The organism is Bradyrhizobium macuxiense (assembly GCF_001542415.1).
Classification (GTDB): Bacteria; Pseudomonadota; Alphaproteobacteria; order Rhizobiales; family Xanthobacteraceae; genus Bradyrhizobium; species Bradyrhizobium macuxiense.
In genome coordinates, this window is sequence record NZ_LNCU01000104.1 from 1 (window position 1) to 50,124 (window position 50,124).

38 protein-coding genes and 1 pseudogene are annotated in these 50,124 nt (G+C 64.6%); 23 read left to right on the plus strand and 16 right to left on the minus strand.

Annotation, left to right across the window (positions count from 1 at the left end; translation table 11 throughout):
* Positions 1-926: 926 nt before the first annotated feature.
* From AS156_RS30785 to AS156_RS30795, 3 genes are all read right to left on the minus strand, one after another.
* A complete protein-coding gene (locus AS156_RS30785; protein WP_066512785.1) occupies positions 927-2,378 on the minus strand; it encodes a trehalose-6-phosphate synthase in 1,452 nt (483 codons plus the stop codon).
* A gap of 231 nt (positions 2,379-2,609) precedes the next feature.
* On the minus strand, positions 2,610-3,416 hold the full coding sequence (otsB, locus tag AS156_RS30790; protein WP_066512786.1) for a trehalose-phosphatase: 807 nt from the start codon (positions 3,414-3,416) through the stop codon (positions 2,610-2,612).
* A gap of 6 nt (positions 3,417-3,422) precedes the next feature.
* A complete protein-coding gene (locus AS156_RS30795; RefSeq protein WP_066512788.1) occupies positions 3,423-4,910 on the minus strand; it encodes an MFS transporter in 1,488 nt (495 codons plus the stop codon).
* 184 nt (positions 4,911-5,094) lie between these two features.
* Between AS156_RS30795 and AS156_RS30800 the strand changes: the two genes are divergently transcribed.
* On the plus strand, positions 5,095-5,463 hold the full coding sequence (locus AS156_RS30800) for a DUF3175 domain-containing protein (RefSeq protein ID WP_082747837.1): 369 nt from the start codon (positions 5,095-5,097) through the stop codon (positions 5,461-5,463).
* A 41-nt stretch (positions 5,464-5,504) separates the two neighbouring features.
* On the opposite strand, the gene AS156_RS30805 is transcribed toward AS156_RS30800, so the two are convergent.
* Positions 5,505-7,538: a methyl-accepting chemotaxis protein gene (locus tag AS156_RS30805; protein ID WP_066512790.1), complete on the minus strand. Its 2,034-nt coding sequence runs from the start codon at positions 7,536-7,538 to the stop codon at positions 5,505-5,507.
* A 334-nt stretch (positions 7,539-7,872) separates the two neighbouring features.
* Here AS156_RS30805 and exaC point away from each other — a divergent pair, with 334 nt between their 5' ends.
* The 4 genes from exaC (at position 7,873) to AS156_RS30825 (ending at position 12,842) form a co-directional block, all read left to right on the plus strand.
* Positions 7,873-9,393, plus strand: coding sequence for an acetaldehyde dehydrogenase ExaC (gene exaC, locus AS156_RS30810; protein WP_066512794.1), 1,521 nt, complete (start codon positions 7,873-7,875; stop codon positions 9,391-9,393).
* Between the two features lie 135 nt (positions 9,394-9,528).
* On the plus strand, positions 9,529-9,900 hold the full coding sequence (locus AS156_RS30815; RefSeq protein ID WP_066512796.1) for a DUF779 domain-containing protein: 372 nt from the start codon (positions 9,529-9,531) through the stop codon (positions 9,898-9,900).
* A gap of 399 nt (positions 9,901-10,299) precedes the next feature.
* Complete coding sequence (locus AS156_RS30820) at positions 10,300-11,472, plus strand: FIST N-terminal domain-containing protein (RefSeq protein WP_066512799.1); 1,173 nt, start codon at positions 10,300-10,302, stop codon at positions 11,470-11,472.
* Positions 11,469-12,842: an ATP-binding response regulator gene (locus tag AS156_RS30825; RefSeq protein ID WP_066512803.1), complete on the plus strand. Its 1,374-nt coding sequence runs from the start codon at positions 11,469-11,471 to the stop codon at positions 12,840-12,842. The genes AS156_RS30820 and AS156_RS30825 overlap by 4 nt, the downstream gene beginning before the upstream one ends.
* On the opposite strand, the gene AS156_RS30830 is transcribed toward AS156_RS30825, so the two are convergent.
* From AS156_RS30830 to AS156_RS30845, 4 genes are all read right to left on the minus strand, one after another.
* Positions 12,837-13,607, minus strand: coding sequence for a LuxR C-terminal-related transcriptional regulator (locus AS156_RS30830; RefSeq protein WP_245313146.1), 771 nt, complete (start codon positions 13,605-13,607; stop codon positions 12,837-12,839). The two genes, AS156_RS30825 and AS156_RS30830, sit on opposite strands and share 6 nt — an antisense overlap.
* An 87-nt stretch (positions 13,608-13,694) precedes the next feature.
* Positions 13,695-14,375, minus strand: a complete 681-nt coding sequence (locus AS156_RS30835; protein WP_066512809.1) for a response regulator — start codon at positions 14,373-14,375, stop codon at positions 13,695-13,697.
* A gap of 162 nt (positions 14,376-14,537) precedes the next feature.
* A complete protein-coding gene (locus AS156_RS30840) occupies positions 14,538-15,728 on the minus strand; it encodes a c-type cytochrome (protein WP_082747838.1) in 1,191 nt (396 codons plus the stop codon).
* Between the two features lie 23 nt (positions 15,729-15,751).
* A complete protein-coding gene (locus AS156_RS30845) occupies positions 15,752-17,467 on the minus strand; it encodes a PQQ-dependent dehydrogenase, methanol/ethanol family (protein ID WP_066512810.1) in 1,716 nt (571 codons plus the stop codon).
* Between the two features lie 406 nt (positions 17,468-17,873).
* Here AS156_RS30845 and AS156_RS30850 point away from each other — a divergent pair, with 406 nt between their 5' ends.
* The 6 genes from AS156_RS30850 to AS156_RS30875 all read left to right on the plus strand — a co-directional run bounded on the left by AS156_RS30850 (position 17,874) and on the right by AS156_RS30875 (position 25,696).
* Positions 17,874-18,359, plus strand: coding sequence for a (2Fe-2S)-binding protein (locus AS156_RS30850; protein WP_066512812.1), 486 nt, complete (start codon positions 17,874-17,876; stop codon positions 18,357-18,359).
* An 84-nt stretch (positions 18,360-18,443) separates the two neighbouring features.
* A complete protein-coding gene (locus AS156_RS30855) occupies positions 18,444-20,783 on the plus strand; it encodes a xanthine dehydrogenase family protein molybdopterin-binding subunit (RefSeq protein WP_066512814.1) in 2,340 nt (779 codons plus the stop codon).
* A 13-nt stretch (positions 20,784-20,796) separates the two neighbouring features.
* On the plus strand, positions 20,797-21,597 hold the full coding sequence (locus AS156_RS30860; RefSeq protein ID WP_066512819.1) for an FAD binding domain-containing protein: 801 nt from the start codon (positions 20,797-20,799) through the stop codon (positions 21,595-21,597).
* Between the two features lie 282 nt (positions 21,598-21,879).
* Positions 21,880-22,992, plus strand: a complete 1,113-nt coding sequence (locus AS156_RS30865; protein WP_066512823.1) for a CaiB/BaiF CoA transferase family protein — start codon at positions 21,880-21,882, stop codon at positions 22,990-22,992.
* Between the two features lie 200 nt (positions 22,993-23,192).
* On the plus strand, positions 23,193-24,476 hold the full coding sequence (locus AS156_RS30870) for an MFS transporter (RefSeq protein WP_210184223.1): 1,284 nt from the start codon (positions 23,193-23,195) through the stop codon (positions 24,474-24,476).
* A gap of 20 nt (positions 24,477-24,496) precedes the next feature.
* On the plus strand, positions 24,497-25,696 hold the full coding sequence (locus AS156_RS30875; RefSeq protein ID WP_066512829.1) for a M20 aminoacylase family protein: 1,200 nt from the start codon (positions 24,497-24,499) through the stop codon (positions 25,694-25,696).
* A gap of 21 nt (positions 25,697-25,717) precedes the next feature.
* On the opposite strand, the gene hppD is transcribed toward AS156_RS30875, so the two are convergent.
* Entirely contained in the window at positions 25,718-26,836 is a 1,119-nt protein-coding gene (gene hppD, locus AS156_RS30880; protein WP_066512832.1) for a 4-hydroxyphenylpyruvate dioxygenase, read from the minus strand.
* Between the two features lie 123 nt (positions 26,837-26,959).
* Between hppD and AS156_RS30885 the strand changes: the two genes are divergently transcribed.
* Both AS156_RS30885 and AS156_RS30890 read left to right on the plus strand, forming a co-directional pair.
* Positions 26,960-27,436 carry an Lrp/AsnC family transcriptional regulator gene (locus tag AS156_RS30885; RefSeq protein ID WP_066512930.1) on the plus strand — a complete coding sequence of 159 codons (477 nt, stop codon included), beginning with the start codon at positions 26,960-26,962 and terminating at the stop codon, positions 27,434-27,436.
* An 86-nt stretch (positions 27,437-27,522) separates the two neighbouring features.
* A complete protein-coding gene (locus AS156_RS30890) occupies positions 27,523-27,834 on the plus strand; it encodes a DUF1272 domain-containing protein (RefSeq protein ID WP_066512835.1) in 312 nt (103 codons plus the stop codon).
* A gap of 129 nt (positions 27,835-27,963) precedes the next feature.
* Here AS156_RS30890 and fahA read toward each other — a convergent pair whose 3' ends face one another.
* From fahA to AS156_RS30915, 5 genes are all read right to left on the minus strand, one after another.
* Positions 27,964-29,235: a fumarylacetoacetase gene (gene fahA / locus AS156_RS30895; RefSeq protein ID WP_066512840.1), complete on the minus strand. Its 1,272-nt coding sequence runs from the start codon at positions 29,233-29,235 to the stop codon at positions 27,964-27,966.
* A gap of 107 nt (positions 29,236-29,342) precedes the next feature.
* Positions 29,343-30,689, minus strand: coding sequence for a homogentisate 1,2-dioxygenase (gene hmgA / locus AS156_RS30900; RefSeq protein ID WP_066512843.1), 1,347 nt, complete (start codon positions 30,687-30,689; stop codon positions 29,343-29,345).
* 2 nt (positions 30,690-30,691) lie between these two features.
* Positions 30,692-31,648 (minus strand): MBL fold metallo-hydrolase, encoded by a 957-nt coding sequence (locus AS156_RS30905; RefSeq protein ID WP_066512846.1) that lies wholly within the window; start codon positions 31,646-31,648, stop codon positions 30,692-30,694.
* 28 nt (positions 31,649-31,676) lie between these two features.
* Positions 31,677-31,904, minus strand: a complete 228-nt coding sequence (locus tag AS156_RS30910; RefSeq protein WP_066512932.1) for a DUF2783 domain-containing protein — start codon at positions 31,902-31,904, stop codon at positions 31,677-31,679.
* A gap of 10 nt (positions 31,905-31,914) precedes the next feature.
* A complete protein-coding gene (locus tag AS156_RS30915; RefSeq protein ID WP_066512848.1) occupies positions 31,915-33,543 on the minus strand; it encodes an FAD-dependent oxidoreductase in 1,629 nt (542 codons plus the stop codon).
* A gap of 185 nt (positions 33,544-33,728) precedes the next feature.
* Here AS156_RS30915 and AS156_RS30920 point away from each other — a divergent pair, with 185 nt between their 5' ends.
* The gene (locus tag AS156_RS30920) at positions 33,729-34,289 is read left to right on the plus strand and encodes a MarR family winged helix-turn-helix transcriptional regulator (protein WP_066512850.1); all 561 of its coding nucleotides are present in this window, start codon (positions 33,729-33,731) and stop codon (positions 34,287-34,289) included.
* A gap of 196 nt (positions 34,290-34,485) precedes the next feature.
* Here the strand turns inward: AS156_RS30920 and AS156_RS30925 are convergent, their stop codons facing one another.
* On the minus strand, positions 34,486-35,292 hold the full coding sequence (locus AS156_RS30925; RefSeq protein ID WP_066512852.1) for an N-acyl homoserine lactonase family protein: 807 nt from the start codon (positions 35,290-35,292) through the stop codon (positions 34,486-34,488).
* Between the two features lie 373 nt (positions 35,293-35,665).
* On the opposite strand from AS156_RS30925, the gene AS156_RS30930 reads away from it, so the two are divergent.
* The 4 genes from AS156_RS30930 (at position 35,666) to AS156_RS30945 (ending at position 42,287) form a co-directional block, all read left to right on the plus strand.
* Positions 35,666-37,150, plus strand: coding sequence for a caspase family protein (locus tag AS156_RS30930; RefSeq protein ID WP_066512935.1), 1,485 nt, complete (start codon positions 35,666-35,668; stop codon positions 37,148-37,150).
* A gap of 148 nt (positions 37,151-37,298) precedes the next feature.
* Positions 37,299-37,958, plus strand: coding sequence for an OmpA family protein (locus tag AS156_RS30935; protein ID WP_066512854.1), 660 nt, complete (start codon positions 37,299-37,301; stop codon positions 37,956-37,958).
* A 265-nt stretch (positions 37,959-38,223) separates the two neighbouring features.
* Positions 38,224-39,141 carry an efflux RND transporter periplasmic adaptor subunit gene (locus AS156_RS30940; protein WP_066512856.1) on the plus strand — a complete coding sequence of 306 codons (918 nt, stop codon included), beginning with the start codon at positions 38,224-38,226 and terminating at the stop codon, positions 39,139-39,141.
* Complete coding sequence (locus AS156_RS30945) at positions 39,141-42,287, plus strand: efflux RND transporter permease subunit (protein WP_066512858.1); 3,147 nt, start codon at positions 39,141-39,143, stop codon at positions 42,285-42,287. Before AS156_RS30940 ends, AS156_RS30945 begins: the two co-directional genes overlap by 1 nt.
* A 321-nt stretch (positions 42,288-42,608) precedes the next feature.
* Here AS156_RS30945 and AS156_RS30955 read toward each other — a convergent pair whose 3' ends face one another.
* Positions 42,609-43,283, minus strand: a complete 675-nt coding sequence (locus AS156_RS30955) for a Crp/Fnr family transcriptional regulator (RefSeq protein ID WP_066512863.1) — start codon at positions 43,281-43,283, stop codon at positions 42,609-42,611.
* A gap of 220 nt (positions 43,284-43,503) precedes the next feature.
* Here AS156_RS30955 and AS156_RS30960 point away from each other — a divergent pair, with 220 nt between their 5' ends.
* The 5 genes and pseudogenes from AS156_RS30960 to AS156_RS30980 form a co-directional block, all read left to right on the plus strand.
* Entirely contained in the window at positions 43,504-45,609 is a 2,106-nt protein-coding gene (locus tag AS156_RS30960; protein WP_066512865.1) for an AsmA family protein, read from the plus strand.
* Positions 45,610-45,744: 135 nt separating this feature from the next.
* Positions 45,745-48,177 (plus strand): adenylate/guanylate cyclase domain-containing protein, encoded by a 2,433-nt coding sequence (locus AS156_RS30965; protein ID WP_066512868.1) that lies wholly within the window; start codon positions 45,745-45,747, stop codon positions 48,175-48,177.
* Positions 48,178-48,360: 183 nt separating this feature from the next.
* Entirely contained in the window at positions 48,361-48,570 is a 210-nt protein-coding gene (locus tag AS156_RS30970) for a cold-shock protein (protein WP_066512871.1), read from the plus strand.
* A gap of 196 nt (positions 48,571-48,766) precedes the next feature.
* A complete protein-coding gene (locus AS156_RS30975; RefSeq protein WP_066512940.1) occupies positions 48,767-49,018 on the plus strand; it encodes a hypothetical protein in 252 nt (83 codons plus the stop codon).
* A gap of 396 nt (positions 49,019-49,414) precedes the next feature.
* Positions 49,415-50,124, plus strand: a pseudogene (locus AS156_RS30980) (efflux RND transporter periplasmic adaptor subunit); the annotation flags it as partial.

Here is a 50,124-nt window from a genome sequence, read left to right on the forward strand (position 1 = left end):
GGTGGACGCCGATTGCGTGACTGACGAGCACGTATGAGGCGGACGGCGAAGTCGTGCAGGCCTGACGCCCTAGTGGCAGGTGTCCTGTTGCAAGACGCCATTGCGTCTTGCAACGGCGGTGACAAAAGAGCCCAGTCTCACCGGGGAGAGCCCGTATAAGCCGTAAACCATCGCGCAGGGAAAGCCGGAGTGTTTCCGGTTACACCTGTGGTCCTACCTCCCGTGCTTACTATTTTGCACGGGACCCATGGGTGCGATCGGCACCCGGCTTTCCCTGCGCCCTCTGCTTGAGGAGAGGGCGGAACGAAATGCAAGACTCGGACAATTCGTGTCGCGAGAATGCAGATGTTTGTCTCACCGGCGGCGCAACACACTCAGTGTCGTCCCTGCGAAAGCAGGGACCCATAACCACCGAAGTTCATTCCTGAGCGATGCAGGAACGACGAGTCCCCTTCACAACACAAGCCGCGGAGTATGGGTCCCTGCTTTCGCAGGGACGACGACTGGAGAGAGCCCCACAACTGTCATCGCCCGGCTTGCCGCCTCCGCTAAAGCTTCGGCGTGCCAAGGATTTGTGGCCTCGTCGAAGCCTTGGCGTAGACGGGACCGGGCGATCCAGTACGCCGCGGCCCCTCGGCTCAAGCACAGCCGCCTCTGGAATACTGGATCGCCCGCATGCGCATGGGCGGGTGATGACATCGCGATAGGCTGTTTGATTTGTGAATAGAGGAAGAGCGAGCCGTCATGCTGGCGAGGCCGCAACGCCGCCGCCCCGAAGCACGACACGACCGTTACGCGTCGCGACGGCGTATCCTTCGCAGCACACGCTCCGCGGCGCCCGCGAAGCCGATCCGTAGGGACGACGGCATATCCGTTGCGTCCGCGTCAGCGAGTGTGAGTGCGGCCTGCCGACGACGGCAGGTCGCTCAGTGGTATCGCGCCGCGACATCCGATGCGCGGCGCGGCCACACAGTCGGCGGCTCCGGCAGCACGGTATCGCCCGTATCATGCGTGTTCTGCAGGGCTTCGATGAAGTCGGCGAACCATTGCTGGATGGTGTGGCTGTTGAGTTTCGCCATCATCGCGTCCCAACGCGTCCGCCGTTCGCTCAACGGCATCGCGAGCGCCCAAGCAATCGTACGCGCCATGCCGTCGATGTCGTGCGGATTGACCAGCAGTGCGGCGTCGAGCTCATTGGCGGCGCCGGCGAATTTCGACAGCACCAGCACGCCGGGATCGGCCGGGTTTTGCGCGGCGACATATTCCTTGGCGACGAGGTTCATGCCGTCCTGCAGCGGCGTCACCACGCCGACCTGCGCGGTGCGATAGAGGCCCGCGAGCACGCCCTGGCCAAAACCCTTGTTGAGATAGCGGATCGGCGTCCAGTCCACCTCGCCATGCACGCCGTTGACGTCGGTGACGAGCTTGGCGATCTCGCTCTGCAGATTGCCGTAGGCCTCGATCCCTCCGCGCGAGGGCGTTGCGATCTGCAACAGCGACACCGAACGCCTGAGGTTCGGGTACAGCGTCCACATCTTGTCGAACGCCTTGATGCGATTGCCGAGACCCTTGGAATAATCGAGCCGATCGACGCCGATCGCGAGCTTCTCGCCGTTGAGGCTGCGCCGCAGCCGCGTCACGTCGGGATGCGTCATCGCCTTGGTGGCCTGCTGTGCGAACCGCTCGGGATCGATGCCGATCGGAAACACCGCGGCGCGCGTGCGGCCGGACGACGAGGTAATGATGCCGTCGCGAACCGCAAGGCCGAGGTCGAACCGCACATAGGCCAGGAAGTTCTCGCAATCCTCCCCGGTCTGGAAGCCGATCAGATCATAGGCAAGCATCGCCTCGATCAGCGCACGGTGGTTCGGCACGCCTGAGATCACCGCGCGCGTCGGCCACGGCGTATGCAGGAAGAAGCCGATCGGCTGCGCTACGCCGAGATCGCGCAGCTCGGCGCCGAGCGCGAGGAAATGATAGTCCTGAATCCAGAACACGGAATCGGGCTTGCGGAATCGCAACAGCGCGCGCGCCATGAAGGCGTTCACCTCGCGATAGCTCGCATAGTCGCTCTGCGAGGCGCGAATCAGATCGGCGCGTGAATGCAAAGCGGGCCACAACGCCGAATTGGCGAAACCTTCGTAATAGCCGCCGTAATGCGCCGCCGGCAGGTCGAGCATCGCCAGCGCGCCCGCGCCGAGAGCTTCGACCTCCGCAAAAGGTTCCTTCAGGCTCCCATCGCGGACACGCCCGCTGGAACCAACCCATATTGCCCCTGTCTTTTCCACTACCGGCAATAATGCCGCAGCCAGCCCCCCCGTCATGGGTTCATTGGGTTTACCGCGCGCCACGCGGTTCGAAACGACGACGAGGTTCACCAGGTCCCCTCCTGTTGGTCAACTCGCGTATTAACAACCATTCATCAAGATGGTTCCTGACCAAGGAATCTCCCAATTGAAACCAAATTTCGGCGAAGACAGAGGGAACTCGCAGGAACTCGCGAAAACAAAAATGCGCGCGAGGCATAGCTCGCGACGCAAAAGCACCGCAATCGATTCAAAGGTGCCGAGATGCTGCGATCCGGTTAGGACAGGCCTACAGGCCCTCCGTCACCGATCGAGCAGTTGCGCGAGGAATGCGCGCACATCGCTCGGTGCGCCGAATTGCCCCGCGACGTCGGCGGCGCGGCGGCCCACGGAGAATGAGAGTCCGTCGTAGTCAGGCATGATCGCGAACACGCTGTCGTCGGTAACGTCGTCGCCGATGAAGAACGGACGCCGCCCCTTGAACGGCTCATGCGTCATCAGCTCAAGCACGCCGCTCGCCTTGGTGAAGCCCGCCTGCTTGATCTCGCAGACGCTCTTGCCCGGCAGCACCTCGATCGGAGCGTTCGGCAGATCAGCGCGGATCAGCGACACCGCTTCATAGATCGCCTTCTCCGCATGCGGCGCGAGCCGGTAATGCAGCGCCAGCGAGTACCCCTTGTCCTCGAGCAGGATACCGGGGCTGAGCTTGGCGATCGCAGCAAGACGGCGCTTCAATTCCTTGTCGAGCGGCGGGGCGTGCGCGGCGACCGCCTCGCTATCGGGATGCAGCCGCATCTCGGCACCGTGGCCGCCGATGGCGGGAAACAGATCCGGCGCGAAGATCAGATCGATGTCGTTGAGCGAGCGGCCGCTGACCAGCGCCAGCGCGCCGCCGGTCCGCTCGTGCAACAGCCTCAAGGTCTGCGCCAGTTCCGGCGGCACCCACACCTCGCGCGGCGTCGGCGCGAAATCGAGCAAAGTGCCGTCGATATCGAGCAGCACCGCGGTCTCGCCGAGCGGTGGAATCAACGATGCCGGCGCCTTGTCCGGCGCCGCCTCGTCAGGGGCAATGTCATCATCCACGGGCATTTCGGCTACGTCATGCTTCATCTCATTCTACTCCACAACTGCAAGCGGGCGAGCGACAGATTCGAGCGATTTTCGCTCGGCCGCGACGGCATAACGCCACGCGACGGCCGCGGCCGCGATCATGAGCGCCGCCCCCAGAAGGTAACCGGCAAAGACACTGTTGCGCGATCCGGTATCGATCAGCACGCCGAACAGCGCGGGCCCCACCACCCCGCCGATACCGGTACCGATTGCATAGAACACGGCGATCGCGAGCGCGCGGACCTCGAGCGGAAAGGTCTCGCTGACGGTGAGGTAGGCCGCGCTCGCGGCCGGCGAGGCAAAGAAGAAGATCACCATCCAGGCAATCGTCTGGGTCTGCGCACTGAGCGCGCCGATCGAGAACAGATAGCCGGACAGCGCCAGCAGCATGCCGGACACGCCATAGGTCAGCGTGATCATGGTGCGGCGGCCGAGCGTGTCGAACAGGCGGCCGAGCAGCAACGGCCCGAGGAAATTGCCGGCGGCGAAGGGCAGGATGTACCAGCCGACATCGCTGGCGGGGATCCCGAAGAAGTCGGTCAGCACCAGCGCGAAGGTGAAGAAGATCGCATTGTAGAAGAACGCCTGCGCCGCCATCAGCGCCAGCCCGACCAGCGAGCGTTGCCGATAGGTGGAGAACAATGTGGCTGCGACCTCGCGCAGCGGCGTGTGATCGCGCATCCGGATCTTGATCTTGTCGAAATCGCCGCTCGCCTGCTCGTGGCCGAGGACGGAGGTCTCGATGCCGGCGACGATCCTGTGGGCCTCGTCGGGGCGGCCGTGGATCATCAGCCAGCGCGGGCTTTCGGGAATCCACATCCGCATGAAGAGCACGACGAGGCCGAGCACGGCGCCGGTGAAATAGGCGATCCGCCAGCCGTGATCCGGCGCAAGCACCGCAGGGTCCAGCAGGACGATCGCGCTTGCAGCGCCGATCGCAGCGCCGATCCAGAAACTGCCGTTGATGACGAGGTCGGTCCAGCCGCGATAGCGCGCCGGCACCAGCTCCTGGATGGTCGAATTGATCGCGGTGTATTCGCCGCCGATGCCAGCACCGGTGAGAAAGCGAAACAGCGCATAGCTCGCGACGCTCCACGACAGCGCGGTCGCTGCGGTCGCTGAGAGATAGAGCGCGAGCGTGATGAAGAACAGCTTCTTGCGTCCAATGCGGTCGGTGAGCCAGCCGAAGCCGAGCGCGCCGAGCACCGCGCCGGCGAGGTAGGCGCTGCTGGCAAAACCGACATCGGCATTCGAGAACCGCATCGTCGGGCTGTCCTTCAGCGCGCCCGACAATGCGCCGGCGAGCGTCACCTCCAGCCCGTCAAGGATCCAGGTGATGCCGAGCGCCAGCACCACGCGGGTGTGGAACCCGCTCCAGTGCAGATTGTCGAGACGCAGCGGAATCGAGGTCTCGATGATGCGGTCGTGGTTCTCCGCCGCCGCCGCCGGCGCTTCCGTCGTCGCAGTGCTGAGCTGTGTCTGCTGCAGAGTCATCAAGCCTGGCCAATGAGCAAAACCCTGGAACGAAATGCTCCAAGGTTCACACTCCCAGAATTGCGGCAAACCGGATGCCCGCCACGCAGCGACAACGCACGCGCCGAGCAGGGGTTCCCTCGTCGGATGGCAGGAACGGAACGTGCCGACCCCTGTTGCTCGCCGAGACACCAGGGAGTCCACCATGGCGGCACGCAAGCAGGCCACACGGAACACCGCGCGCAAATCCGGGACACGGAAGACTGGCACGACACGGCGCAAGACCGCAGCACGAAAGACGCCGTCCAACCGCTGGTCACAACGGGTGACGCGAGAGAGCGACGCGCTCGATCTCAAGCGCGGCGTGTTCAAGCAGACCAGCGCGAAGAAGATCGCCGCGTCGTTGAAGCGGTCGGCCGAACAGAGCAAGCGCCGCAAGAGCGGAGCCTATCGATCCGCGCTGTCGATGCTGACCTTCTATATCAACCGCGCTGGCAAGACGCTGCCGCAAGCGCAACGCGCGCGGCTCGAACGCGCCAAAGGCGAACTGAAGCGCCAATTCGGCCGCGACTGATCTCAGTCGTCTCGGCAAAAGCCAGCACGATTGCGATGAGCCTATGCCGCGCGAATGTTCGCCATGAAGCGGTCGAGCTCTTCGCGGAGCCGCGTGCTCTCGACCGACAGCGAGCGGGCCGAGTTCAACACCTCTTCGGAGGCAGCGCCGGTCTCGGTCGCACCGCGATTGACCTGGGTGACGCTGGCGGCGGCCTCCTGCGTACCGACCGCGACGTTCTGTACGCTGCGGGCGATCTCCTGCGTTGCCGAACTCTGCTGCTCGACCGAGCTCGCAATGTTGGTCGCGATACCGGAGATCTGGCCGATGGTGCCGCCGATCTCCTTGATCGCCGCGACCGACTCCTGCGTCGCCGCCTGCATGCCCGAGATATGGCTGGAAATCTCCTCGGTGGCCCGGGCGGTCTGACTCGCCAGCGACTTCACCTCGGATGCGACGACTGCGAAGCCGCGGCCGGCATCGCCCGCGCGTGCGGCCTCGATGGTGGCGTTCAGTGCCAGCAAGTTGGTCTGCTCGGCAATCGCCGTAATCAGCTTGACCACGTCGCCGATCTCCTGCGCGGCGCGCGACAGCTTGCCGATCCGCGCGTCGGTCTGCTCGGCCTGGCGCACGGCAGCATCGGCGATCTGGCTCGACTCCTTGGCGCGCCGGCCGATCTCGTCGACCGAAGCGGAGAGCTCCTCGGTGGCGGACGCGACCGACTGCATGTTGCTGGACGCCTCCTCGGACGCGCCGGCGACCTGGCTGGAAAGATTCTGCGTGGTCTCCGCGGTCCGCGTCAGCGTGCCGGCGGCCGATTCGAGTTGCACGGCGGAGGCCGACACGTTGGAGACGATCGAGCCGACGGCGGCCTCGAATTCGTCGGCGAAGCGGATCAGCTCGCCGCGCCGGGCGGCAGCGCTGGCCTTGTTCTGCGCTTCCTGGGTCGCGGCGTCGCGCTCGGCCTTGGCGATCGCCTGGAGCTTGAACTCCTCCACCGCGCCGGCCATCTCGCCGAGTTCGTCGCGGCGGCCGAGGCCGGGCAGCACGACATCGAAATTGCCCGCCGCGAGCTCACGCATCGCGGCGCACATGGCCGCGATCGGCCGCGAAATCCCCTTGCCGAGCAGGAACGCCCAGGCAAGGCCCAGCACGAAGCCGCCGGCGGCCAGCATCAGGATCAGCCGCTCGGTCTCGCCGATCGTGGCATGCGCTTCGTTCTCGAGCCGCTTCTGGTCAGCGAGCAGATCGGCCTTCATCGCAGCCGAACCCTGGCTGATGGCGGTGGCGGATTCCGTCATCTCGACCGTCAGCTCATCGATGGATTTCGAATTCTCGATCAGCTTCGCGAGCGCTTGCCGGTACTCGTCGAGCAGGCCTGCGACTTCCTTCAGCCCCTGGGTGATCCGCTCGTTCTTCGAGGAGAGCGCACGCAGCGAGTTCTCGACGAACTTCAGCCGCGCCATCGCGCTGGTTGCGACCGACTTGTCGGCATTGACGACGAACATGTTGGCAAGCGCAGTCGCCGCCTGGAACTGGTCGGCGACCTTCTTGGAGCCGAACTGGATCGATTGCAGCTCCGAATCGTCGGCATTGCTCGGGAGATCGTCGAGCTTGTAGCGCATCGAGTTGGCGCTGCGATTGAGATTGTTCTGCGCGGTCAGCGCGCTCTCGTCCTTCAGCTTGATGATCTCAGCAAAGATCTTGGAAAAGGCGCGGAATTCGCGCTCCAGCTTGGTGACCTGATCGAGCCGGGCCGGGTTGGTGGTGCCCTTCATCGCGGCCAGGATGGCGTCCTTCAGGCTGGCCTCGGCGGCGAGCGCCGCCTTGGCGTCGTCCTCCTTGCCGGTGACCACGAAGTAGCGCGCCAGCGAACGGTAGGAGATCAGCTCGCGGTCGATGTTGCGGGCAAGGTCGGCCTCCGCGACGCTCTGGCGGTAGGAGGCGACGCCGGCCGAGACCCGCTCGAAGCCCATATAGGCAAAGCCCATGCTGGCCGCCGACAGCGCCAGGGTCACGGCAAAGCCGAGCATGATCTTGGCGCGGAACCTGAGGGTTGGGAATTTGATCGAACGCGATCGCTTGAGCCCCGACATTCCAACCCTCGTCTTCATTCTGAAAACCGCGCGGTATCCGGCAGCACCCCCGCCCCGGACCCGGAGCGGCAAACTAAGGGAGAAACAATAAGGCTACGTAAATGCACGGAAGAATGGATAGCGGGCGCCGATGCACCCTGGCCCCGTTTCGGCACGATCGTCGGAACCGGCGGCAGGCGGCTCTCGGGGGCCCTGCCGCTCGGCGAGACTGCTCAGGCGTGCACCTACTACCTTGGTCCACGTTGTATTCGACCGTATATATCGCAGTGTCCGATACCGTCCGGACCAAGGCTTGAACGCGCAGAGTCAAGCGCCGGCGATAACGGAGGAAGCGATGTATCAGGAAGCACTTGCGAAGGTGACAGGGACCAAGCTGATCCGCGACAAGTTCGAGAACTTCATCGGCGGAAAGTGGGTCGCTCCGACCAAGGGTCAATATTTCGACAATCCGAGCCCGGTGACGGGCAAGCGGCTGTGCCAGGTGGCGCGGTCGACGTCGGAGGATATCGAGCTCGCGCTCGACGCCGCGCACAAGGCCAGGGACGCCTGGGGCAAGACCTCGGTCACCGAGCGCGCCAGAATCCTCAACAAGATCGCCGACGTCATCGAGACCAATCTCGACTTGCTGGCGATGGTCGAGACGCTCGACAACGGCAAGCCGATCCGAGAAACGACCCACGCCGACATGCCGCTCGCGGTCGATCATTTCCGCTACTTCGCCGGCGTGATCCGCGCGCAGGAAGGCACGATGTCGGAGATCGATCACGACACCGTCGCCTACCACTTCCTCGAGCCGCTCGGCGTGGTCGGGCAGATCATTCCCTGGAACTTCCCGCTGCTGATGGCGACCTGGAAGCTTGCGCCGGCGCTCGCCGCCGGCAATTGCGTCGTCATCAAGCCGGCCGAGCAGACCCCGGTCAGCATCCTGGTGCTGATGGAGCTGCTCGCGGACGTCATCCCGCCTGGTGTCGTCAACGTCGTCAACGGCTTCGGTGTCGAGGCCGGCAAGCCGCTGGCCCAGAGCAAGCGCGTCGCCAAGGTCGCGTTCACCGGCGAGACCACCACCGGCCGGTTGATCATGCAGTACGCCTCCGAGAACATCATCCCGGTGACGCTCGAGCTCGGCGGCAAGTCACCCAACATCTTCTTCGCCGACGTGATGGACGAGGACGACGCCTATTTCGACAAATGCATGGAAGGCTTCGCGATGTTCGCGCTGAACCAGGGCGAGGTCTGCACCTGCCCGAGCCGCGCTCTGGTCGACGCCAAGATCTACGACCGCTTCATGGAGCGTGCGTTGAAGCGCGTCGAAAAGATCAAGCAGGGCCATCCGCTCGATCCCACGACCATGCTCGGCGCGCAGGCCTCGAACGACCAGGTCGAGAAGATTCTGTCTTATTTCGACATCGGCCGGAAGGAAGGTGCCAAGGTCCTCGCCGGCGGCAAACGGGCCAGTCTCGATGGCGAGCTCGCCGAGGGCTATTACATCGAGCCGACGGTGTTCGAAGGCCGCAACAAGATGCGGATCTTCCAGGAGGAGATCTTCGGCCCGGTCGTGTCGGTGACCAAATTCAACGACGAGGAGGAAGCGCTGGCGATCGCCAATGATTCCCTCTACGGCCTCGGCGCCGGCGTCTGGACCCGCAACGGCACCCGCGCCTACCGCTTCGGCCGCGCCATCCAGGCCGGCCGGGTCTGGACCAATTGCTACCACCTCTATCCCGCACATGCGGCGTTCGGTGGTTACAAGCAGTCCGGCATCGGTCGCGAGAACCATCTGAAGATGCTGTCGCACTATCAACAGACCAAGAACATGCTGGTCAGCTACTCGCCGAACGCGCTCGGATTCTTCTGAGCCGGCGGCGAGCACGCGGGCGTGCCCTGTCCTCCCTGGGCACGCCCGCCCACTTCCCGGCCGTTGCGGCGCGCGAATTCAGCGTCCCGCAACGGTCACGACATCACTCCGAACCCAATGAACGGGAGCAGGACGATGGTTGCCCGGGTCGAAGTCACTCCGAAGGCCGAAGAGATGATCGCGCGGCTGAAGGCGCTGCACGGCCCGCTGATGTTTCACCAATCCGGCGGCTGCTGTGACGGCAGCGCGCCGATGTGCTACCCCGCCAACGAATTCCGGGTGGGCGGCCAGGACGTGCATCTCGGCCAGATCGCCGGCTGCGACTTCTATATCGGCGCCGCCCAGTTCGAATACTGGTGCCATACCCAGCTCATCATCGACGTGGTGCCCGGTCGCGGTGCCGGTTTCTCGCTGGAGGCGCCGGAAGGCGTCCGTTTCCTGACCCGTAGCCGGGTGTTCAGCGATGACGAGGTCGCGGAACTCGAGGCGACCGAACGCGCCGCCTGATCGTCCCGCAATACAGGCAAACGGCTCTGCCGGCCCGTGGCATTCCAGACCAGCCGGGGGCGCGCCTCCTACGACCTTGGTCCCCCGCATTCGCGATTGACGGGAAAGCCGGTCCCTTTAATTTAGACTCTTTATAAGTAGCCCCCGGTCGCTGCCCGCGACAGGGAAAACACAGGGAGGCGTCCCATGTCATTGCGTCGGACGGCGCGATTGGCGCTTGCGTCGAACAGACGTGCCGGCAGCTTGGCCGGCCAATGATGCTTCCCTCTACGACACAGTTATCGAACGTCCCGACGGCGCCTCGTTTGCCTCAGGCTTGAGCCACCGTCGCGGTATGTGCGGGCCCACCCGCGCCAACAAGAAAAGAAGAATAAAGAGACCTGGTCTGGGAGAAAGCCCTTGGCGGAGAAGCACGGCAGTGCAGCCGACAGTATTGTCGTGGCGCAGGCAAAGACCGACGGAGCGCGGGAAGCCGCGGACGAGATCGCCCGTCAATTGGCAAGTGCCAAGCTCGCGATGGTCACCGTCTTCGTCTCGCCGTTCTACGACCCCGAAATCTTCATCGCCGAGCTGTCGCGCCGGATGCCCGACACTCCGATCTTTGGCTGCACCACGGCCGGCGAGCTTTCGCCGGGCGGCTGGGACGAGGACAGCGTGGTCGCGATGGGCTTCAACGCCGCGGACTTCGTGATCGCCGCCCGCCCGCTGCTTGATCTCGCGACCTTCCGTGTCGATCGCGGCCGTTCGATCTGCACCGAGCTGCAGCAGGAATTCGCGCAATGCACTGAGCAATGCGACCCCGCTGACGAATCGTTCGGGCTGCTGTTCATCGACGGCATGTGCCAGCGCGAAGAAACCATCATGTCGGCGATCTACGCTTCTCTCGGAGACATCCCGATCGTCGGCGGCTCCGCCGGTGACGGCCTGCGCTTCGAGAAGTCATGGGTCTTCCATAACGGCAAGGCCTACACCGATGCCGCGGTGGTGATCCTGATCAGGACCCGGCTGCCGTTTCGCCTGTTCAAATGCGATCACTTCGAGCCGACCGCGACCAAGATGGTTGTGACCGACGCCGACATCGAGCGGCGGATCGTCAAGGAGATCAACGCCGAGCCCGCCGCGCTGGAATATTCGCGCGCGGTCGGCCTCAGCGACAGCAAGCTCGAACTGTTTTCCTTCGCCGCGCACCCCTTGCTGGTCCGCGTCGGCGGCGCCTACTACGCGCGATCGATCCAGCGCACCAACGCGGACGGGTCATTACAGTTCTTCTGCGCCATCGATGAGGGCATGGTGCTGACGGTGGCGCGCGAGCGCGATCCGATCGACGCCACCAACGAGATGCTGCAGGAGATCACCAATGACCTCGGCGAGATCTCGGTGTTCATCGGCTTCGAATGCGTGCTGCGGCGGCTCGACGTCGAGCAGCATCAACTGTCGCGCGAGATGTCGGAGCTCTATCGCCGCAACAATGTGATTGGCTTTCAGACCTATGGCGAGCAATATCGATCCATGCATGTTAATCAGACGCTGACCGGCGTCGCCATCGGCAAGCGGGCCATTGCTCCGCAATGACCGATACCCGGACCAGCCACATCGCAACGCTCGAGCGCGAGGCCGAGAAGCTGCGCAAGATCAACGCTGCGCTGATGTCACGCGTCGAGCGCTCGACCGACCAGCAGCTTAATGCGTTCTCGCTGTTCGAAACCGCGATTGCGCTCGATCAGCAGGTGCGCGACCGTACCCAGCAGCTCAAGCAGGTGCTGCAGTCCCTGGAAAAGACCAACGGCCGACTGCTGCAGGCGAAACAGCAGGCCGAGGCGGCGAGCTCGCTGAAATCATCGGTGCTTGTCTCCGTCACCCACGATCTGCTGCAGCCGCTGAATGCGGCGCGGCTGACGCTCTCTGCACTGACCGAGATGGTGAGCGAGCCGAAGGGCGTCGTCCTCACCGACCAGATCGACCGCTCGCTGGCGACGCTCGAGGACATGTTGCGCACGCTGCTCGACATTTCCAAGCTCGATGCGGGCGTGCTCAAGCCGGAATTCGGACCGGTCGCGATCGCCTCGCTGTTCGAGCCACTGCAGCAGGAGTTCAGCCCGACCGCCACAAAGCGCAACCTCTCGCTCCGGATCATGCCGTCGTCAGGCGTGGTCCGCTCCGACCCGCTGATGCTACGCCGGATCCTGCAGAACCTGCTCGCCAATGCATTGCGCTACACCCAGCGCGGTAGCGTGCTGATGGGTTGCCGCACGAGAGGCGACAATATCAGCATCGAGGTGCACGACACCGGCCCCGGAATCCCGGAAGCCCAGCGCGAGGCCATCTTTGTCGAGTTCCAGCGCGGCGACGCCAGCGCCGGTGACAAGGCTGGCATTGGGCTCGGCCTCTCGATCGTGCGTCGCTTTGCCAACGTGCTCGGCCACGACATCCGGCTGACGTCGCGCCCGGGCCAGGGCTCGATCTTCTCCGTCACCCTGCCTCGCACTGCCGACCCCGTCGCGATCCCCGCGCGCGAACAGGCCAGCGTCGATTATCGCTATGGCGGCATGGAGGGCGCGAAGATCCTGCTGATCGAGAACGACCTGTCGAGCGCCGAGGGCCTTGCCAGCCTGCTGGAGAAGTGGGGCTGCGACGTCGCGGTGACGATCTCAAAGACCGAAGCGCTCGAACGGATCAGGGCGCTCGATGGAGTACCGGACGCCATCATCGCCGACCTTCACCTCGACAATGGCGAGACCGGGATCGAGGCCGTCGACGTGATCCGCAACGAGATCAAGACCGGCGTTCCGGCAATCATCGTCACCGCCGACCACTCCGCCAAGGCTGCCTCCGACGTGTCGGCCTTCGGCCATGAATTGCTGAAGAAGCCGATCAAGCCCGCGGAGATGCGCTCGCTGCTGTCGTTCCTTCTCGCCGCGGAGCAGCCGGCGACGCGGCTATGAATGGCTGTCGCGCGACGGCGCGGCAATCGGCGCGTGATCATGCTTGCCGAAATCCAGCTTCGACAATGCGATGATGGCCTCGGTGCGGCTTCGCACGTTCAACTTCCGCAGGATCTCCGAGACATGCACCTTTACGGTCGTGACCGAGATATCGAGCTGATAGGCAATGTGCTTGTTCTGCAGGCCGTGGCAGATCATGTCGAGCACACGCAGCTGCTGCGCGGTGAACTGGCCGAGATGCTGGACCAGCTCGCGCGTATCGGCCTGACCTTTCCGGGCGGCGGCGGCATCGCGGAAGCGCGAGGGCAGGCACACGTCCCCTTCGAGGATGCCGCGCAGCAGGCGCGCCAGCTCGGCCTTCGGCGTGGACTTCGGAATGTAGCCGGAGATGCCGAGCGAGATCGCACTGCCGATAATCCGGGAATCGTCATGCGCCGATACGATCACGAGCGCGCTGCGCGGCGCCGCCGCGCGCACCCGATAGGCGCCCAACAGCCCCGTCGTCCCGGGCATCGACAGATCGAGCAGGATCAGGTCGAGGCCGTCGCGCGCGGCGATGACATCCAGCGCGCCGTCGATCGATGTCGCCTGCAGTACCTCGGCATCGGGAAACTCTGCGCCGATCACACCGATCAGCGCGGCACGGAACAGCGGGTGATCCTCGACGATGAGCAGCCGAGGGGCACCCGCATTGCTAACCGGCGGCTCATCCGCCAGGGGCGCGGTCGTGGTCAAAGCTGCGCCGTCCTCTCCCGGATCGCTCATGACAGCCATTATGGCACGACGTTATCTCAAAGCCGCAGGCCAGCCTATAGGTGGAACGTTCAATGCCCTCGCCTTGCAGCGCAGCACCTAGGACGCTTTCTCGGGCTTTGAACCCGCACAGGCTTCAGCGACGGGAAGCGGGATCTTGCCGAGTTCGATGATCGCCTTGTTGCGGCTGAACAGCTTCAGCTTGCGCAGGATCTCGGTGACATGCGCCTTCACCGTGGACTCCGCGAGCTTGAGCTCGGCAGCGATCTCGCGGTTCTGCAAACCGCGGGTGATCAGGTGCAGGACCCGGATCTGCTGCGGCGTGAGCTTCTGGATCCGTTCCTGCAGCGTGCGCGCCGTCTCCGATTGCTCCAAGGCGCCGGCCGCGACGAAGTCCCGCGGCGCCGAGACCGAGCCGCTCAGCACCCGCGCGATCGCCTGCGACAGTTCGCCGAGCGAGGTCGACTTCGGCAGATAGCCGACCGCGCCCATTTCCAGCGCCTCGCGGATCGTGTGCTTGTCCTCCTCGCTCGACACGATGGCGATCGGAAGCCTTGGATAGCGATCCCTGATCTTCTGGAAGCCGGAGAAGCCAACCACGTCGGGCAGCAGCAAATCGAGCAGCGCCAGGTCGATGTTCGGCTCGCTGGCGAGGATGCCGAGCGCGCCCTTGATCGAGGTGGCCTCGTAGATGCGGGCATCCGGGTGCGAGACGCGGATGGCATTGCCAAGTGCCTCACCGAACAATGGGTGATCGTCGATGATCAGGAAGCCCATCATGAGGAGCCTCGTACGTAAGTTGCGGCCGTCGCGCGGCTAATGCGCTATGACATTGGGTTGAACCGTCATCGCGCTTTGGTTTCTTGTCTGAGCATGATCTCCGCGCAAACGCTTTGCGTTTGTCGCGAGGGAAAACCGCTCCACACTTTTCCGGATCATGCTCTAGTTCGACGAGTCGGAGGTCTGCAATGTCTGCAGATAGGCATATACGTTTTTCAGCTCGTCGTCGCTAAAAACGTCCTTCCACGACGGCATCCCCTTCGCGGGCCGCCCCTCATGGACCGTCTTCCAGAAGGTCGCTTCCATGTCCGCGCCGTAGCGCTTCTTCAGCAAGCGCAGGTCGATGCGACGCTCGCTCTGCACCGCGTCCGGGCCATGACAGTGGGCGCAGGTGCCGTTGAAGGTCTCGCGTCCGGCCTTGATATCTCCGGTCGCTGCCGCGGTCTGGACCGGCTTCTCGGTCGTGGTCGCCTGCCCCACCGTGGTGGGTTCACTGACCCCGGTGGACGACGTTGTCCGGTCCGCCTGGCCGAACTTCACCGGCGCGCCGTTCGGAACACCATATTTGGCGAACAGGGCAGCGATCTCGGGCTGCAATGACGGCAGCACGCCGTCGACTTCATCGCGCAATGCGCCGGACGCCTTGGCAAATCCAATCGCGGTCTTCCAGAGCAGGCCGTCGCCCTCGGTCGATACGACCTGATACTTGTCGTCATAGGTGGTCTTGTTGAGCCAACCCGCCACCGGCGCCCAGATGAAGGCGACGTCCACCTTGCCCTGCGCGAGCGCCGCCATGCCCTCGTCCGGGCTCAGCACGGTAACCTTCTGGATGTCGTCGCGCGACGCGAGCAGATTCTGCGGCGCCGATTCATATTGTACCGCGACCCGCAAGCCCTTGAGATCGTCGATGCCGGCGAGCTTGCAGTCCTTGGCGCCGACCAGCGCGTAGCCTTCATGGGCGATCGGCTGCGAGAAGATCACCGCAGGCCCCATGAAATCGTCGACCAGCGGCAGGCCGACCATGGCATCGCATTGCTTGCTGAGCAGCGTCTCGCGAACCGTGCGCTTGCCGAAATAGGACTTGTACCACTTGTAGCTCACGGCACGGCCGAGCTTTTCGGCCACCGCCTGGCCGATCTCGAGATACAGGCCTGGCTTGCCCGGGTCATCGCTCGAGAACGGCAGATTGGTCGGATCGGCGCAGAAGCGCAGCGGCTTGGTCTCTTCGGCGCCGGCCGACACGGCCGGCGCCATCAATAGTGTGGAGAGCAGCACGGCGCGTATCGCCTGCCCCAACCGCGCGTCACGCGACCGCTTGCGCACTTCGTTTCGGGTCATGCTGGACACGGACATGCTGCCTCCGTTCTCGACGATCGTTACTGCACTGCGAAGACGAACAGCGAGCCGCCCTCGGGCGCCGCGGCGGTCATCTTCTTGCCGATGTCACCGAGGAAGGCCGGGATCGACGCCGTGCGCCCGACCACGATCGCGACATACTGCTTGCCGTCGACCGAGTAGGTCACGGGACCGGCGCCGATACCGCTGCCGAGGTTCTTGCTCCACAGCACCTTGCCGTTCTTGGCATCGATGGCGCGGAAGTCGCCGTGCAGATTGCCCGAGAACACCAGATTGCCGGCCGTCGTCAGCGTGCCGCCATTGAAGGGCAGGTCTTCCTTGATACCCCACACCTTCTTGTTGGCGACGGGATCCCAGGCCACGAGCTCGCCGAGGAATCCGCCGGGACCACCCTTGGTCGGGAATTCGGCGCCGAGATAGAACACGCCGCGCTTGTAGTTCACGTCGCTGACCGACCAGTCCATGCAGACATTGTTGGTCGGGATGTAGACGAGACCGGTCCCAGGGTTGTACGACATCGGCTGCCAGTTCTTGCCGCCGATCAGGTTCGGGCAGATGTCCTTCGCGGGATGGCCGGGGCCGGGCCGCTTGTCCGGGTCTTCTTCGGCCCGCATCGTGTTGATGTCCCACTTCTTGGCCCAGTTCGCGAAGACGTACTTCTCGGCCGAGATCACCTTGCCGGTCTCGCGGTTGGCGACGAAGAAGAAGCCGTTGCGGTCCGCCTTCATCAGCACCGGCGTCTCCGCACCCTTGATCTTGAGGTCGGCGAGCAGCAGTTCGTTGACGCCGTCATAATCCCAGGCGTCGGCCGGGGTGCCCTGGATGTGCCATTTGATCTTGCCGGTGTTCGGATCGATCGCGAGCGTGGAGGCCGTGTACAAATTGGTCAGCTTGCCGAAATTGCCGTCGCCGGTGGAACGCACGCCGGTATTCCAGGGCCCCGGATTGCTGGTGCCCCAATAGACCGTGTCGGACTTGGCGTCGTAGGAGCCGACCAGCCAGGCGGCACCGCCGCCATGCAGGCCGGTATCGCCCTTCCAGGTGTCGCTGCCGGGTTCGCCGGGCGCCGGCACGGTATAGGTCTGCCAGAGCAGCTTGCCGTTCTTGAGATCGAACGCCTGCAGCGAGCCGCGGACGCCGTACTCGCCGCCGCCGAAGCCGGTGATGACCTTGTCGCGGACCACGAGCGGCGGCGAGGTGATCACCGAACCCTGCTTGTAGTCGACGACCGTCGAGGTCCACAGCTCCTTGCCGGTCTCGGCATCGAGCGCAGTCAGCTTGCCGTCGAGCCGGCCGACGAAGATCTTGCCGTCGGCATAGGACACGCCGCGATTGTTGACGTCGCAGCAGGCATATTGAAGCACGTCGTCGGGGATGTCGGGCTGCCAGGTCCATTTGCGCGCGCCGGTCGCGGCATCGATCGCATAGACGTATTTCGGCCCCCAGGAGGTCGAGACGTAGAGGGTCTTGCCGATCACGATCGGCGAGGACTCGTTGGAGCGCAGCGAGGCCAGCGACATCGAATAGACCAGCTGCAGCTTGCCGGCATTCTCGGAGTTGATTTGCTTCAAGGGGCTGAAGCGCGTATTGCCGTAGTCGTGGCCCGCAATAGCCCAGCCGTTGGGATCCGACGCCGCCTTCGCGACGGAATCATTCGCTCTCGACGCGCCGATGCTTGCGATCAGCATCGCGACCAGCGACGCGCCGGCAAAGAAAGTCCCGCTCCTCAGCTTCATCTGCTTCCTCCAATATGGTTTCGTTGCCGCGACGGATGCGTCGCGGGCGCGGCTCTCTACCCAATTTGTGAACGCGCGATCTTTCGTCGCTGCATCGGCGACGAAAATGACAGCAACGCTTTTTGGTCGTTATAGGCGGAAGGTAGTAGCCCTTGCGAAGGCCGTTCGTGCCGCATTGCGATCAGCAGTTTTGGCGATCGCACGCGTCGCGAAACGCTCCCGCATCACGCTCACTTCGAGCGCTCGGCGCGCGCTAGCAAATTGCCCATCCCGGGACTGCCTGCTAGGATCGAAACACAGGCCCGGCACCCTCATGACAAGGCCGCGACTACGACTTTGATCGCGGTTACGACCCCCATGAAGCGTGCTCTACTGGGTCAACAAATGAGACCTTTGGGAGGAACGCGTGTCTACAGTCAAACTGACGGTAAACGGCAGGGCGGTCTCGGTCGACGTTGAGGACCGAACCCTCCTCGTGCATGTCTTGCGCGAAAACCTGAACCTGACCGGCACCCATGTCGGCTGCGATACCAGCCAGTGCGGTGCCTGCGTCGTCCACGTCGATGGACGGGCGGTCAAATCCTGCACCATGCTGGCCGGCCAGGCCGCCGGCTCCAACGTCACCACGATCGAAGGCCTCGCCAAGGGCGACGAGCTGCATCCAATGCAGGCCGCCTTCCGCGACAATCACGGCCTTCAGTGCGGCTACTGCACCCCCGGCATGATCATGTCCGCGGTCGACATCGTGCACCGCCATGGTGGCAATCTCGATGAGGAAACCGTCCGCCACGAGCTCGAAGGCAACATCTGCCGCTGCACGGGCTACCACAACATCGTCAAGGCGGTGCTCGATGCAGCCGGCCGCATGAAGGTTGCGCAGGCCGCCGAATAGCGGACCGCGCACAATCAAGCTCATCGCCGCCGGTCTCGATGGAAACGGCGGCAAATCGAAATCTCCGGTCGGGAGGACTAGACAATGGGTGTTGAAGGAATTGGCGCACGTGTCGTGCGCAAGGAAGATCGCCGGTTCATAACCGGACAGGGACGTTACGTCGACGACATCAAGATGGTGGGCATGAGCTACGCTCACTTCATTCGTAGCCCGCATGCGCATGCCAAGGTCAAGGGCCTCGATTCAGCCGAGGCCATGAAGATGCCCGGCGTGATCGCGGTGCTGACCGGACAGCAGCTCGTCGACGACAAGGTCGGCAATTTGATCTGCGGTTGGGCGATCACCTCGAAGGATGGTTCGCCGATGAAAATGGGCGCGTGGCCGGCGATGGCGCCGGAGACCGTGCGCTTCGTCGGACAGGCGGTCGCGGTCGTGATCGCCGAAACCAGGAACCAGGCCAAGGACGCCGCGGAAGCGGTCGTGGTCAATTACGAGGAGCTTCCCGCCGTGCCTGACATCGCGGCCGCGATCAAGCCCGGCGCGCCGCAGCTTCACCCCGAGGCTCCCGGCAACGTCGTCTATGACTGGCACCTCGGCGACGAAGCCGCGGTCAAGGACGCGTTCAGCAAGGCCGCCAATGTGGTGACGCTGGACCTCACCAACAACCGCCTGGTGCCCAACGCGATGGAGCCGCGCGCGGCGATTGCTCACTACGACCAGGCCGACGAGCACTACACGCTCTATACGACGTCGCAGAATCCGCACGTCGCCCGCCTGGTGCTGTCGGCGTTCTACAACATCGCGCCGGAGAACAAGCTGCGCGTGATCGCCCCCGACGTCGGCGGCGGCTTCGGCTCGAAGATCTACATCTATCCGGAAGAGATGGTGGCGCTGTGGGCGTCGAAGAAGGTGAACCGTCCGGTGAAGTGGACCGGCGACCGTTCCGAAGCCTTCCTCACCGACGCGCATGGCCGTGACCATGTCTCGAAAGCGGAGATGGCGTTCGACAAGGACAACAAGATCCTTGGTCTCCGGGTGAAGACCCACGCCAATTTCGGCGCCTATATGTCGCTGTTCTCCTCCGCAGTGCCGACCTATCTCTACGCAACGCTGCTGTCGGGGCAGTATGTGATCCCGGCGATCTACGCGGAGGTGATGGGCGTCTACACCAACACCACACCGGTCGATGCCTATCGCGGCGCCGGCCGACCCGAAGCGAGCTATTTGATCGAACGCATGATGGAGACCGCGGCGCGGCAGTTGAAGGTCGATCCGACCGAGCTGCGCAAGAAGAACTTCATCAACCAGTTCCCGTATCAGACGCCTGTCATCATGGCGTATGACATCGGCGACTTCCATGCCTCGATCGACGCCGCGATGAAGGCGATCGACTATGCCGGCTTCCCCGCCCGCAAGGCCAAGGCGAAAGCCGACGGCAAGCTGCGCGGCATCGGCATCTCCTGCTACATCGAGGCCTGCGGCATTGCGCCGTCGAAGGCGGTCGGCAGTCTCGGCGCCGGCGTCGGCCTGTGGGAATCGGCGGAGATCCGCGTCAACCCGGTCGGCACCATCGAGGTACTCACCGGCTCGCACAGCCATGGCCAGGGCCACGAGACGACGTTCTGCCAGATCATCGCGGAACGTCTCGGCGTGCCGCTCAGCCAGGTCTCGATCATCCATGGCGACACCGACAAGGTGCAGTTCGGCATGGGCACCTACGGCTCGCGTTCGCTCGCGGTCGGCGGCACCGCGATCGTGAAGGCGATGGAGAAGGTCGAGGCCAAGGCCAGGAAGATCGCGGCGCACGCGCTCGAAGCTTCCGAGAGCGACATCGTGATCGAGAACGGCGAGTTCAAGGTCACCGGCACCGACAAGTCGATCGCGCTGCCGATGGTCGCGCTCGCCGCCTACACCGCGCACAACCTGCCTGACGGCATGGAGCCCGGTCTGAAGGAGACGGCGTTCTACGACCCGACCAACTTCACCTTCCCGGCCGGCGCCTATATCTGCGAACTCGAGGTCGATCCCACCACCGGCAAGACCTCCTTCGTCAACTTCGTGGCCGCCGACGACTTCGGCCGGCTGATCAACCCGATGATCGTCGAAGGCCAGGTGCATGGCGGTCTGGCCCAGGGCATCGGTCAGGCCCTGCTCGAAGGCGCAGTCTATGACGGCTCCGGTCAGCTCGTGACCGCGTCATTCATGGACTACACCATGCCGCGCGCCGACGACCTGCCGTCGTTCCAGCTCTCCCACACCACGACGCTGTGTCCGGGCAATCCGCTCGGCGTCAAGGGCTGCGGCGAGGCCGGCGCGATCGGCGCTTCGGCTGCCGTGATCAACGCGATCACGGACGCCATCGGCAACAACAAGCTGGAAATGCCGGCGACGCCCGATCGCGTCTGGCACGCCATTCACGGTTGAGGGAGGAAGAGTCATGTACGAGACAAATTATCACCGCGCTTCCTCGGTCGCCGACGCCGCAGCAACGTTCGCCAAGGGCACGGAATCAAAATTCCTTGCCGGCGGACAAACCCTGCTTCCTGTGATGAAGCAGCGTCTCGCCGCGCCGTCCGACGTGATCGACCTCTCCAGGGTGCAGGAGATGATCGGCATCGAGGTGTCGGGCGACACGGTCACCATCAAGGCCGCGACGCCGCATTACGATGTGGCGCAAAGCGATGCGGTCAGGAAGGCGATCCCGGCGCTCGCCAATCTGGCGTCGATGATCGGCGATCCCGCCGTGCGCTATCGCGGCACGATCGGCGGCTCGCTCGCCAACAACGATCCGGCGGCGGACTATCCGGCGGCGGTGCTGGCGCTCGGCGCGACGGTCAAGACCAACAAGCGATCGATCGCGGCGGACGACTTCTTCAAGGGCCTGTTCTCGACGGCGCTTGAGGATGGCGAGATCATCACCGCGGTGTCCTTCCCGGTTCCCGCAAAGGCCGGCTACGCGAAGTTTCCGAACCCGGCCTCGCGCTTTGCCTTGACCGGCGTGTTCGTCGCCAAGACCAAGGCCGGCGACGTCCGCGCCGCGGCAACCGGTGCGTCGCAGAGCGGCGTCATGCGGGTTCCGGCGATCGAGGGTGCGCTGAAGACGAATTGGTCGGCCGCGGCGCTCGATAGCGTAAAGATCCCGTCGAACGGGCTGCTCGCTGACATCCACGGCTCGGCCGATTATCGCGCCAACCTGATCAAGGTGATGGGACAGCGCGCGGTGACCGCTGCGGGCTGATAGCGTCTAAACACAAGTTCGGGACGGCGCGCAGCGATGCGCGCCGTCCGCGTTTTACCGGCGCTTTCGGACAAAAGACGCTTGCCACGTCGCGCATTCGGCGAGACAATTTAGCTAATCAGCTAATTAAAAATACCGTCCTACGGACGGTCGGGAGAACGCATGTCTTTCGGAATTGCCTGCCCATACCAGCCGCCGCCAAAGTGACGCTGCGCGATCCCGACCGCCACGACCCCAAGACCTCGGCCGCTTCTTACATTCCCGCAACAACGGACCAACAACGTGCTCGATAAACCAGCCTCCCAGACCGCCGTCCGCGCCTCCGGCCCGCTCGCCGGCTTCCGCATCGTCGAATTCGCCGGCATCGGCCCCGGCCCGTTCGCCTGCATGCTGCTCGCCGACATGGGCGCCGAGGTCATCACCCTCGATCGCGTCGGCGCCGGCAAGAACCTGAAGGCGGTGGCGACGCGTGGCCGCAAGGTGATCGAGCTCGACCTGAAGAACAAGGCTGCGATATCAGAGGTGCTCGAGCTGCTGAGCCACGCCGATGCGTTGATCGAAGGCTTTCGTCCCGGGGTGATGGAGCGCCTCGGGCTCGGTCCCGACGTCGTGCTCGCGCGCAATCCGAAGCTGGTCTATGGCCGCATGACCGGCTGGGGCCAGGAAGGCCCGCTCGCGCACGCGGCCGGCCACGACATCAACTACATCTCGATCACCGGCGCGCTCGCCGCGATCGGCACTAAGGAGAAGCCGGTGCCGCCGCTCAACTTGGTTGGCGATTTCGGCGGCGGCGCGCTCTATCTCGTCGTCGGCGTGCTTGCCGCGCTGCTCGAAGCGCAGAAGTCCGGTAAGGGCCAGGTAGTCGACACCGCGATGTGCGACGGCGCCGCGTCCCTGATGTCGATGTTCTACGACATGGCCGCGCAGGGCCGCTGGAGCGGCGGCCGCGACCAGAACTTCCTCGACGGCGGCGCGCATTTCTACGGCGTCTACGAATGCTCCTGCGGCAACTTCATCTCGATCGGTTCGATCGAGCCGCAATTCTACGCGCTGCTGCGCAAGCATGCCGACCTGACCGACGCCGACTTCGACGCGCAGATGGATCGCAAGGCGTGGCCGCAGCTCAAGGAGAAGCTGACCAACGTCTTCAAGAGCAAGACGCGCGACGACTGGTGCAAGATCATGGAAGGCAGCGACATTTGCTTCGCGCCTGTACTCACCATGGCGGAGGCGCCGAAGCATCCGCACATGGCCGCGCGCAAGGTGTTCGTCGAGCGCCACGGCGTGACCCAGCCCGCGCCTGCGCCGCGCTTCTCGCGCACCCCGTCCGCCATCCGCGAACCGGAGGTCGCGAGCATCGGCGACGTGACGAGCGCCTGGAAGGATCGGAGCTAGGCTCGACGAACTGCACGGCGCCTGCCCGTAACTCCGGCCAGGTCCACAACGCCGTCATCCAAAGCCGCCGCGCGAAAGACCATTGCATTACGGCCCACCTCTTGCTTGTTGGCTCTGCCAAAATGACGCAGGGGGACGCCTTAATGAATCGTATGCCAACTAGTCGTATGCCAGCGGACCACCCGCCGCCTTCGCAGACCATGCGTGTGGGCGCGGCGATCCTGGGGAATGCGCTGGAGTTCTACGACTTCACGGTCTACGCGGCGTTCGCGACCTGGCTCGCCAAGGCCTTCTTTCCCGCGGAAAATCCGAGCACCAGCCTGCTGCTTGCGGTGGCGACGTTCGGCGTCGGCTTCGTGGTCCGGCCGCTGGGCGGCATCGTGATCGGCGCCTATGCCGACCGCTTCGGCCGCCGCCCCGCGATGACGCTGACCATCTGGCTGATGGCGGTCGGCAGCGGCATGATCGGGTTGTTGCCGACCTACCAGCAGATCGGCGTGCTCGCGCCTATCCTGCTGGTGTTCGCGCGCCTGCTGCAGGGCTTCTCCGCCGGCGGCGAGATGGGACCGGCGACGACCTATCTCTTGGAAAGCGCCCCCGCGCATCGCAAGGCATTCTTCGGTAGCTGGCAGCTTGCCAGCCAGAACCTCGGAAGCATGATCTCCGGCCTGATAGGACTGTTGCTGGCGCTGCTGATCACGCCCGGCGCCACCGATAGCTGGGGCTGGCGGGTGCCGTTCCTGCTCGGCATCCTGATCGCGCCGGTCGGCTATTACATTCGCCGGAACCTCGACGAGACCATGGATGCCAAGGAAGCCCATGGCAGCATGAGCCATGTGCTGTCCGACGTGCTGGCAAATCATTGGCAGAAGATCGCGCTCTGCATCCTCCTGATCTCAGGCGCGACCATCACCCAGTACTTCTTCCTCTATACGGCGACCTACGCCATCAGCACGCTGCATTACAGCCAGGGCTGGTCGATGGCTGCGAACCTCGCGATCGCGATCAGCGGCGCGATCTTCTCGCTGGTCGGCGGCGCCTTCGCGGACAAATACGGCGTGAAAGCCGTCGCGATCATCCCGCGCCTGATCGTGACGCTGCTGCTCTATCCGGCGCTGCACCTCGTGATCTCAGCCGGCTCGCCGCTGGTTCTCGTGATCACGGCCGCCTGCCTGATGGCGCTGCATGCCATGTCGTCCGGCGCCGGCATCATCCTCATTCCGATGATCTTCCCCTCTGCGGTGCGAACCGCAGGGCTGTCGATCGCCTACGCACTCGGCGTGACTATCTTCGGCGGCACCGCGCAGATCGTGTTCACCTGGATCATCGGCGCCACCGGCGATAAGCTGTCCTGGGTCTGGTACGTGATCATCATGAGCGTGATCAGCGCGCTGGCGACACTGGCGATCAAGGTGCCGGAAACGCTCAGAGGCAAACCTCGGGATGCCAAGCCGGCGGTGCCGCTGGCCGCCGCATCGAACTAACAGCCGCAAGGACGACCACGATGACAGAACATCCTCTGGTGACAGCGCTGAGAGCGCACGAGGCGGAGATGATCGACATCCGCCATCAGATCCACCGCAACCCCGAGGTAGGGTTCGAGGAGACCAGGACTGCCGCCCTGGTCGCCGAGAAGCTGCGCGCGTTCGGCCTCGAGGTGACGGAGGGCATCGCCAAGACCGGCGTGGTCGCGACCTTGAAGGGCCGGCAACCCGGTCAGCGCGCCATCGGATTGCGTGCCGATCTCGACGCGTTGCATATCCAGGAAGTGCCGGGCCGCGCTTACGGCTCGACCGTGCCGGGCAAGATGCACGCCTGCGGCCATGACGGTCACACCGCGATGCTGCTCGGCGCCGCGCGCTATCTGTCGGAGAACCCGGATTTCGGCGGCACGGTGAACTTCATCTTCCAGCCGGCGGAGGAAGGCCTCGGCGGCGGCAGGCAGATGGTCGAGGAAGGACTGTTCGAGAAATTCCCGGTCGATGCCGTCTACGGCATGCACAACATCCCCGGCGTTCCGGTCGGTCACTTCCGCACACGCACCGGACCGTTCCTGGCCGCGAGCGACAGCTGGGAGGTGAGCTTTCATGGCACCGGCGGCCATGGCGGCGCCGGCGCGCATCTGGCGACAGACCCCACGCTGCCGACCGCGCAATTCATCATGGCGATGCAAACCATCGTAAGCCGCTCGGTGCCGGCGATCGAGACCGCGGTCGTCAGCGTCGGCTCGATCATGGGCGGCGACCCGGGTTCGCCCAACATCATTCCGTCCAAGGTCACGATCACCGGCACCGCGCGCTCCTACAAGCCGCGCATCCGCGATCTGCTGGAAACGCGTTTGACGGAGCTGGCGCAGTCCCAGGCCGCGGCGTTCGGCTGCACCGCCGAGGTGATCTACAATCGTCGCTATCCGCCGCTGATCACGCATGCCGAGCAGACCAACCTCTCGATCGCCGCCGCGTCCGACCTCGTCGGCGCCGCGCAGGTCGACGGCAATGTGCAGCCGGTGACCGGCTCGGAGGATTTCTCCTTCATGCTGGAAGCCAAGCCCGGCGGCTTCATCATCATCGGCAACGGCGTCGCCGCCGATGGCTCATTCCACAACGTCCATACGCCGGGCTACGATTTCAACGACGACATCCTCGCGCTGGGCGCCGCCTATTGGGTGAAGCTGGTGCACACCGAGCTGGCGGTGGGGACATAATCCCCACCACCCGCGCTCCCGTCAGGCGGCGTGATCGACCTTGAGCACGCCGCGGCGGATCTGGTCTTCCTCGATCGATTCGAACAGCGCCTTGAAGTTGCCCTCGCCGAATCCATCGTCGCCCTTGCGCTGGATGAATTCGAAGAAGATCGGCCCGATCGCGTTCGCCGAGAAGATCTGCAGCAGCACCTTGGTCTGGCCGCCGTCGACCACGCCCTCGCCGTCGATCAGGATGCCGTTGGTCTGCAGCCGCGCGACGTCCTCGCCGTGCTTGGGCAGGCGCGCGTCGATCCGCTCGAAATAGGTGTCGGGCGGTGACGGCATGAACGGCAGACCGGCCTCGCGCAGCGTCTCGACCGTGCGGTGGATGTCGCGCGCGCCGCAGGCGATGTGCTGGATGCCCTCGCCGTGATAGGTGTTGAGATATTCCTCGATCTGCCCGGAATCGCCGGCGTCCTCGTTGATCGGAATCCGGATCTTGCCGTCCGGGCTGGTCAGCGCGCGGGAGAACAGGCCCGAGGCGCGGCCCTCGATGTCGAAGAAGCGGATCTGGCGGAAGTTGAACAGCTTTGCATAGAAGCCGGTCCAGACATCCATGCGGCCACGATGGACGTTGTGGGTGAGGTGATCGACGTAGTAGAGGCCCGAGCCCTCAGGCTGCGGGTTCTTCGCCCCGAGCCAGTCGAACTCGGCATCGTAGGCCGAACCCTTGGCGCCGTAGCGATCGACGAAATAGAGCAGGCTGCCGCCGATGCCCTTGATCGCGGGGACATCGAGCGTCTTCTGCGCCGATGTGACGTCCGCCGGCTCGGCACCGAGCGACAGCGCCCGCTCATAGGCCAGCTTCGCATCGACCACGCGGAACGCCATCGACGGCGCGCAAGGACCGTGCGCGGCGACGAAATTGAAGCCGTGGGTGCCGGGCTCCTCGTTGACGAGGTAGTTGATGTCGCCCTGGCGATAGACCGTGATGGCCTTGGTCTTGTGGCGGGCGACCGCGGCAAAGCCCATCAGCTTGAACAGGGCATGCAGTTCGCCTGGATTGGGATGGGCATATTCGACGAACTCGAAGCCGTCGGTACCCATCGGATTGTCGGCGCTGATCTCAGCCGGCGGCGCATCGTGCGGAAACGGACCCATGGCAGAATCTCCCTTATTTGTCTGGAGGCCAGTTTCCGTCGTCTGTCGCGCAACGTGCGTGCAAAATTAGTCTTTATTTGCTATGATCATGCATGAATTGTGCATGATATGGACGTATGGCGCATGACCGAAGTCGACGCTTTCGACCTCAAGATGCTGGCCGCGCTGCAGGATGATGGCCGGCTGACCAACCAGCAACTGGCCGACCTGGTCGGCCTGTCCGCCTCGCAATGCTCGCGACGGAGGATGCGGCTGGAGGAGGAGAAGGTCATCGCCGGCTACCACGCCGACCTCGCCGGCGAGGCGCTCGGCTTCGGCCTGATCGCCTTCATCCACATCACGCTGGCGACCCATTCGCCCGACAATGCCAAGCGGTTCCGCGAACTGGTCAACCGCGTCGACGACATCCAGGAGGCCTATGCGCTGACCGGCGATGCCGATTACGTGCTCAAGGTGATGCTGCGCGACCTCAAGAGCCTGTCCGACATCGTCAACAACGTGCTGATGCCGCACCAGAGCGTCGCCCATGTGCGCTCGTCGATCGTGCTCGATCGCCTGAAGGAGAGCAGCAAGCTGCCGCTGAAAGTGCTGCACACCTGACGCGGCGCAAATTGAGGGAAATACGTCATTCGTTTTTGCGACATGATTTGCGATCATCCCATCAACATCCGGAAAGAGAGACGACCATGGCGCTGCAGCTGCGACCGAACTGCGAATATTGCAACAAGGACCTGCCGCCGAGCGCGACGGACGCGCAGATCTGTTCGTATGAATGCACGTTCTGTGCGGATTGCGCGGAGACCAAGCTCGGCAATGTCTGCCCGAACTGCGGCGGCGGCTTCGCGCCGCGGCCGATCCGGCCTGCCAAGCCGTGGCGGCCGGGTGTCTGCACGGTAAACCAGCCGCCGTCGGACAAGCGGGTGCATCTGAAGTACAGCCTGGAGGATGTCGCGGCGCATTCGGCACGGTTGAGGGATATCAGGCCGGAGGAGCGGTAATAGCTCCTCGTCATTGCGAGGAGCGAAGCGACGAAGCAATCCATCCGTCGTCGCATGCGGATCGATGGATTGCTTCGCGGAGCCTGTCATCGGGCGCGCATCGCGCGACCAGTTGGCTCGCAATGACGATCACTCCGCCGCGACGATGGTCCCCTCGACCTCACCGAACCCGACGCGATAGCCGTCACCCTGGCACCAGCCACGCATGACCAGCGAATCGCCGTCTTCGAGGAACGAACGCTTGACGCCGCTGGCAAGCTCGACCGGCTCGCTGCCGTTCCAGCTGATTTCCAAGAGGCTGCCGCGCTGATACTTCTCCGGGCCGGAGATCGTGCCACTGCCGAGGAGGTCGCCGACATTCATGGCGCAGCCGGATGACGCATGATGCACGAGCTGCTGCACCGACGACCAGTACATGTACTTGAAGTTGGTGCTGCAGATCGTCTTCGCCTCGTTCATCGCGCCGGCGCGCAACGCGACATCGAGCTGCATGTCGTAATTGTTGGGCTGCACCTGCTTCAGATAGGCGAGCGGCTCCGGCTCCTGCGCCGGGCCCTGCATCCGGAACGGCTCCAGCGCCTCGCGCGTCACCACCCACGGGCTGATCGAGGTCGCGAACGCCTTGGCCTGGAACGGACCGAGCGGCACATACTCCCACTGCTGGATGTCGCGAGCGCTCCAGTCGTTGAGGATGACGAAGCCGAAGATCATCTCCTCGGCCTGCTTCTCGGTCAGCATCTCACCCATCGCTGATGCCTGTCCAACAACGACCCCCATCTCCAATTCGAAATCGAGCCGCTTGCAAGGGCCGAAGCTCGGCACCTCGGCGGTCGGCGGCTTGAGCTGCCCGCGCGGCCGGCGCACCTTGGTGCCTGACACCACCACCGTCGAAGCGCGGCCATTGTAGCCGATCGGCATATGCAGCCAGTTCGGCTGCAGCGCATTGTCCTTGCCGCGGAACATGACGCCGACATTGGTGGCGTGCTCCTTCGACGAGTAGAAATCGGTGTAGCCCGAGACGGCAAACGGCATGTAGAGCTTCACATCCGCCATCGGCACCAGCGCCCGCGCCCGCAATTCCCTGTTGTCGCGCAACTCAGGATGATCGGAGCGCAACAGCTCGCTGATCCGCGCCCGCGTCGCCGACCACGCTTTCGGCCCCAGCGCCATGAACGCATTGAGCGACGGCTGCGAGAACACGCCGAGCGGCCCGACATCGAGCCGCGAATCCTGCTCGAGCTCCCAGAGATCGAGCACATAGTCGCCGATCGCGACGCCGACGCGCGGGGCGAGGCCGTCCTTTGACGAGAACACGCCGTAGGGCAGGTTCTGGATCGGGAAGTCCGAGGTCGGTGCGACGTCGATGAAGGAACGGAGTTTGGGGTCGTTGGGGTTGGGCAAGATGCTTCTCCGGTGACTAACTTGTCATCGCCGGGCTTGACCCGGCGATCCATCGCTTTCTGAAAAGATGGATGGCCGGGTCAAGCCCGGCCATGACGACATGAAATCTACGGCTTGGTCGGATCGAACTTCTTCTCAAGTCCCTTCCAGCAATCCGAATAGTCATCCTGCAGCGTCGACGCCGTCGCGGCATGCTTGGTCACGCGCTGCGGGAAACGGGTCTCGAACATGAAGGCCATCGTGCCGGTCAGCTTCACCGGTTTCAGCTCGCTGTTGCTGGCGTGCTCGAAGGCTTCGCGATCGGGGCCGTGCGGCAGCATGCAGTTGTGGAGCGAGATGCCGCCGGGCACGAAGCCTTGCGGCTTGGCGTCGTAGACGCCGTAGATCAACCCCATGAACTCCGACATGATGTTCATATGATACCACGGCGGACGGAAGGTGTTCTCGGCCACCATCCAGCGCTCCGGGAAGATCACGAAGTCGATATTGGCGGTGCCGGCGGTCTCGGACGGCGAGGTCAGCACCGTGAAGATCGAGGGATCAGGATGATCGAAGGCGATCGCGCCGACCGGCGAGAAGGTGCGCAGATCGTATTTGTACGGCGCGTAGTTGCCGTGCCAGGCCACCACATCGATCGGCGAATGCGGCAGTGTAGTCTTGAACAGCGAGCCGCCCCATTTCACGTAGAGCTCGGTCGGCGTGTCCTTGTCCTCATAGGCGGCGACCGGGGTCAGGAAGTCGCGCGAGTTGGCGAGGCAGTTGGCGCCGATCGGGCCGCGCTCCGGCAGCGTGAAAGCGCCGCCGTAATTCTCGCAGAGATAGCCGCGCGCCGGGCCACCGGCAATCTCGACGCGGAACTTGACGCCGCGCGGGATCACCACGATCTCGCCGGGCTCGGCATCGATGCGGCCGAACTCGGTGACGAAGCGCAGATTGCCCTGCTGCAGCACGAACATCATCTCGCCATCGGCATTGTAGAAATGCTGATCCACCATCGATTTGGTGATGAGATAGACATGCGCCGCCATGCCGGCCTGGGTGTTCGCATCGCCCGCCGTTGTCATGGTCTGCACGCCCTGAAGGAAGGTCATATCCTCCTTCGGGATCGGCGCCGGGTCCCAGCGCAGCTGCGCGATCGGCATATCGTACTCATGGCATGGTGCGGTACGCCACAGACCGGCGTCGGCCTTGGCGAAGCGGCCAGAATGCCGCACCGACGGCCGGATGCGATAGAGCCAGGAGCGCTCATTGGTACCGCGCGGCGCGGTGAACGGCGAGCCGGACAACTGCTCGGCGTAGAGCCCGTAGGCGCAGCGCTGCGGCGAGTTGCGTCCCATCGGCAGCGCACCGGGCAGCGCCTCTGTCTCGAAGCTGTTGCCGAAGCCGGACATGTAGCCCGGCGTGACTTGACCCGAACTGCGAACGATCTGATCAGGCGAGGTGTTGATATTCATGGTCATCCTCCTCCTTGCAGGGCGGCCCACATTTCCTGGTCGCGCTTGTCGGTCCAGATCACGGGATCGTCGATCCCGGACGCCTCGTCATAGGCGCGGGAGACGTTGAACGGCAGGCAGTGCTCGTAGATCGCAAAGCTCGCGAACTTCGGATCCATCACCTCGCGCGTCGCCGCCATCGATTCCTTCAGCGTGCGGCCCTTGGCGACGGAGCTTTCGGCGGCTCCGTACAGCGTGTTGACGAAGTCACGGGTCATCGCGATCGCGTCGCGCGTGGTGGACAGGCCGGTCAGCGCATCGCCGCGGCCCGGCGCGATCGCCTTCGGATTGAAGGCGCGGATCTCGTTCAGCGTCATCGGCCATTCGCGCAGATGCGCGTCGCCGCAATAGCAGGCCGAGTGGTATTCGATGAGATCGCCGGAGAACATCACCTCGGCATCGGGCACCCAGGCGACGATGTCGCCCGAGGTGTGGCCGGCGCCAAGCTGCATCAATCGCACCTCGCGCTTGCCGAGATAGATCGACATCTCGCCTTCGAAGGTCAGCGTCGGCCAGGTCAGGCCGGGAATGCTCGCAGCATCCTGGAACAGGCGCGGAAAACGGCCGTACTCGGAATCCCAGTCCTGCTGGCCGCGCTCCTGGACCAGGCGATAGGTCTCCTGCGAGGCGACAATGCCCTGCGCCTTGTAGGCAGACGCGCCAAGCACGCGCACGGCGTGATAGTGCGACAGCACGACATATTTGATCGGCTTGTCGGTGACCTTGCGCACGCGCTCGATCACCTTGTTGGCCATCGCGGGCGTCGCCTGCGCGTCGAACACGAGGCAGCCGTCGTCGCCGACGATCACGGCGGTGTTGGGATCGCCCTCGGCAGTGAAGGCGTAGAGATCGGTTCCGATCTCGGAGAAGGTGACCTTCTTCTCTGCGAGGTCGGTGGTCGAGGCGAAACCTTTGGCCATCAGTTCAATCCTGTTCGTTTGATCAGAGCTATTGTTGTTGCTGTTGCTGCTGCTGGCTTGCATCCAGCGTCCGTCGTTTCGCCAGCGCGATCGCCTCGCGCAGCACCTCGATGTCGCCGATGTGATTGGCGAGCACCAGAACCAGCGCAGCATCGAAATCGGCGCTCTGCGCCTCGGTGAGGCCGCGGTGCGCCTCGACGATGGCGCGGAAGGCGTCATCGGGCCTGGCGAAGTTCGAATTAGTCGAGAGCGCCATCAGCGACACCTCAATTCAGGCCGGATGCGCGCGCCAGCGCTGCATCGAGCACCGGCCGCTGCACTTTCCGGAAGCGCGCCGCGACGTAGCCGTCGGGCCGCAGCAGATAGGCCGTATCGGGCTCGGCGTCGTAGCGCTTGCCGGCAAGGCCCTGCGCATCGACCAGCCCGCCCTCGCCGCCGACCTGGATCCTGCCGACGCCTTCGGGCACATCAACCGCCGCTCCATTGCCAAACGCGAGCAGCGTGAAACCTGTTCCCTGCTTGATGAAGACCTCGGTCAGGAAGGTCGGCTTGCCGTCGTTGTCGGCAACGGGCGCATCCAGCATCGAGGCGCCGGGCCGCGGCCCGCCGCGCCAGTCGTCGCGATCGGCCGTCGACAGCGGCGTGTCATAGATCGAGGGCACCGACAGCCGGCCGCCATTGACCATGCGCTTGCCGAACTCGGTTTCCTTGGCGAGCGACAGCACCGCCTGGCGCAGCCGCGCCTCCTGCCGCGTCACCGGCGCCATGAAGTCGGTCGAGCGCGTGGACTCGCGGATATTCTCGTCGGCCGCCGCGCTGCGTTCGACGTGATAGCTCTCCAGCAGCCCTTCCGGCGAGAGCCCGCGCAGCACGCGATCGAGCTTCCATGCCAGGTTTTCGGCGTCCTCGAGCCCGGAATTGGCGCCGCGTGCGCCGAACGGCGAAACCTGGTGCGCGGAATCGCCGGCGAAGATCACCCGGCCGTGGATGAACTTGGCCATCCGCCGGCACTGGAACTTGTAGAGCGAGATCCACTCGAAATCGAACTTGTCATGCCCCAGCATGCGCGCGATTCGCGGTCGCACATTCTCCGGCAGTTTCTCCACCGCCGGATCGGCATCCGGATTGAGTTGCAGATCGATCCGCCAGATGTCGTCCGGCTGCTTGTGCAGCAGCGCCGAGCGTCCCGCATGGAACGGCGGATCGAACCAGAACCAGCGCTCGGTCGGGAATGCCGCGGTCATCTTGACGTCGGCGATCAGGAACTGGTCCTCGAACACCTGGCCGGCGAACTCCGCACCGACCAGCTGCCGCAGCGACGAGCGGGCGCCGTCGCAGGCAATGACGAAGGTCGCATGCACCTGGTACGAGCCGTCGGGGGTAGCGATGGTCAGCGCGACGCCATCGTTGCGGCTCTCCAGCGCGATCACCTTGTTGCGCCAGCGCAGATCGATCCCGGGCAGTTGCTCGACGCGATCGACCAGATAGGCCTCTGCGTAGAACTGCTGCAAATTGATGAAAGCCGGCCGCTTGTGGCCCTCCTCCGGCAACAGGTTGAACTGATAGAGCTGCTGGTCGCCGTGAAAAATCTTGCCGACGCTCCACACCACGCCCTTGTCGACCATGCGGTCGCCGACGCCGAGACGATCCCAGAACTCCAATGAGCGCTTCGAGAAGCAGATCGCGCGCGAGCCCTCGCCGATTCGGTCGGCATCGTCGAGCAGCACCACGCGCTGGCCGCGCTGCGCGAGATCGATCGCCAGCGACAGACCGACCGGGCCGGCCCCCACGATCACGACAGGATGTTCCGCCGCGTTGGCGCCCGACCGATCCTGATCGGGATGGCGGCGATAGCCGAACTGGGTTTTGGCCTGTGCCGTTTTGGCTGCTGCCATTGCGTGACCCTGGGTGTTCCCTTCAGCGCCGGCCGTTGACGGCGGTCTGGTGTGACAAGCTTGCGACCAAGACCTGCCAGCAACCAAGACCTTGCGACCGGCCCGTGACCTTGCTAAATTAGTCTCACTTGCAACTATCTTAAACTCCCAGTCGGGCTCGCCGTCAACTCAAATTGGAGGGATTATTGGCAAGGACCTCTGCTAGCCAGCCTCCGGTCCACCCACGCGGCGCGGTGGAGACCGAATTGCGCGACGATGCCGCGCCGAAGAAGAAGCGCCTCGATCTCTTCCACTTCTTGCCATTCCGGCTGAACCGGCTCGCCGCCGAAGTCTCTTCGGCGCTCTCGAGCGAATATCAAACGCGCTACGGCCTCGACATTCCGGAGTGGCGCGTGCTCGCGACCCTCGGCTTCCGCAACGAGGCCTGCAGCGCGCAATACATCGCGCATTGCACCCGCACGCATAAATCCACCATCAGCCGCGCCGTCTCGGCGCTGATGGAGCGCGAGATCGTCGAGCGCGTCGAGAACGAGGACGACCGCCGTGAATTCCGCCTGCAACTGACGCGCGCCGGCCAGGCGCTCTACGAGGAGCTGATCCCGCGCCTGCTGCGCAAGGAGCAGGAGATTCTCTCCTGCCTGTCGGCGCAGGAGCGCCGCGATCTCGGACGCATGCTCGGCAAGATCGAGAAGAGCCTGGATCTGGTGCAGACCAGCGAAGAGGCCGACGCGAAGGAATCGTATTAGGCCCGGTTCTCTCCGCACGTCGTCCTTGCCTCCGTCGGGACAGCGTCGAGCCGGCATCCACTTCAATCGTCGCACAGCCACGTCTTCAATGTCATCGCTCGGCTTGACCGGGCGATCACAGCGATGGTGGGGACACAGCTTCGCATTCTCGCGACATGATCTGTCCGAGTTTTGCCTTTCGTTTCGCCGCAGGCCCCTACTTCGCAAACGACCGCGACGGCGCGAGATGCAGGGCGAATGCATCGACCTTGTCGCTGGCGCGCGGGTAGATCTCGCTCACGATCGGATCGTGCCCGGGGATGAAGCGGTCCGGGTGACCGGCGAGCCGCTCGACGGTCTCCCAGCCCTGAGCCATGTCGCCGACATTGTAGACGATCGGGAACGGGCTGCGCTTGTGCAGGTTTGCGTAATAATGCGCGGCATCGGACGCCAGCACGACAGGACCGCGTGCGGTCTCGACCCGCACCACCTGCAAGCCGTCGGAATGGCCGCCGACCCGATGCACAGTGACGCCGGGCGCGATCTCGCCGTCGCCGGAATGGAAGCTGACGCGCTCGCCATAGACATGGCGCAGCATCTGCGTGACGTGCTCGATCGAGAATGGGTGACGCAGCATGCCGTTGCACATGCAGCGGCCGGTCGCGTAGCTCATCTCGCGTTCCTGCAAATGGAAGCGGGCGTTCGGGAAGCGATCGAGATTGCCGGCGTGATCGTAGTGCAGATGGGTAACGATGACGTCGCGGATCGCGTCGGCGGCGACGCCGAAGCCTGCCAGCGCGTCGACCGGATTGAGCGTCAGCTTGCGCGCACGCGCCTTCGCCTCCTCGGCGTTGAAGCCGGTGTCGACCAGGATGTCACGGCCGTTGCCGCGGATCAGCCAGACGAAATAATCGAGATCCTGCGCGGTGATGTCGTGCGGATCGGGGACCAGGAAATTCAGGTGAGGCGTGCGCGGCGACATCGTCGCATAGCGCAGGGCATAGATCTCGTAGGCGTTTCCCATCGGTATCGCTCTTGTTTGCGTGGCTTGTTCTTGAATGGCTTGCCGTCCCGCACACAAAGCCATCGCCGCCCGCAAAGGTCAAACCTCGCGAGCGCGTGACGGGCGCATGACGGGTCGGCCATGGCCTCTGTGAGAGCTGTCACATTATCGGGTCGCGGGACCTTGCACCATGCGCAGACGGCCATGGCGCCATGACCGCAACGATTGCCGCTTCGGCTTCGCGGTGCAACGCCACGATTGCGACGATGCGGCAAGCCGTTGACGGGCTTTGACGCTGGTTTGATAATGGATTTTCCGTAGAATAGGGTCGCCGAGGCGCGAGCTGGAGTCGGCGCTATTTTGTTTGGAATGCCGGATCTGGATTGCCGCGATCATGAAAATCCGTCTTGCCTTGCTCGCCACGTTGATTTTTTCGATCGCCCCGCCCGTCCCGTCGCTTGCAGCCGGTGAACGTTTCGCACTGGTCATCGGCAATGCCAAATATCCCGACGCCGACACGCCGCTAAAGGAGCCGATCAACGACGCACGCGACGTGGCGGACGAACTCAAGCGCGATGGTTTCAATGTCGAGATCGGCGAGAACTTGACCGGCGACGGCATGCGCCGCGCCTTCGACAAACTCTATGACAAGATCAAGCCGGGCTCGGTCGCGCTGATCTTCTTCTCGGGCTACGGCATCCAGTCGAACCGGCAGAGCTACATGATCCCGGTCGATGCGCAGATCTGGGCCGAGGCCGACGTTCGCCGCGACGGCTTCAGCCTCGAGACCGCGCTCGGCGAGATCAACAGCCGCGGCGCCGGCGTCAAGATCGCCCTGATCGACGCCTCCAGGCGCAACCCGTTCGAACGAAGGTTCCGCAGCTTTTCCGCCGGCCTTGCCCCCGTGATCGCGCCCAATGGCACGCTGGTGATGTATTCGGCCGCGCTGTCGTCGGTGATCTCGGACAACGGCAGCGACCACAGCCTGTTCGTGCGGGAACTCCTGAAGGAGATCCGCAACCCCGATCTGCCCGCGGAAGAGACGCTGAATCGAACCCGGGTCGGCGTCACCCGCGCGTCGCGTCAGGAGCAGGTGCCGTGGATTTCGTCGTCGCTGGCGGAGGACTTCTCCTTCATTCCGGGCGGCACGCTGCGGCCTGCCAACGCGCCGCCAGCTCCATCGACCGAGGTAGCGACTGCACCGCCCGCTCCGCCTGCGGAGGCGCCACCCGCCGCAACAGCGATGGCACCAGCCGCTGCGGCCGCGCCGGCGCCACCGCCGCCGAAGCCGCCCGAGGTCGCCCTGCCACCACCGCAGCCGCCCGCGCCGGTGGTGATCCAGCCGACACCTGCGCCGGCCAACTCTCCCGTGGCTGCGCTGGCCGACGATCCGACCATCAAGGGCCTGAGCGACAGGCTGGACAAGAACCCTGACGATGCCGCCGCGCTGTATCGTCGCGGCCAGGTCTACGCCAGCAAGGGCGCCTACGACCTCGCGGTAAGGGACTTCACCAATTCGCTGCGGCTGAACCCCAAGGATGTCGAGGCCTATAACAACCGCTGCTGGGTCCGCACCGTGCTCGGCGACCTGCAGGCGGCGCTGAAGGACTGCAACGAGGCGCTGCGGCTGCGCCCGAATTTCGTCGATGCGCTCGACAGCCGCGGGCTGATGAACCTGAAGGGCGGACAAAACAAGAATGCCATCGCCGATTTCGACGCTGCGCTGAAGATCAACCCGCGGCTGACGTCGTCGCTGTACGGGCGGGGTCTCGCCAAGAAACGCAACGGTTCGGCCGCGGAAGGCGATCTCGACATCGCCAACGCCAAGGCGATGGACCCCAATATTGTGAAGGAGTTCGCCGAATACGGCGTGCAGTGACGGGGTCAATCGCGGCACGCGCACAGCCCGACCTCGAACCGCCTGCAGAATCGGTCGACTAAACAGAGGGTGCATGCCGGCGCTTCGTGCCGGCTGCCGATTTCAGTCAAGATTTGGAACCGCGCGCAATGCGCGCAGGAGGGACCAAATGTTCAAGCCGTCCGCAAACCTGTCGGCCATCCTCGCGATCATGACCGTCGGCGCCGCGCTCTCGCTCGGCATGGTGGCGGCCCGTGCCGGCGACGATGTCAGCGAGGAACAGATCCTCAAGGCGCTGACGCCCGAGAAGAAGCCGCTGACCCGTAGCCTGTCGACCGGCCCGCAAACCTCCGCTCCGCCCGGACTGACCACCGAGCAGGCCAGTTTCGTGCAGAGCGTCCGCGGCCGCGCCACCCGCTCGCTGTCATTGACCGAACGCGAGCAGATCGCGACCATCGTCCAGGACAGGCCGAAGATCGATCTCGAGATCAACTTCGACTACAACTCCTCCGATATCAGTACGAAATCGCTGCCCTCGGTGCAGGCGCTCGGCCGCGCTTTGACCAATCCCGAATTGAAGGGCTCAACCTTCGTGGTCGCCGGCCACACCGACGCTGCCGGCAGCGAGGACTACAACCAGGGCCTCTCCGAGCGCCGCGCCGACGCCATCAAGCGCTACCTCGTCGACAAATATGGCATCAACGGAAGCGACCTCGTCACCGTCGGTTACGGCAAGAGCAAGCTGAAGGACCCGAGCCAGCCGCTATCGGAAGTGAACCGCCGCGTGCAGGTGGTGAACGTGGAAAACAAGGCCACCGCATCCAAGTGATAGCCGTGGCATGCCACGCTTTTGAGGCTACAATGCGTCCCGCACCCCGGCGGGACGCATTTGCTTTTGGGGCAAGCCCGAGGCAAACGGAGAGGCAACGACAAGGCACGCGAAACAGCAAACCCGAGCAACCCGCCGCACATGACGTCAGAGTATGATCCGAAAGACTGGACACCGGGCCGCCATATGCCCGGGCAGCAAGATGGCAAGCGGATGAGGTTTCGACGAGCGCTCACGACGCGCCAAGTTCTGGGTTGATCCGGCGATGAATGTTTCTCAGTACCTCAAGCCTGCGCTCGGAACTGCCGCCCTTGTCGCCCTCGGTGCCGCCTACTACGCGTTCGATCACCGCTCCCATCCGATCGCGAAGGACACGCCGGAGCAAGCGCTGGTGGTGGTGACGAAATCGACCAATGCCTGCTTCTCCGACATGGTCCGCGTCACCGGCTTCATCGTGCCGCGCCGCGAGGCGCAGGTGAATGTCGACCAGGAAGGCTCCAAGGTCACCGAGGTGCTCGTCCGCGAGGGTGACACCGTCACCGAGGGCCAGGAGCTGGCGCGGCTGACCCCGCCGCCGCAGCAGGCCGCCCAGGGCAACGCCAAGCAGATCGTGTTGCGCGCACCCGCGGCCGGACTCGTCACCGAGGTGCGCACCGCAGTCGGCGCGCCGGCCTCTCCGCAGGCCCCGCCCATGTTCAAGATCTCCGTCAACAACGAGATCGAGCTCGACGCCGAGGTGCCGGGCTTTCAGCTCATGAAGCTCAATCCCGGCGCCACCGTGCGGATCAGCCGGGACGACGCGCCCGACATCGTCGGCAAGGTCCGCCTGATCTCGCCGCAGATCGACCGCGCCACCCAGCTCGGGCATGTCCGCATTTCCCTGAACAACAATCCGACGCTCAAGGTCGGCGTGTTCGCCCGCGCCAACATCGACGCCAAGCGATCCTGCGGCGTTGCCGTGCCACGCACCGCGATCGACCGCCTGACGCTGCAGGTCGTGAAGGGCAACACGATCGAGACGCGCAGGGTTCGCGTCGGGCTGACGTCGGACAATCTGACCGAAATCCTTGAAGGCCTCGACGTCGGCGAAACCGTCGTGGCCGACGCCGGCACCTCGCTGCATGACGGCGACCAGATCAAGACAGTGTTTGCCGAAGACCTCGATCGCACGCGGACACGCTAATGGCTTTGAACATCTCGGCATGGTCGATCCGGAACCCGCTTCCCTCGATCGTCTTCTCGATCATCCTGCTCCTGCTGGGCTGGGTCTCCTTCACCAAGCTCGCGGTGACGCGGCTGCCGAGCGCCGACATTCCTGTGATCTCGGTCGCGGTCTCGCAGTTCGGCGCGGCACCCTCGGAACTTGAATCGCAGGTCACCAAGACCATCGAGGACGGCGTCTCCGGCGTCGAGGGCGTGCGCCACATCTCCTCCTCGATCACCGACGGCCTGTCGGTCACCACGATCCAGTTCGCACTGGAGACCAACACCGACCGCGCGCTGAACGACGTCAAGGACGCGGTCACCCGCGTGCGCGCCAACCTGCCGCAGAACGTCACCGAGCCGTTGATCCAGCGCGTCGACGTGATCGGCCTGCCGATCGTGACCTATGCCGCGATCTCGCCCGGCAAGACGCCGGAGCAGCTGTCCTATTTCGTCGACGATGTGGTCAAGCGCGCATTGCAGGGCGTGCGCGGCGTCGCCCAGGTCGAGCGCATCGGCGGTGTCGAGCGCGAGATCCTGGTCTCGCTCGATCCGAACAAGCTGCAGGCGATGGGGCTCACCGCAGTCAATGTCAGCCAGTTCCTGCGCGGCAACAATGTCGATCTCGCCGGCGGCCGCGCCGAGATCGGCAAGAACGATCAGACGATCCGCACGCTGGCCGGCGCCAAGACCTTGAATGAGCTGGCCGGCACCATGATTCCTCTGTTCGGTGGCGGCGAGGTGCGGCTCGACGATCTCGGCACCGTGACCGACACCATCGCCGACCGCCGCACCTTCGCCCGCTTCAATGGCGAGCCGGTGGTGGCGCTCGGCATCAAGCGCTCCAAGGGCGCCAGCGACGTGGTGGTTGCGGCCGCCGTGCAGAAGCGCATCGACGCCCTGAAGGCGGCCTATCCCGACGTCGACCTCAAGCTGATCGACACCTCGGTCGAGTTCACCAAGGGCAACTACGAGGCCGCGATCTCGACCCTGTTCGAGGGCGCGATCCTTGCCGTGATCATCGTGCTCTTGTTCCTGCGCGACATCAGAGCCACGATCATCGCCGCGGTCTCGCTGCCGCTATCCATCTTCCCGGCGTTCTGGGCGATGGACATTCTCGGCTTCTCGCTCAACCTGGTCTCGTTCCTCGCCATCACGCTGTCGACCGGCATCCTGGTCGACGACGCCATCGTCGAGATCGAGAACATCGTCCGCCATATGCGGATGGGCAAGACGCCCTATCGTGCCGCACTCGAAGCGGCCGACGAGATCGGCCTTGCGGTGATCGCGATCTCGCTCACCATCATCGCGATCTTCGCACCCGCAAGCTTCATGTCCGGGATCGCCGGGCAGTTCTTCAAGCAGTTCGGCATCACCGTGTCGGTGCAGGTGTTCTTCTCGCTGCTGGCCGCGCGCTTCGTCACGCCGATGCTGGCCGCCTATTTCCTCAAGCATGATGCGCGGGACGAGCCGCAGCCGGGCCGCATCCTGCGTGGCTACCATAGCCTCGTCACCTGGTCGGTGAAGCATCACTACATCACCGTGCTGATCGGCTTTGCGATCTTCGCCGCCTCGATCTGGAGTATCACGCTGCTGCCGCAGGGCTTCCTGCCGGCGCAGGACACCGCGCGCTCGCTGCTGGCGATGGAGCTGCCGCCGGGCTCGCAGCTCGCCTATACCGAGAAGGTCACCGAGGAGATCGTGGCGCGCCTGCGTCGGCGGCCCGAGGTGCGAAGCGTGTTCGTCGACGGCGGCCGCGTGCCGCCAGGCATCCAGGAGGTGCGCCGTGCCGCGCTGATCATCAACTACACGCCGAAGGCCGATCGCAAGATCAGCCAGCGCGAGCTTGAGCTGTCGATCAGCAAGGAGCTCGAGAACGTGCCGGATATCAGGTTCTGGTTCCTCGACGAGAACGGCCTACGCGCGATCTCGCTGGTCGTCACCGGCATCGACAGCAACATCGTCAGCAATGTCGCGAGCGAGCTGGCGACGCAGATGAAGCGGATCCCGATTATCGCCAACGTGATCTCGGAGACGTCGCTCGACCGGCCCGAACTGCGCATCCACCCGCGTACGGAACTCGCCGCGCGGCTCGGCGTCTCGACCGAGAGCCTGTCGCAGACCATCCGCGTCGCCACCATCGGCGATGTCGGCCCGGCGCTGGCCAAGTTCGACGCCGGCGACCGCCAGGTGCCGATCCGCGTCCAGCTCGAGGACAGTGCCCGCAGCGACCTGAAGATGCTGCAAGAGCTGCGGATTCCGCTCGGCTCGCACGGCGAGAAGGGCGGCGTGCCGCTGTCTGTCGTCGCCGACATCCAGCTCGACCAGGGCCCGACCAGCATCAACCGCTACGACCGCGACCGGCAGGCCACCGTCGCCGCCGACCTCGTCGGCAATGCGGCACTCGGCGACGCCACCAAGCTGATCTACGACCTGCCTGTCATGAAGAGCCTGCCCAAGGGCGTGAAGGTCAGCCCGTCCGGCGACGCCGAAAGCCTCAACGAGCTGTCCGACGGCTTCGCCACCGCGATCACCGCCGGCCTGATGATGGTCTACGCCGTGCTGGTGCTGCTGTTCGGTACCTTCCTGCAACCGATCACCATCCTGTTCTCGCTGCCGCTCTCGATCGGCGGCGCGATCGGTGCGCTGCTGCTGACCGGCAAGCAGCTCACCACGCCGGTGTGGATCGGCATCCTGATGCTGATGGGCATCGTGACCAAGAACGCGATCATGCTGGTGGAGTTTGCGATCGAGGCGATCCGGGCCGGCAAGAAGCGCGAAGAGGCGATGATCGACGCCGGCATGAAGCGCGCGCGTCCGATCGTGATGACGACGATCGCGATGGTGGCAGGCATGATGCCGTCAGCGCTCGCCTTCGGTGCGGGCGGTGAATTCCGCTCGCCGATGGCGCTAGCGGTGATCGGCGGCCTGCTGTTCTCGACCTTGCTGTCGCTGGTGTTCGTGCCCGCGATGTTCATGGTGATGGACGACATCGGCGCCCTGTCCTGGCGCCTCGGCAAGCGGCTCGTGGTCTCTCATGCCGACCACGAACTCACGCCCAACGACCAGCAATCCAAGCCGCCGGCCAAGGGATCGTCAAACACGATCTCACCCGCGGCGGAATAACGGCGTCATTGCGGCGTGGCTGAAAGACAAAACCCCTGCGGTCAACGGGAGGACCGCAGGGGTTTGCAGGTGGATGGCGTGAGGCCAGCAAGGCTGGGTGTCACCCCAAGGACCCGCGCCGATAATGAAAGCGACGGCGATCGGTTCCCGCAAGCAAGTCTTTTGTGCAGCCTGCGCGCGCTCACGCAAGCAGGACGCGCAGGACACATCGATCATCGCGCGCGCGTTGCAATCAACCGTCGCGTCTGCGCATGATCTCCGCACAAACGCGTTCTGCGCTTGTCGCGAAGGAAAGTCGCTTCAGACTTTTCCGGATCGCGCTTAGTCGTTGCGCGCCATCGCCGTCAGCTTGGGCATGTTGTGCAGCAGGATGCGCCCGCGCTGCAGGTCGAGAATGCCGTCCCTGCGCCAGGTCTGGAGCTGCCGGTTGACGCTTTCGCGCGCGGCGCCGACGAAGATGCCGAGCTGTTCCTGCGAGATATGCACCTCGGATCCGAAATCCTCGGCCAGCGCGCACAACCGCCGCGCCAATCGCACCGGCAGGGGCTGCAGCACGGATTCCTCCATCCGTTCGCTCTGCCAGCGGATGCGCTGACACAACAGTTCGATTAGCCGCACCGCGACCTTCGGCTCGCGCGCGAGGAAGCCGAGGAAATCATCCCGCCGCAGCACGAACAATTCGCTGACCTCGCCTGCGGTCGCGTCCGCCGTGCGGACCTGGCCGTCGAGGACCGCGACCTCGCCGAAGAGATCGCCGGGGCCCATGAAGTTCAACGTCAGCCGACTGCCATCGGAGGCGCCGGTCTCGATCCGGATCTGGCCGCGGCGGACCCCGAACAGCGCATCGCCGGCATCGCCCTTCTGGAACAGCACCTCGCCGGTCGTGAGCTGCTGGGTGTGGCAAAGGCCCGAAAGCCGCTGCAATTCGTCCGCGCCGAGATCCGCGAACATCGGGTTCATCTTCAAAATGACCGCAAATTCGGCCTGTTTGCTCATCGTACTGCCTTCCAAATCAATCCCAGCGGTCCCGCAACGCCGGTTAGCAAAAATCACCCTCATGGAAGTGTGTCCGAAGTCACATAAGTTCATGCCGGTAACGGATTATTTTTCCGGGCGTTGGAGCGAACCTCCGTTTGCGGGATAATCCCGGTGGGCCGGCTCTGCCGCCCGCCATGCAACCGACCCCGATGCCGCTGGCCCGGTCTGGAACGACGACATGAGAGCACTGAAATTCGCCGGGGCAGCCATCGCCGCCGTGGCCGTGATCATCGCGCTGCTCGCGGCGGTCGGGATCCCGTCCGGCTTCCTGACCTCGGCGATCGCGGAACGGGTCGAGAGCGAGACCGGCTACAAGGTCGCGATCAATGGCGGCGCCAGAATCCGACTTTGGCCGACCGTCAGGATCACGCTCGACGACGTCGTGCTGCAGGACCCGAAAGCGCGCGACATCAACAACCGCCTCGCCGCCGACAGGATCGAGGCCGAAACGACGCTGTCGAGCCTCTGGTCGGGCCGTCCCGACATCAGCGACCTCACGATCGTCAGACCCGAGGTGAACCTGCCGCTGCAGCGTGAGCGGACGCGGGACAACAATCCGCCGGCGAAAGCGGCCCCGCCCCATGACACGCACGCCATCACGATCCGGCATCTCAGCGTCAGCGGCGGCACCGTCGTGTTCTCCAATGTCCGCGACCGGGTCGAGGACCGGATCGAGACAGTCAACGCCGACGCGACCATCGATGCCGACCGCAAGATCGTCGTCACCGGCAGTGCACGTGCCGGCGACAAGCCGCTGAAATTCGAGATCCGCGCCACCGCGCCTCCGCCGCCGCTCGAGCGGCAGAACGTGCCGACCGAGTTCGACATCGACGCACCCGGCCTGCTGCCCGCACCGATCAAGGCCAATGCCGAGGTGCGGCTGAACGGCACGGTCGTGATGTTCAACGGCGTGTCCGGCAAGCTCGGCGACGGCGGCTTCACCGGCTGGGCCTCGGTCGATCTCGCCAGCAACAAGCCGCTGGTGAAACTCGATCTCGACTTCCAACGCATCGCGCTCGCGCCAACGCCGAGCCGACCAGATGCGGCGGCGCAGCCCTGGAGCGATGCCACGATCGATCTCAAGGGGCTGAACTATGTCGACGCGCAGGCGCGCATCTCGGCGGCGGAACTGATGATCGGCGACGGCCGCTTCGCGCCCATGGCGATCGAGGCTTCGCTCGCAAGCGGCGTGCTGAAGGGCCGGCTGACTAATCTCGGTGCCTATGACGGCAATGCCAATGGCGACCTCACCATCGACGCCACCACCGACAATCCCACCTACGCGATGCGGCTCGATCTGAATGGTGTCCGCGCGCTGCCGGTGCTGAAGAACCTTGCCGGGTTCGACAAGCTCGACGGCCGCATGCAGGCGAAGCTCGACCTGCGCGCGCAAGGCAACAGCCCGCGCGCCATCGTCGCCGGTCTCGGCGGCACCGCGTTTGCCGTGTTCCAGGACGGCAAGATCATCGGCCTCAACGTTGCGCAGATGATCCGCAACCTCACGGCCAGCACCTTGTCGGGCTGGCAGCAGAGCCAGGAACTGTCGACCGATCTCAGCCAGCTGTCGGCGTCCTTCAAGATCGACAAGGGCCAGGCCGTCACCACCGATCTCGATCTGGTCGGCCCGCTAGTGAAGATGACCGGGGTCGGCACCGTCGACCTCAACACGAGGCAGATCGGGTTCCGCGTCCAGCCGCAGCTCGTGATGACCACCGAAGGTCAGGGCCGCGGCGGCAATCCGGTCGGCTTCGGCATTCCCGTGATGATCGAGGGGCCGTGGGCGGGCCCGCGGATCTATCCTGAGGTGCAGGGCATCCTCGACAATCCCGGTGCGGCCTATGCCAAGCTCAAGGAGATGGGCAAGGGCCTGTTCGGGCCTGACGGTCAGGGTCTGAGCCAGGACCTCAACCAAGGCCTCAACGGCCTGACGAACCTCCTCAACGGCGTGCAGGGCGGCGGCAGCACCGCGCAGCCGGGCAACAACGGGCAGGCCGCGGGTGGCGCGCAGGGGCAGAACGACCCGCTTGGCGGACAGCTCGGCGCGACCATCGGCAATCTGCTGCAGCAGGGCCTCTCCACCCTGAACCAGGGCACCCGCGGCAGCCAGGGCACGCGCGGCGGCCAGGGCTCGGCCAAACAGGATTCCAGCCAGGGCCGCGGCCTGACGCCGGCGCCGGACACCCCGACCTCCGACCAGCCGCCTCCACCGCCTGCGCCGAACGATGCCCAGCAGCAGGACAATCCGGCGATGAACGGCGTCCTGCGCCAGCTGTTCAATCGCTGACCGTCTCCGAACATCCCGCCGAAATCCGCGACTAACCATGCGGGTGGTGCCCGCCGCCTTGGGCCTCTGTTCCGTGCTAAACAGGCCCTGATCGTGCGGCGCACCCGATTGATTGGAAGGGGCGGACGAGGCTGGATGAGCGAGGTCAAGGACAAGGTCTGGTTCCTGCGCGGAGGCTTGTTCGCCAAATATGTCCTCGCGCTGGTCGGCCTTGTCGTGTTCGTGCTCGCCGTCAACGGCGCGCTGGAGACCTGGATCAGCTACCGCGGCATCAAGAGCTCGCTCACCGATGCGATGGGCGAGAAGGCGGACGCCACCGCCAAGCGCATTGAGCAATCGATCGCCGATCTCGAACGGCAGATCTCCTGGGTGACGCGCGCCTCCTCCAACACGATCGAGCTGCGCCGCGCCGACTATGCGCAACTGCTCGGCCAGGTGCCCGCGGTGAGCCAGCTCACGCTGCTCAGCGGCAGCGGCCACGAGATGCTGCGGCTGTCGCGCCAGACCTACACCGTGAACTCCAACGCCGACTTCTCCCGCGACGTCAGGTTCACCGAGACCGTGAACCGCGGCACCGCCTATGGGCCAGCCTTCTTCCGCGAGGACCGGCCCTTCATGTCGATCGGCGAGCAGCATTCCGGCTTCAATACCGGCGTCACGGTAGCCGAGATCGATCTCGCCTTCCTCAAGGATTTCCTCGGCGATTCCCAGGTCGGCCGCCTCGCCTTCGCCTATGTGGTCGACGCCAGGGGCCGCGTGCTGGCGAACTCGTCGAAGGGGCCTGAGATCGCCAGGGATCTCTCGGCGCTGCCGCAGGTGGCTGCTGCGCTCGCTTCCGATCGCAGGTCCACAGCTTCGGGCACGGACAGCGACGGCAATGCCGTGCTGACGACCGCCAGCGTAGTGCCGAAGCTCGGCTGGTTCGTGTTCTTCGAGCAGCCGACCGCGCAGGCGCTCTCCCCGATCCGCGACCAGCTGGTGCGCATCGCGCTTTTGATCGCGCTCGGCCTCGTGGTCGCGATCATCGCCGGCACCATCCTGGCGCGGCGCATGCTGGTGCCGATCACCGCGCTGCGCACCGGCGCGCGGCGGCTCGGCGCCGGCGACTTCGGTCACCGCATCGAGGTGAAGACCGCCGACGAGCTGGAAGAGCTCGCCGGCCAGTTCAACAGCATGGCCGGGCAGCTCGCCGAGACCTATTCCGACCTCGAGGCCAAGGTGCGCGAACGCACGCGCGACCTTGCGCAATCGATCAACGAGCTGAAGGTGCTGGAGGAGGTCGGCCGCGCGGTCGCATCCTCGCTCGACCTCAACGCCGTGCTGCCGACGGTCGCCGCCCGTGCGCTCGAGATCACCCATGCCGACGCCGTGCTGATCTACGGCTATGACGCTGGTCACCGCACGTTCAACCTCGCGCAATCGATCGGCATCGACGAAGCGGCCGAGGGCAGCCATCGCGCGATCGATGCGGCCGACAGTCCGCTCGGCGAAGCCGCCGCGAGGGGCGAGCCGCTGGCCTTCCCCGATCTTGCCGATAGCAGCGACCATCAGCTGCGCGATGTCGTGGTCGGCGCCGGCTTCCACTCGGTGCTGGTGGTGCCGCTGGTCGACCAGCAGGGCGTGCTCGGCTCGCTGGTGGTGCTGCGCAAGGCGGCCGGCGACTTCCCCGCCAATCTGATCGGCCTGATGAAGACCTTCGCGCACCAGGCGGTGCTGGCGATGCGCAACGCGCGCCTGTTCACTGAAGTCGACCACAAGAGCCACGCGCTGGAAGCGGCCAACACCACCGTACGCGAGCAGGCCGACAAGCTGCGCGAGCAAACCGAGCAGCTCAAGGACTGGAACAGGTCACTCGCACAGCGGGTCGAGACCCAGCTCGGCGAGCTCGAGCGCGTCCGCAGGCTCGAGCGCTTCCTGGCACCGCAGGTGGCGCAGCTGATCGCCTCCTCCGACAGCCCGGAGGGATTGCTCGCCAGCCACCGCCGCGAGGTCACGGTGGTGTTCTGCGATCTGCGCGGCTTCACCGCCTTCACCGAGGCGACCGAGCCGGAAGAGGCGATGAACGTGCTGCGCGAATATCACGCAGCCCTCGGCAAGCTGATCTTCAAATATGAGGGCACGCTCGACAAATATGCCGGCGACGGCGTGATGATCCTGTTCAACGCGCCGATCCAGTTCGCCGACCATACCGAGCGCGCGGTGAAGATGGCGGTGGAGATGCGCGACACCATCGGTCCCTTGACCGAGAAGTGGCGCAACCGCGGCCACAGCCTCGGCTTCGGCATGGGGATTGCGCTCGGCTACGCCACGCTCGGCCAGGTCGGCTTCGAGCAGCGGCTGGAATATGCCGCGATCGGCAGCGTCACCAACCTCGCCTCGCGCCTGTGCGGCGCAGCCAAGCCCAACCAGATCGTCGTCAGCCGCCGCGTCTACGGCATGGTCGAGCCCTACGTCGAGGGCCGCGCGATCGACGATCTCGTGCTGAAGGGATTCAACCACCCGGTGCTTGCAGCGGAGATTCTGAGCTGGAAGAGTGAGCCCGAGGCGGAGGCCACTGCGGCGGAGTAACCGCGCGCAATGGAACCCGCGCCGGCCCGCGCCTTGTTTTCGCGGAAAACGTGTGTATATAGGGTCTATTCGATTAGCCGTTGCGCCTTGTTGAATGGTGCCCCCGGCTCCCTTTTCCAAAGAACACCGTCAATTGAATTGGTGACGCGTCCATCACGCGAATGTCTGCTTTGGAGAAGAGAAGTGGCGACAGGTACTGTGAAGTGGTTCAACGGCCAGAAGGGCTTCGGTTTCATTCAGCCCGATGACGGCAGCAAGGATGTGTTCGTTCATATCAGTGCGGTCGAGCGCGCCGGTCTGTCCGGCCTGGCTGAAGGCCAGAAGGTGTCGTTCGAGCTGAAGACCGACAAGATGCGAGGCAAGACCAGCGCAGAGAACCTCTCGCTGGCTTAAAGCCCAAGCGTCATTCCACGGATGTACTGGAATGACGCCTTGGTCGGCTCGATCTCCGGACACTCAGCGGAGATCGAGTTGGCCTGTGCACGTTCACGGCGTGATCCGGACAAGCGGAAACAGGCTTGCCTTGCGGCAAGCGCGACGCGGTTGCGCGACGATCACGCTCACACAAGGAGCTCACACAGAGATGCCGATGGCCGACAAGAAGCCTCTCGAAATTTCCCCCGAGAAACGCGCGCGCATCCAGCGCCAGCAGCTTGCAGCCGAGGAAGGCGCTCGCGCCCTCGCCGAGGTCCAGCGCGAGGCGATCGCCATCCGCACGAACATGGAGCGGCTGCGCGCGCTCCGCGAGGCCCGCGACGCTGAAGCCGCAAAGCACGCTGAGACCGCATCGACCGCCGCCGCGCCGAAGACCGCGCGCCGCGTGAAGCGGATCGTGCGATAGCTGTCGGGTTTTCGCGCGAACTGTACACCGCATCGCCAAACGAAAGCGCGTCAGCATTCGGGGTCTGATTCGATTTCGAACAGCCTGCGCGGACATACGCCCGAGTTTCTCGTGCCGCTCGCAACTCTTGCAGGTGTCAAGCTATTCGCGCACGACAACGGCGCCGCTACCGCGCAGCTGATTTAGCATACGCGACGCTGACCCAGCACATTTCCCTCCTCGATCATTGATAACACCGACATGCGGCACTGCCCCGCCGCTGGCTTCATGCGTGGTTGCTTTTGTCGCACAGGTCAATCCGGAGCGGGGCGTGGCTCGCGCGCCGGAGCAGCCGGCTGGCTCCGCCGGGGCGCATCTGGTATTCAAGAGCGCCGTCATTTTGGGAATAAGCTTCCAATGATTTTGCGTTTCGCACGCGCTGCCGCCCTTGCCGCCTCTACACTGCTCCTCCTCGCGGCGCAGCCTGCACTCGCCGCTGACAACACCGACACCCTCCCCAAAGGCGCCGCCGTCACCGTCCTCAAGGCCGCGAAATACTGCTTCGACAATATCGTCGAGGTCTCGGGCATCGTGCAGCCGCGCGATGAGCAGCAGGTTCGGCCTGACCGGTTCGGGCTGAAGGTGGCGGAGGTGAAGGCCGATGCGGGCGACAATGTCACCGCGGGACAGCAGCTGGCGCGGCTGACCGACGGCACCAATTCGTTCAACGTCGCGGCACCGGTGGCGGGCACGATCTCGGCCTCGACGGCGATCGTCGGCGCGCCGGCATCAGCCAAGGGCGAGGCGCTGTTCACGATCATCACCAAGAGCGAGTACGACCTGGTCGGCATGGTGCCGACCCGCGACATCACCAAGCTTGCCGCCGACCAGACGGCGCGGGTCGCCATCCTCGGCGCCGGCGAGATCGACGGCAAGGTCAGGCTGATAGCGCCGACCGTGGAGCCGAACAGCCAGCTCGGCCAGGTATTCATCGGGCTTTCCACCGACCGGCGGCTGCTGGTGAATTCGTCTGGCCGCGCGCAGATCAAGACCGGGCAGAGCTGCGGCGTCGCCGTGCCGCTGACCGCGATCCTCTATTCCACCGCCGGCACCGTGGTGCAGGTGGT

Excerpts from the sequence above, each read along its gene's own strand:
- AS156_RS30815 (WP_066512796.1), top strand. The coding sequence starts at position 9,529 with ATGGTTGCCCGGGTCGAAGTCACTCCGAAGGCCGAAGAGATGATCGCG.
- AS156_RS30960 (WP_066512865.1), top strand. The coding sequence starts at position 43,504 with ATGAGAGCACTGAAATTCGCCGGGGCAGCCATCGCCGCCGTGGCCGTG.
- AS156_RS30965 (WP_066512868.1), top strand. The coding sequence starts at position 45,745 with ATGAGCGAGGTCAAGGACAAGGTCTGGTTCCTGCGCGGAGGCTTGTTC.
- AS156_RS30825 (WP_066512803.1), top strand. The coding sequence starts at position 11,469 with ATGACCGATACCCGGACCAGCCACATCGCAACGCTCGAGCGCGAGGCC.
- AS156_RS30885 (WP_066512930.1), top strand. The coding sequence starts at position 26,960 with ATGACCGAAGTCGACGCTTTCGACCTCAAGATGCTGGCCGCGCTGCAG.
- AS156_RS30835 (WP_066512809.1), bottom strand. The coding sequence starts at position 14,375 with ATGATGGGCTTCCTGATCATCGACGATCACCCATTGTTCGGTGAGGCA.
- AS156_RS30890 (WP_066512835.1), top strand. The coding sequence starts at position 27,523 with ATGGCGCTGCAGCTGCGACCGAACTGCGAATATTGCAACAAGGACCTG.
- AS156_RS30910 (WP_066512932.1), bottom strand. The coding sequence starts at position 31,904 with ATGGCGCTCTCGACTAATTCGAACTTCGCCAGGCCCGATGACGCCTTC.
- AS156_RS30925 (WP_066512852.1), bottom strand. The coding sequence starts at position 35,292 with ATGGGAAACGCCTACGAGATCTATGCCCTGCGCTATGCGACGATGTCG.
- AS156_RS30845 (WP_066512810.1), bottom strand. The coding sequence starts at position 17,467 with ATGAAGCTGAGGAGCGGGACTTTCTTTGCCGGCGCGTCGCTGGTCGCG.
- AS156_RS30800 (WP_082747837.1), top strand. The coding sequence starts at position 5,095 with ATGGCGGCACGCAAGCAGGCCACACGGAACACCGCGCGCAAATCCGGG.
- exaC (WP_066512794.1), top strand. The coding sequence starts at position 7,873 with ATGTATCAGGAAGCACTTGCGAAGGTGACAGGGACCAAGCTGATCCGC.
- AS156_RS30975 (WP_066512940.1), top strand. The coding sequence starts at position 48,767 with ATGGCCGACAAGAAGCCTCTCGAAATTTCCCCCGAGAAACGCGCGCGC.
- hppD (WP_066512832.1), bottom strand. The coding sequence starts at position 26,836 with ATGGGTCCGTTTCCGCACGATGCGCCGCCGGCTGAGATCAGCGCCGAC.
- AS156_RS30830 (WP_245313146.1), bottom strand. The coding sequence starts at position 13,607 with ATGAGCGATCCGGGAGAGGACGGCGCAGCTTTGACCACGACCGCGCCC.
- AS156_RS30840 (WP_082747838.1), bottom strand. The coding sequence starts at position 15,728 with ATGTCCGTGTCCAGCATGACCCGAAACGAAGTGCGCAAGCGGTCGCGT.
- AS156_RS30905 (WP_066512846.1), bottom strand. The coding sequence starts at position 31,648 with ATGGCCAAAGGTTTCGCCTCGACCACCGACCTCGCAGAGAAGAAGGTC.
- AS156_RS30940 (WP_066512856.1), top strand. The coding sequence starts at position 38,224 with ATGAATGTTTCTCAGTACCTCAAGCCTGCGCTCGGAACTGCCGCCCTT.
- AS156_RS30955 (WP_066512863.1), bottom strand. The coding sequence starts at position 43,283 with ATGAGCAAACAGGCCGAATTTGCGGTCATTTTGAAGATGAACCCGATG.
- AS156_RS30875 (WP_066512829.1), top strand. The coding sequence starts at position 24,497 with ATGACAGAACATCCTCTGGTGACAGCGCTGAGAGCGCACGAGGCGGAG.
- AS156_RS30855 (WP_066512814.1), top strand. The coding sequence starts at position 18,444 with ATGGGTGTTGAAGGAATTGGCGCACGTGTCGTGCGCAAGGAAGATCGC.
- AS156_RS30915 (WP_066512848.1), bottom strand. The coding sequence starts at position 33,543 with ATGGCAGCAGCCAAAACGGCACAGGCCAAAACCCAGTTCGGCTATCGC.
- AS156_RS30935 (WP_066512854.1), top strand. The coding sequence starts at position 37,299 with ATGTTCAAGCCGTCCGCAAACCTGTCGGCCATCCTCGCGATCATGACC.
- AS156_RS30860 (WP_066512819.1), top strand. The coding sequence starts at position 20,797 with ATGTACGAGACAAATTATCACCGCGCTTCCTCGGTCGCCGACGCCGCA.
- AS156_RS30805 (WP_066512790.1), bottom strand. The coding sequence starts at position 7,538 with ATGTCGGGGCTCAAGCGATCGCGTTCGATCAAATTCCCAACCCTCAGG.
- otsB (WP_066512786.1), bottom strand. The coding sequence starts at position 3,416 with ATGAAGCATGACGTAGCCGAAATGCCCGTGGATGATGACATTGCCCCT.
- AS156_RS30930 (WP_066512935.1), top strand. The coding sequence starts at position 35,666 with ATGAAAATCCGTCTTGCCTTGCTCGCCACGTTGATTTTTTCGATCGCC.
- AS156_RS30870 (WP_210184223.1), top strand. The coding sequence starts at position 23,193 with ATGCGTGTGGGCGCGGCGATCCTGGGGAATGCGCTGGAGTTCTACGAC.
- hmgA (WP_066512843.1), bottom strand. The coding sequence starts at position 30,689 with ATGAATATCAACACCTCGCCTGATCAGATCGTTCGCAGTTCGGGTCAA.
- AS156_RS30945 (WP_066512858.1), top strand. The coding sequence starts at position 39,141 with ATGGCTTTGAACATCTCGGCATGGTCGATCCGGAACCCGCTTCCCTCG.
- AS156_RS30795 (WP_066512788.1), bottom strand. The coding sequence starts at position 4,910 with ATGACTCTGCAGCAGACACAGCTCAGCACTGCGACGACGGAAGCGCCG.